42 protein-coding genes, 2 rRNA genes, 2 pseudogenes and 1 riboswitch (2 of these 47 cut by a window edge) are annotated in these 42,626 nt (G+C 35.5%); of the genes and pseudogenes, 20 read left to right on the plus strand and 26 right to left on the minus strand.

Annotated features, from left to right (window positions below; all coding sequences use genetic code 11):
• The 5 genes from M1D60_RS12310 to M1D60_RS12330 all read right to left on the minus strand — a co-directional run.
• On the minus strand, positions 1–699 hold the 5' portion of the coding sequence (locus M1D60_RS12310) for an MFS transporter (RefSeq protein WP_456275177.1). The gene continues 471 nt to the left of window position 1, outside the view; 699 of the gene's 1,170 nt are visible here — the first part of the coding sequence; it begins with the start codon at positions 697–699; its stop codon lies beyond the left edge, outside the window.
• Between the two features lie 264 nt (positions 700–963).
• Positions 964–2,145 carry a sulfite reductase subunit alpha gene (locus M1D60_RS12315; RefSeq protein WP_456275178.1) on the minus strand — a complete coding sequence of 394 codons (1,182 nt, stop codon included), beginning with the start codon at positions 2,143–2,145 and terminating at the stop codon, positions 964–966.
• Positions 2,146–2,596: 451 nt separating this feature from the next.
• Positions 2,597–2,731 carry a hypothetical protein gene (locus M1D60_RS12320; protein WP_456275179.1) on the minus strand — a complete coding sequence of 45 codons (135 nt, stop codon included), beginning with the start codon at positions 2,729–2,731 and terminating at the stop codon, positions 2,597–2,599.
• A 110-nt stretch (positions 2,732–2,841) separates the two neighbouring features.
• A complete protein-coding gene (locus M1D60_RS12325; RefSeq protein WP_456275180.1) occupies positions 2,842–3,558 on the minus strand; it encodes a DUF2161 domain-containing phosphodiesterase in 717 nt (238 codons plus the stop codon).
• Positions 3,559–3,578: 20 nt separating this feature from the next.
• A complete protein-coding gene (locus M1D60_RS12330; RefSeq protein ID WP_456275181.1) occupies positions 3,579–4,790 on the minus strand; it encodes an MFS transporter in 1,212 nt (403 codons plus the stop codon).
• 364 nt (positions 4,791–5,154) lie between these two features.
• Between M1D60_RS12330 and M1D60_RS12335 the strand changes: the two genes are divergently transcribed.
• From M1D60_RS12335 to M1D60_RS12345, 3 genes are read left to right on the plus strand one after another with little or no spacing between them, the layout of a single operon-like run.
• Positions 5,155–5,484: a PadR family transcriptional regulator gene (locus M1D60_RS12335; RefSeq protein WP_456275182.1), complete on the plus strand. Its 330-nt coding sequence runs from the start codon at positions 5,155–5,157 to the stop codon at positions 5,482–5,484.
• Positions 5,471–6,037: an HAAS signaling domain-containing protein gene (locus tag M1D60_RS12340; RefSeq protein WP_456275183.1), complete on the plus strand. Its 567-nt coding sequence runs from the start codon at positions 5,471–5,473 to the stop codon at positions 6,035–6,037. Before M1D60_RS12335 ends, M1D60_RS12340 begins: the two co-directional genes overlap by 14 nt.
• Positions 6,034–6,921: a DUF4097 family beta strand repeat-containing protein gene (locus M1D60_RS12345; protein WP_456275184.1), complete on the plus strand. Its 888-nt coding sequence runs from the start codon at positions 6,034–6,036 to the stop codon at positions 6,919–6,921. The genes M1D60_RS12340 and M1D60_RS12345 overlap by 4 nt, the downstream gene beginning before the upstream one ends.
• 146 nt (positions 6,922–7,067) lie before the next feature.
• On the opposite strand, the gene M1D60_RS12350 is transcribed toward M1D60_RS12345, so the two are convergent.
• A complete protein-coding gene (locus M1D60_RS12350) occupies positions 7,068–7,598 on the minus strand; it encodes a CBO0543 family protein (RefSeq protein WP_456275185.1) in 531 nt (176 codons plus the stop codon).
• 302 nt (positions 7,599–7,900) lie between these two features.
• Between M1D60_RS12350 and M1D60_RS12355 the strand changes: the two genes are divergently transcribed.
• From M1D60_RS12355 to M1D60_RS12365, 3 genes are all read left to right on the plus strand, one after another.
• Positions 7,901–8,818, plus strand: coding sequence for an aldo/keto reductase (locus tag M1D60_RS12355; protein ID WP_456275186.1), 918 nt, complete (start codon positions 7,901–7,903; stop codon positions 8,816–8,818).
• 253 nt (positions 8,819–9,071) lie between these two features.
• A riboswitch (purine riboswitch) is annotated at positions 9,072–9,171 on the plus strand.
• A 56-nt stretch (positions 9,172–9,227) separates the two neighbouring features.
• Positions 9,228–10,517 (plus strand): NCS2 family permease, encoded by a 1,290-nt coding sequence (locus tag M1D60_RS12360; RefSeq protein ID WP_456275187.1) that lies wholly within the window; start codon positions 9,228–9,230, stop codon positions 10,515–10,517.
• 230 nt (positions 10,518–10,747) lie between these two features.
• Entirely contained in the window at positions 10,748–11,206 is a 459-nt protein-coding gene (locus M1D60_RS12365; RefSeq protein ID WP_456275188.1) for a DinB family protein, read from the plus strand.
• Between the two features lie 71 nt (positions 11,207–11,277).
• Here M1D60_RS12365 and M1D60_RS12370 read toward each other — a convergent pair whose 3' ends face one another.
• Positions 11,278–12,702 (minus strand): hypothetical protein, encoded by a 1,425-nt coding sequence (locus tag M1D60_RS12370; protein ID WP_456275189.1) that lies wholly within the window; start codon positions 12,700–12,702, stop codon positions 11,278–11,280.
• 218 nt (positions 12,703–12,920) lie between these two features.
• Here M1D60_RS12370 and istA point away from each other — a divergent pair, with 218 nt between their 5' ends.
• Genes istA through M1D60_RS12385 form a run of 3 tightly spaced genes read left to right on the plus strand, consistent with a single transcriptional unit; the run spans position 12,921 to position 15,614 of the window.
• Positions 12,921–14,510, plus strand: a complete 1,590-nt coding sequence (istA, locus tag M1D60_RS12375; protein WP_456275190.1) for an IS21 family transposase — start codon at positions 12,921–12,923, stop codon at positions 14,508–14,510.
• Positions 14,507–15,280: an IS21-like element helper ATPase IstB gene (gene istB / locus M1D60_RS12380; protein ID WP_456275191.1), complete on the plus strand. Its 774-nt coding sequence runs from the start codon at positions 14,507–14,509 to the stop codon at positions 15,278–15,280. Before istA ends, istB begins: the two co-directional genes overlap by 4 nt.
• A gap of 13 nt (positions 15,281–15,293) precedes the next feature.
• Positions 15,294–15,614 carry a hypothetical protein gene (locus M1D60_RS12385; protein WP_456275192.1) on the plus strand — a complete coding sequence of 107 codons (321 nt, stop codon included), beginning with the start codon at positions 15,294–15,296 and terminating at the stop codon, positions 15,612–15,614.
• 283 nt (positions 15,615–15,897) lie between these two features.
• Here M1D60_RS12385 and M1D60_RS12390 read toward each other — a convergent pair whose 3' ends face one another.
• Positions 15,898–16,314 (minus strand): hypothetical protein, encoded by a 417-nt coding sequence (locus tag M1D60_RS12390; protein ID WP_456275193.1) that lies wholly within the window; start codon positions 16,312–16,314, stop codon positions 15,898–15,900.
• Between the two features lie 557 nt (positions 16,315–16,871).
• Here M1D60_RS12390 and M1D60_RS12395 point away from each other — a divergent pair.
• The 3 genes and pseudogenes from M1D60_RS12395 to M1D60_RS12405 all read left to right on the plus strand — a co-directional run bounded on the left by M1D60_RS12395 (position 16,872) and on the right by M1D60_RS12405 (position 17,723).
• Positions 16,872–17,378 carry an Hsp20/alpha crystallin family protein gene (locus M1D60_RS12395; protein ID WP_456275194.1) on the plus strand — a complete coding sequence of 169 codons (507 nt, stop codon included), beginning with the start codon at positions 16,872–16,874 and terminating at the stop codon, positions 17,376–17,378.
• Positions 17,379–17,465: 87 nt separating this feature from the next.
• Positions 17,466–17,540, plus strand: a pseudogene (locus M1D60_RS12400) (hypothetical protein); the annotation flags it as partial.
• A gap of 15 nt (positions 17,541–17,555) precedes the next feature.
• Positions 17,556–17,723 carry a hypothetical protein gene (locus M1D60_RS12405; protein WP_456275195.1) on the plus strand — a complete coding sequence of 56 codons (168 nt, stop codon included), beginning with the start codon at positions 17,556–17,558 and terminating at the stop codon, positions 17,721–17,723.
• Positions 17,724–17,777: 54 nt separating this feature from the next.
• Here the strand turns inward: M1D60_RS12405 and M1D60_RS12410 are convergent, their stop codons facing one another.
• Together M1D60_RS12410 and M1D60_RS12415 are read right to left on the minus strand one after the other, a co-directional pair.
• Positions 17,778–18,044 carry a spore germination protein gene (locus M1D60_RS12410; RefSeq protein ID WP_456275196.1) on the minus strand — a complete coding sequence of 89 codons (267 nt, stop codon included), beginning with the start codon at positions 18,042–18,044 and terminating at the stop codon, positions 17,778–17,780.
• A gap of 12 nt (positions 18,045–18,056) precedes the next feature.
• The gene (locus tag M1D60_RS12415) at positions 18,057–18,425 is read right to left on the minus strand and encodes an Hsp20/alpha crystallin family protein (RefSeq protein WP_456275197.1); all 369 of its coding nucleotides are present in this window, start codon (positions 18,423–18,425) and stop codon (positions 18,057–18,059) included.
• 84 nt (positions 18,426–18,509) lie between these two features.
• On the opposite strand from M1D60_RS12415, the gene M1D60_RS12420 reads away from it, so the two are divergent.
• Entirely contained in the window at positions 18,510–19,553 is a 1,044-nt protein-coding gene (locus M1D60_RS12420; RefSeq protein WP_456275198.1) for a hypothetical protein, read from the plus strand.
• Positions 19,554–19,569: 16 nt separating this feature from the next.
• Here M1D60_RS12420 and M1D60_RS12425 read toward each other — a convergent pair whose 3' ends face one another.
• The gene (locus tag M1D60_RS12425) at positions 19,570–20,583 is read right to left on the minus strand and encodes a S66 family peptidase (RefSeq protein WP_456279433.1); all 1,014 of its coding nucleotides are present in this window, start codon (positions 20,581–20,583) and stop codon (positions 19,570–19,572) included.
• A 36-nt stretch (positions 20,584–20,619) separates the two neighbouring features.
• Positions 20,620–21,096, minus strand: coding sequence for a GNAT family N-acetyltransferase (locus M1D60_RS12430; protein WP_456275199.1), 477 nt, complete (start codon positions 21,094–21,096; stop codon positions 20,620–20,622).
• A gap of 335 nt (positions 21,097–21,431) precedes the next feature.
• Between M1D60_RS12430 and M1D60_RS12435 the strand changes: the two are divergent.
• Together M1D60_RS12435 and M1D60_RS12440 are read left to right on the plus strand one after the other, a co-directional pair.
• Positions 21,432–21,797: pseudogene (locus M1D60_RS12435) on the plus strand (protoglobin domain-containing protein); the annotation flags it as partial.
• 282 nt (positions 21,798–22,079) lie between these two features.
• On the plus strand, positions 22,080–22,607 hold the full coding sequence (locus M1D60_RS12440; RefSeq protein ID WP_456279434.1) for a methyl-accepting chemotaxis protein: 528 nt from the start codon (positions 22,080–22,082) through the stop codon (positions 22,605–22,607).
• Positions 22,608–22,665: 58 nt separating this feature from the next.
• Here M1D60_RS12440 and M1D60_RS12445 read toward each other — a convergent pair whose 3' ends face one another.
• The 3 genes from M1D60_RS12445 to M1D60_RS12455 form a co-directional block, all read right to left on the minus strand.
• Positions 22,666–23,274 (minus strand): flavin reductase family protein, encoded by a 609-nt coding sequence (locus tag M1D60_RS12445; RefSeq protein WP_456279435.1) that lies wholly within the window; start codon positions 23,272–23,274, stop codon positions 22,666–22,668.
• A 93-nt stretch (positions 23,275–23,367) separates the two neighbouring features.
• A complete protein-coding gene (locus M1D60_RS12450) occupies positions 23,368–24,162 on the minus strand; it encodes a CPBP family intramembrane glutamic endopeptidase (RefSeq protein ID WP_456275200.1) in 795 nt (264 codons plus the stop codon).
• 152 nt (positions 24,163–24,314) lie between these two features.
• Positions 24,315–25,121 (minus strand): polysaccharide deacetylase family protein, encoded by an 807-nt coding sequence (locus M1D60_RS12455; RefSeq protein ID WP_456275201.1) that lies wholly within the window; start codon positions 25,119–25,121, stop codon positions 24,315–24,317.
• Between the two features lie 390 nt (positions 25,122–25,511).
• On the opposite strand from M1D60_RS12455, the gene M1D60_RS12460 reads away from it, so the two are divergent.
• Positions 25,512–25,775: a hypothetical protein gene (locus tag M1D60_RS12460; RefSeq protein ID WP_456279436.1), complete on the plus strand. Its 264-nt coding sequence runs from the start codon at positions 25,512–25,514 to the stop codon at positions 25,773–25,775.
• A gap of 116 nt (positions 25,776–25,891) precedes the next feature.
• Entirely contained in the window at positions 25,892–26,017 is a 126-nt protein-coding gene (locus tag M1D60_RS12465; protein WP_456275202.1) for a hypothetical protein, read from the plus strand.
• An 80-nt stretch (positions 26,018–26,097) separates the two neighbouring features.
• Here M1D60_RS12465 and M1D60_RS12470 read toward each other — a convergent pair whose 3' ends face one another.
• Entirely contained in the window at positions 26,098–27,324 is a 1,227-nt protein-coding gene (locus M1D60_RS12470) for an MFS transporter (protein ID WP_456275203.1), read from the minus strand.
• A 163-nt stretch (positions 27,325–27,487) separates the two neighbouring features.
• Here M1D60_RS12470 and M1D60_RS12475 point away from each other — a divergent pair, with 163 nt between their 5' ends.
• A complete protein-coding gene (locus M1D60_RS12475) occupies positions 27,488–27,934 on the plus strand; it encodes a GNAT family N-acetyltransferase (protein ID WP_456275204.1) in 447 nt (148 codons plus the stop codon).
• A gap of 109 nt (positions 27,935–28,043) precedes the next feature.
• On the opposite strand, the gene M1D60_RS12480 is transcribed toward M1D60_RS12475, so the two are convergent.
• The 5 genes from M1D60_RS12480 to M1D60_RS12500 form a co-directional block, all read right to left on the minus strand.
• Complete coding sequence (locus M1D60_RS12480) at positions 28,044–28,796, minus strand: alpha/beta fold hydrolase (RefSeq protein ID WP_456279437.1); 753 nt, start codon at positions 28,794–28,796, stop codon at positions 28,044–28,046.
• A 258-nt stretch (positions 28,797–29,054) separates the two neighbouring features.
• Entirely contained in the window at positions 29,055–30,329 is a 1,275-nt protein-coding gene (gene odhB, locus M1D60_RS12485) for a 2-oxoglutarate dehydrogenase complex dihydrolipoyllysine-residue succinyltransferase (RefSeq protein ID WP_456275205.1), read from the minus strand.
• Positions 30,316–33,171, minus strand: a complete 2,856-nt coding sequence (locus M1D60_RS12490) for a 2-oxoglutarate dehydrogenase E1 component (RefSeq protein WP_456275206.1) — start codon at positions 33,169–33,171, stop codon at positions 30,316–30,318. Before M1D60_RS12490 ends, odhB begins: the two co-directional genes overlap by 14 nt.
• Positions 33,172–33,607: 436 nt before the next feature.
• Positions 33,608–34,129 carry a type 1 glutamine amidotransferase domain-containing protein gene (locus M1D60_RS12495; protein WP_456275207.1) on the minus strand — a complete coding sequence of 174 codons (522 nt, stop codon included), beginning with the start codon at positions 34,127–34,129 and terminating at the stop codon, positions 33,608–33,610.
• A gap of 73 nt (positions 34,130–34,202) precedes the next feature.
• Positions 34,203–34,643 carry an Lrp/AsnC family transcriptional regulator gene (locus M1D60_RS12500; protein ID WP_456275208.1) on the minus strand — a complete coding sequence of 147 codons (441 nt, stop codon included), beginning with the start codon at positions 34,641–34,643 and terminating at the stop codon, positions 34,203–34,205.
• Between the two features lie 157 nt (positions 34,644–34,800).
• On the opposite strand from M1D60_RS12500, the gene M1D60_RS12505 reads away from it, so the two are divergent.
• Positions 34,801–35,430 carry a YitT family protein gene (locus tag M1D60_RS12505; protein WP_456275209.1) on the plus strand — a complete coding sequence of 210 codons (630 nt, stop codon included), beginning with the start codon at positions 34,801–34,803 and terminating at the stop codon, positions 35,428–35,430.
• A gap of 125 nt (positions 35,431–35,555) precedes the next feature.
• Complete coding sequence (locus M1D60_RS12510) at positions 35,556–35,852, plus strand: hypothetical protein (protein WP_456275210.1); 297 nt, start codon at positions 35,556–35,558, stop codon at positions 35,850–35,852.
• Positions 35,853–35,966: 114 nt separating this feature from the next.
• Here the strand turns inward: M1D60_RS12510 and M1D60_RS12515 are convergent, their stop codons facing one another.
• The 5 genes from M1D60_RS12515 to M1D60_RS12535 form a co-directional block, all read right to left on the minus strand.
• Positions 35,967–37,337, minus strand: coding sequence for a hypothetical protein (locus tag M1D60_RS12515; RefSeq protein WP_456275211.1), 1,371 nt, complete (start codon positions 37,335–37,337; stop codon positions 35,967–35,969).
• 148 nt (positions 37,338–37,485) lie between these two features.
• Positions 37,486–38,559, minus strand: a complete 1,074-nt coding sequence (locus M1D60_RS12520; protein WP_456275212.1) for a Gfo/Idh/MocA family protein — start codon at positions 38,557–38,559, stop codon at positions 37,486–37,488.
• A gap of 257 nt (positions 38,560–38,816) precedes the next feature.
• Positions 38,817–40,082 carry a SpoIID/LytB domain-containing protein gene (locus M1D60_RS12525; protein ID WP_456275213.1) on the minus strand — a complete coding sequence of 422 codons (1,266 nt, stop codon included), beginning with the start codon at positions 40,080–40,082 and terminating at the stop codon, positions 38,817–38,819.
• Positions 40,083–40,593: 511 nt separating this feature from the next.
• Positions 40,594–40,709, minus strand: a 5S ribosomal RNA gene (gene rrf, locus M1D60_RS12530).
• 66 nt (positions 40,710–40,775) lie between these two features.
• Positions 40,776–42,626: ribosomal RNA gene (locus tag M1D60_RS12535) — 23S ribosomal RNA — on the minus strand (it continues 1,075 nt past the right edge of the window).

Raw genomic sequence — 42,626 nt, forward strand, 5'->3', positions numbered from 1 at the left:
TCCACCAAGTTCTTTGATAAAAACACTTAAATAAATATCATTTGCTCTATGCCCTAACGTAATTAACACAACAATTAGGAGAAACAAAATAAATGGTTTATTTTTCATAAGTAGTAATGCATCTTTTACACTTACCCCTGTATCGTCAGAAAGATCTTTTACTTTTACATCCTTTAGGAAGAAACAAATAATTAAAACAATTCCAGTAAAGAACGCAAATGGTACGACAATATTTTCAATTCCAATCCAAGTTAAGAGGTAACCTGTTACGATACTAGCAATACCAAATCCAAGCGAACCCCACATGCGGATACTCCCAAAAGAAACATTTAAATCATTAGCGGTTTTTTGAGATAAACTATCCCCTAATGAACCGGATGGAGCTAAGAAGAAGAATAAACAATAAATGAGTAACGCTGTTGTTGCAAAATGATCCAGTTGAAATAAAATGATTCCAGAAATAAGCATTCCCACGATACTAACAAATAACACTTTTTTGATACTTCTTAGCTTATCACTAAAATACCCACTCATTGGTTCGGAAATAATAGCTGCAAACGGTCCAATTGCAAGTAAGATCCCAACTTGTGAGGGAGTATACCCTTTACTTAATAAATAGAGCGGTAAATAGGATGTACAAATAAAACCAGTGGCTTGGACAAAGAATAAAAATAATTTGAGCGGTGTTGTTGTTTTCATGTAGTGTTTCACATGCCTTTCGTTGCAAGATTGTTTACACATGATGATTTTATTCGGAAACCGGTTTCCGTTTTTGGAATGTAGTTTCATAGCTTTTAACCAATACGTTTTATTATAAAGATATAATGAATTTACTTCAATCTAATTAAATGTAAATTTTTCGATACAAAAATGACTTCATACTATTCGGTATACCGCATAGTATGAAGTCATTATCGTTTCGATTGATAATATGGTCTTCTTTAAAGGGCGATCACGATCTTATTAATAAACATCTCGCTGATAACGCTTTTGCTTTTGCATGTCATTAAGATAGGCTTCTGCATCTTCACGACTCATCCCGCCCTCTTTTTCAATAATGCTAATGAGGGTTTCATGAACATCTTTTGCCATAAATTGTTTATCTCCACACACATAAAAGTATGCTCCATTATCTAACCAATCAAATAACTCTTTACTATTTTCAGCCATCTTATGCTGTACATATACTTTTTGGTCTGAATCACGTGAAAATGCCGTTTCTAGATTAGTTAAAATACCATCTTCCTGGTATTTTTCTAATTCTTCTTGATACAAGAAGTCGGTTGTTGAACGTTGATCCCCAAAGAACAACCAAGATCTACCTTTTCCAGGATTAACTGCACGTTCTTGAATAAATGAACGAAACGGGGCAATACCTGTACCTGGCCCAACCATGATAATATCAATATCTCGAGACTCTGGCAGATAAAAATGTTTATTTTGTTGAACAAAAACAGGAATTGTTTCTCCTACTGGAAGACGTTCTGCGCATTGAACAGAACAGACACCTTCACGCTCACGTCCATGAGCAGTGTACCTAACAGCACCAATTGTTAAATGTACTTCGTCAGGATTAGCAGAAATACTACTTGCAATAGAATATAGTCTAGGAGGCATCTTTCTTAAAAGGGAAGTAATTTCTTGTGCTGACGCATTCCAAGGTCCGAAATCACGAAGCATATCAAGTAAATCACGGCCATCCATATATTCTTTTAATTGGCTTGTGTTTTCAATTTTTACAAGCTCCTTCAAATCACTGTTATCTGTAAATTCAGCAGCCTGTTGAAGTATCTTTTTCGTTAATAATGTAATTTCAAAATACGCTTTTAATGCTTCCTTTAACGGAAGTGTTTCACCCTGCTTATTAATCGTTACTACTTCCTCTGGATTCCAGTTCATTTCTGAAATTAATAGTTCAACAAGTTTTTCGGAGTTTTCTGGGATAATCCCTAGACAGTCACCTGGGTCGTACGATAATCCAGAATCCTTTAAGGAAAGTTCGATATGCCTTGTTTCTTTGCTTGAACCTTCTTTGTTTAAATTTATATTTTCGAGAACCTTGGCTTGAAATGGATTCATTCTTGTATAAGTCACTTTATTACCTTCTTTTGTATCATCATTATTTTTTATTGCAGTGCGTTCCATAAGCTTCACCTCATAAAAATTGTCTAATATAAGAATAGCATGTAATTTAGAATTCTGTCGGGTATTTCTAGACGAATTGCCAAATCATAGATAATATCATCATATTTATAGTATATATAATCCATGATACCGTCAATAAAGTAGATCAGAAAAGTACAAACTATTTATACTTTTTTGAAATAATAAAGCTTAGTAACTTGGAAGCTTAAATAAGACAATTAAATATGCTGTCTAATCTTTACTTTCCCTCAACCTTCATTTTCCTCTTAAAAGAACAAATCAATCCACTAAAACCTTAAATTTAAATTAGCGTTGAGTAAATTCCTAAAAAACAATATAAGGCTTTTTCTCATTATAAAGAAACCAACAAAATGCATATGTTTCTCTATGCATTTTGTTGGTTTTATTTACAGTTTTTAATAACCTAAGTACAGTTTCCTATTCAAAGCAATTATTTAATTTTAACGGGTGTAACAACTGCATATAGATTTTCAGTAGAGTCTGACATATTTATCTGTACAATTTTATAACCAGAATCTGTACAAATCTTACTAGACGAACTACTATTGGTTTGATTACTACTCATAAGGATCATCCTTTCAACATATACTCACACGAAAGTTAATATATGCTGAACATCATAAAAATGTTCTCAATAAATAAAAATCTATATTTTTTTCTTTTGGGACAAATTTTTCAAGTAGTTATCTTGTCTGCATAGTAATTTACTAATTCCGGATATTGCTTGATCTCTTCCTTCCCCTTCTCACTAATCATATATACTCCTCGTTTTATACGTTCAAACCAGCCGTAATAATTCTTAGTTAAAATAGACGAAGTTTTATGACCTGCACCTAATTCAACCAATGACTTTGGAGATAAGGTGCCATAGTGTTCTAGATAACAGGCGATTTGGACACAATTTTCTTTATAGGCTGTCATAATTTTTGTTCGATTGCTTCCACCTATATTATAGTCAGCACTTCTTCCATTGATTTCTTTCAACAAGGTCGTTCTTTTTTGCTTATTACGCCCTTTTGATTTTTCATAGCTGGTCGGATGTAGAACGAATTCTACCTTCTTTCGAGAACCTGAAAAAGAAACAATAATCAGGCCAAGCTCTAACCTCTTCACTAAGTGACAAAGGTCAGTCCATCGCTTTGAGCGGAGTTTATAACTTGGTTTTGGAATGGCAATATACACCAAATCAGAAATGCGCTGCCGTTTAGTCGCTTGTACTAGAAGGTCCACACTTAAATTCAACTTTAATTCGACGATTATAAGTTCCTCTTCCTTTAAGGCAACCATATCACAATCCTTTACTTCACCGTAAACCTCATACCCTTCCCGGACAAAATTTCGTTGGATAGGTTTATATAAATCAATCTCTTGAAGTTTTTTCTTACCTGTCATATGTATTACACCACCATACTCTACGCTGTCTTATGCTCTGACATTTTACGATTCATTTTCGTTTGAATAGGAGTTAACGTTCCTATCAATGCAATTAAACTGCTTGCCAATAAAATCCCTGTTATACCCTTTAATGCAATAACTGATAATAAACCAAAAATAATTAAATCAAATGCTGAATCCAAAACAGAAATTAACGACAAAGTAGTTGCCCGAATTTCTGAAGGAATCAGATCATTTTTTAACTGTGAATAAATCGGCCTTCTAATGGCTTGACCCATTCTTAGTATGAAAAAGGCTCCGATAACAAACCATAATGACTCTCCTAATAAAGCGGATAACAATAAGCCTAAAGCGGCCAAGCTGCCAGTGATATTCATCAACAATTTTCTAGAAAAATGCTTGGTAAACCACCCCACTGATTGTGATGTTATAAAACCTAGAACGGCTGCTAGGGCATACAAAACTCCTATCATTACGACCGGTAAACCTGCCTCCGTAAAGATTGGTTGATTAAATGCTTCATACACAGAATCAGCCGGAATAAATACGAGTGTAAAATTGATAAATAATAATAATAACGTAGGTGCTTTCTTAATTGCCCTCACACCAGAAGCAACTTGTCTGAACGGATTTTCTCGGTACATTCCATAGTTACTAGGGTTTCTAACAAAGAAAATGAGTACAAGTTCAATTAAATGAAACATCACCCCAAAAATAATTAAAAAGACAAACTGGTTATCCTGAAGGTCTTTTGCAAAATATGCTCCAAAGATAACAGCAAGAATCATTGACACAAATCCTGCCGATTGAATTTTCCCCATCGCTCTGTCCATTCTATGGTGATCATTGTCTTCTTTAAGCGATTCATACACAAGAGCTTCATCTGCTCCAGAGAAAAAGGTTACAGAGAATCCATTTATTGCACTAAACAAGAAAAACATCCATGGTTCATAAGCAAAGATTAATAACACTAGACTACCAATTTTTAGAACCACACCTATTAAAAATGAAATCTTGGCACCAAAACGGTCTGCTACAATACCTCCGGGAACCTCTCCAATAAGTACTGCTCCACTCCAAAATATTTGTAATAAAAGAATATGAGAAGCTTCCAAGCCTCTTCCTAAATAAAAAAGAGTTAAAACTGGCGCAATAAAATTAATGGTTCCAAAAAAGCGAATCCAAAACATGATTCTTATATTATGTGTTGAAATGGTTGATAAGTTCATTGAGTACTCCTACAAATTTTCTATTAGTCTCATTTAGTAATGAATATTGTTTTTAATGTAACTGTGTTAATCGCTAGAGTTGATTGTAGCGGAAATCAACTGATCTTGTTAATCTTAGTAATTTATATAAAAAACAACTTTATTTTTTCATCTTTTATATTCTAACAAACAATCTATATCATTTGATGACATATTTTTAGGATAAGGAGAAGGATTTAAAACTACGTCATTTCAGAATTTGTAATTTTTTTCAAAATATATTGTTTAGTACCTTGCATTATTCACTACCTTGTTATATTCTATTAAAGGCAAAGGAATTATTTGGAATAAACAACTTGGATCATGAAATGTAGGTGAATAAGATTTGAATGTTCAATTTAAAAAAGGTGCTCTAGAGCTTTGTGTGTTAGTTCTAATTTCAAATAAAGATCAGTATGGGTACGAACTTGCACAAAATATTTCGAATAAAATCGAGGTTGCTGAAGGAACTCTATACCCTTTATTAAGAAGATTAACAAAGGAAGATTACGTCACCACATATTTGGCAGAATCTTCTGAAGGACCACCTAGAAAATATTACTCGCTTAGTACCAAAGGGCGGGAATATATGAAACTCTTAGTAAAAGAATGGCGTCAATTTTCAAATGCAGTTAATGAATTTATCGTGGAGGGAACCGAAATTGGAGAACAATAAATTTTTAAAAAGACTAAATGAATTGCTAAGTAAAATACCTGAACAGGACCGAAAAGAAATGCTTTATGATTTTGAAGAGCATTTTTCAATTGGGGTTGCAAACGGCAGATCAGAACAAGAAATGATTGATGAATTAGGCGACCCTAACATCATAGCAAGAGATTTATTAGCTGAATATCGGATTACAAGAGCTGAAAGTGACCAGTCCCTCCCTAATATTACAAAGGCAGTCATTGCAACTATAAGCTTGAGTTTTTTCAATCTAGTTTTTATTCTCGGTCCTGTTCTTGGGATATTTGGAGTTTATGTTGGATTATGTGCAACTGCATTCATCTTAACGATTTCCCCTCTTGCGATTATTGGGTCGATTATTTTTAACGGTTTTGAAGACGTAGTATTTCTAACTTTTGCTTCCATGGTTACTTGTAGTTTAGGAATTTTACTAAGCATTGCTATGATTTACGTCGGCAAATTTTTATATCGCACTATTTTAACGTATATCAGATTTAATGTAAGAATTATAAAAGGCGAAAAAGGAGTGGAAGCAGCATGAAAAGGATTGTCGTAACTGCGTTAATTTTATTACTAGTTGGAATTCTTGGAACAGCCGTTACAGCCGGTGTCACTGATACGTTTTCTTTTGACACGGTAGGTCTACATGAAGAATATGAAAGTAAAGAAGATATTAATAAAGTAATGGTAGATGCCTCTTCTCCGGAGATTAATCTGATACCTACAGATCAAGATAAGATAAAAGTAATTCTAGATGGTAAAGTAAGTGAAAAAGTGCTGGACCAATACGAGTTTGAGGTAAAGGAAAGCGGTGATACCTTGACTATTTCGCTTGACCTTGACCTATATTTTAATATTGGGGTGGCAATTGCAGACCTAACTCTTGACGTACATCTTCCTGAAAAAAGCTATCATTCTATTGATGTTAATTCTAGTTCAGGTGACATTACACTTAAAGGTATGAATGCGGATCACCTTGTCTTAGAATCTAGTTCTGGAGATATAAATTTGCAAGATAGTTCCGCAGCTTCATCTATTAGTTTGGAAGCATCTAGCGGCAGTATCGAAGTGATTGATTCTACTTCCCCTCAGTTCGAGGCAAATGCTAGTAGCGGTGATATTTCCTTCAAAGATGTTGAAGGAGATATTATGGTAAATACCTCTTCAGGTGAAATCAACTTAGATAGTCAAGAAATCTCTGGAGACTTTATAGCGGAGGCTTCGAGTGGAGACGTAACGGTAAACTATAAAGAAATTCCGAGCTCTTTAGCTATAGATTTCCGGTCTAGTTCAGGCGAAGGTATTATTAATTTAGAAGGTGTCCTTTACGAGGAAAAAGCTGAAGACTTGATTATTGGAAAAATTGGTAGTGGTGAACACATAGTGAAAATTCGAGTGTCATCAGGTGATTTTCAATTAAATTAAGAGGCTAGAACAAAACTAGTCTGAAAAAAAGTTAAAATGAAGGTTCTGATCATCTATATTGATGTTCAGAACCTTTTTTGGGAACGTTCCTTTGTTAGAACTCGTTACTTAAGGCAGTTAATTTTCTTCAGTTCACTGGTCTTTACTTATCTAAACACCGTATCAGGTACGTTAAAAATATTCCATAGGGTGATGACAACCCCAATAGAATAAACCCATGCTAATAAGGGATTTTTAATATGAACTCTCAGAAGGGTAAAAACAATCACATTAAACAAGCAAGACCACCAAAAATTCCAGTCATTAAAGTATTGTATAACCCCTAAGTGTAAATCAACTAATTCATTTACAGCGTAAATGACTACCCAACCCACTACATATAGAATTTGACTTAGTTTATTTTGATCAGGAAAATTGGACAGATAGATAAGAACAGTCGCAGGGTATTTAATAGCCATTATGGACAAAGAAACATGTGAATTAGTGATTCCCATATCCCTATCAATAGGTGGAGGATTATATCTCCACATTGGATATGCATCAGATAATAAATATAGATAAAGGAAGTCACCAATTATAAAGAAAAGGAAAGTTGGGTAATATACTTTCCAGTTTCTCCAATCTCCCCATTTCCATAATGCGAACAACCATAAAGAAGCATAAATTATATTTAACATTGATTAGATTGAACTCCTAGAGAATTAGTATTTACATTTTATTACAAACGGTCAGTTTTTATCCAATAATTGTAAACCAAATAATGCCAGCTGCTTAATTTACCATTTTTAACAATTAAAACTTCTACTAAAACACAAATTTATTAAAACTTGATACCGATTATACTATTGTGTCAATATTAAGTAGTAAGAAGTAATAGTACATAGAATGTAAACCGGTTTCCTTCATTTATTGAGGATACTTGTGACTTTCTAGCCATGTATTATTCACTTATTTCATTAAACAAAATGGAGGAATATTAATGAGAACCATGCAACTCGGCAAGAGCTCTTTGGAAGTACCGGTTATTTCAGTAGGCTGTATGCGTATAAATTCACTACAAAAAAATGAGGCCGAGCAATTTGTTAAAACGGCACTAGAATTAGGAGCTAACTTTTTCGATCACGCTGATATTTATGGTGGTGGAAGCTGTGAGGAAATATTCGCAGATGCCATACATATGAATAATGATATTCGCGAGAAAATCATCCTTCAGTCTAAATGTGGAATCCGAAATGGAATGTTCGACTTTTCGAAGGAACATATACTAGATTCTGTTGATGGAATCTTAAAACGATTGAAAACCGAATATCTCGATATTCTATTACTACATCGCCCAGATACATTAGTAGAACCAGAAGAAGTTGCAGAGGCATTTGACATTTTAGAAAAATCTGGGAAAGTTCGCCATTTTGGAGTATCTAATCAAAAACCTATGCAAATCGAGTTACTTAAAAAATACGTGAAACAACCACTTGTAGCAAACCAGCTTCAATTAAGTATTACAAATTCCAATATGATTTCGAATGGTTTTAATGTAAATATGGAAAATGAAGCGGCTGTTGACAGAGATGGGAGCATTTTGGATTATTGCAGGCTTCATGATATTACAATTCAGCCATGGTCACCTTTCCAGTATGGTTTCTTTGAGGGAGTATTTTTAGGAAACGAAAAATTCCCTGAATTAAATCAAAGAATAAATGAAGTGGCTGATCAATACGGGGTGAGCAATACAACCATTGCAGTCGCATGGCTATTACGCCATCCTGCTAAAATGCAACCAGTAATTGGAACAATGAACATAGATCGTTTAAAGGATTGCTGTAAAGCAACCGAACTACAGATGACTCGTGAAGAATGGTATAGTATATACCGTGCAGCAGGAAATATTTTACCATAAATGATAACTAGCACTCTCCTTATGGAGGGTGCTAATTTTCATCAATTAGGTACCTCTAAATCTCTAATCGATAAATTGCTTGTTCATCTTTATTAACTCGGTTCTGACTCTGAAAGCCTACTCTTTCATATCTTATATCCTTTAATAGCTTTACGATTCCAAGTAACCTATTCATCTAACCCCTTAAACACGAACAATAACAACTTGACACACCTTTATCGTTTGTATTATCATTCACTAGGTGATGAAAATTATATACTTATTTCCAATTGTTCGTATATCCTCAAAGATATGGTTTGAGGGTTTCTAGAAGGAACCGTAAAGTCCTAACTACGAATGGGTATTTATTCTACCCATTTGTAGTTAGGATTTTTTTGTGCTTGTTAAAGTTTTATAAATGGAGGCTATTATGGAAAAGTTATTTAATCTTAAAGAACGTGGTTCAACTGTTAAAACTGAAATCGTAGCAGGTTTTACTACCTTTTTAACAATGGTTTATATCATTGTTGTAAATCCTGCTATCCTATCTTCTGCTGGAGTACCATTTGATCAAGTATTCATGGCAACCATTATTGCAGCAGTAGTTGGAACACTTTATATGGGTATTTTTGCAAAGTACCCTATTGCTATCGCACCAGGAATGGGTATGAATGCTTATTTTGCAAGTGTGGTTGCAACCCAAGGTGTATCTTATCAGATTGTATTTGGTACTGTCTTTTTAGCTGGGATCTTATTCATCGTCATGACATTTACTTCTTTACGAGAAACCTTAATTCAGGCAATTCCAAATTCCCTTAAATATGGAATCACATCTGGGATAGGTTTATTCATTGCATTTATAGGGTTAAAGATGGCTGGTATCGTTGTCCCTAGTGAATCTACAATGGTAACGTTTGGAGATTTACATCAGCCTGTTACACTACTATCTTTGTTCGGTTTGTTTTTAACACTTATTTTACTAGCTAGAAAAATAAATAGTGCGCTGTTTATAGGAATGCTTGTTACTGCTATCCTTGGGATTTCAACCAACCTTCTTAATTTTGAAGGAGTTGTATCGATTCCACCTTCTCCTGTGTTTCTTGATTTAAACGTAGCTGGTGTCTTTACAGAAGGGTTATACACGGTCGTGTTTGCTTTCCTGTTGGTCACTATTTTTGATACAACAGGAACAATGATTGGAGTTGCTGATCAAGCAGGCTTAACAAAGAATGGAAAGTTTCCAAGAGCAAAATCAGCTTTAATGGCTGATGCTCTAGCAACCACAGTAGGATCTACATTCGGTACAAGTCCATCTAGTGCTTATATTGAATCCTCTTCAGGAGTAGCAGCTGGAGGTAGAACAGGGTTAACATCTATTATTGTTGCCATCCTATTTTTAGTTGCGATGTTTTTTTCACCTGCCATTTCGGCTATATCTGCATTACCTGCAATAACGGCACCTGTTCTGATAATCGTCGGGTGCTTTATGATGGAAGGCCTTTCTAAAATTGATTGGAAAACTTTCGATGAAGCGTTCCCTGCATTTGCAATTATCCTAACAATGCCACTAACTTCTAGTATTGCAACAGGTATTGCCATCGGAATCATTACGTATCCACTCATGAAAGTGGTTAGTGGTAAATGGAAAGAAGTACACCCTATTTTATATGTATTCGGTGTGATTTTCCTAATCCAAATGATTTTCTTTCCTGCTCATTAAGAAAGGCTCTTTTTGTATAGGAACATCTTAATACTAAGGTAAAAATCCGGCTTTTGGGATTTTTACGTAAAGCAACAATCTATACAAAAACAGACTTAAGAAAAAGCTAAGAGGTAAAAATTACTTCTTAGCTTTTTTCTTGATTTTTCTTTCATATTTTCATAACAAAAGCAGGAAATAAATCTTTTATGTTCGAATATTTGTTTATTAAATTTAAGGAGTGGATTTTAATGGAAACCCGTCATGAAATATTATTTAATCAATTAGAAAGCTATCGAACCGATATTTTAGGTGTAGTAGGACAATTAACCGAACAAGAGGCAGAGCTAATTCCAAGTGGCTTTAACAATAATATTCGATGGAATTTAGGTCATATTTATACGGACCAATATTTATGGATACAAGCCGTTACAAAAGAAAAAACTGTTCTACCTGAATCGTTTAATCAGTGGTTTGGTTATGGAACGTCTCCAGCTAACTTTCAACCAGAAACCCCCTCTTTAGAAGAACTAAAGAGCTTACTTGAAAACCAACCCGCTCATATTAGAGAGGTTTATAGTAAGAGGCTTGAAGAGCAATTCCCTCCTACTGAGATGGGAATGAATACGATCGAACAAGTGTTAATTCGGACTATTTTCCATGAGGGTATGCATTTACAGGCTATTCTAGATATTAAAAAGTTTATATAGAATGAAATGAGGACAAAAACTAATATAGTCTTTGTCCTTTTTTTGCAAATAATTTTGGTATCCAGCTTTCATTAGTAAGAACTGGGGACAATCGTCCAGGTGGCTGTTGAATCGTAAACATTTTTGTATTTGAGCACATAGGGTTCATTATCATTCACACTTAAATGAAAGACACCGTAGAACTCTTCACCAATTTTGGGAGACTCTCTAAAATTCTCAATATCATGATAAAAGCCAAGTTCCTCTCCGTCTTTGTCCAATAGAGTAAAATCAACAAAACTTATTGTTCTAGGTCGATCATCCTTATTTCTAATCATAAATTCTACACGAAGTACTTGCTCTGGTACCTCTTCACTATATGGATCACGGTAGTCTGTATAATACGCGTCTAAGACTTGTATCTCTAATCCGTAATCATTCACAACATCACCTATTTCAAAGCTTCCCAATTCTTGTGCTTGTCTTTCCCTCTTCTCAAATGGCAGATCATATTCACCAATGATTTCACTATTTACATTCACAAATCGAAAAGTTGGTTCTTCTCCAGTAAAATACTTTGAATTTTTATAGGCGGGTCTAAGGATTCCATCCAACAGGTCAATCCTAATTAAATTCTCAAAACTATTTCTTCCCTCTATATTATTAATCGTCACCTCAATGGTTTGTTCATTCATCCATTCAATACTTGATACTATATCCTTTGAGTTTGAAATATGAAGTAAGAACTCATCAAACTGCTCCTTCGTCATGTGAATTTCATCCATTACGGCATCTGGGAGTTCACTCCAATTTATATCTTGATTAGTAGTAACCTCTATTTCTGTAGGGATTGCATTTGTAAATTGAATAGGAAAGTTTAAATCTTCCCCTACCTTATCATCTTCAGCGAGTTCTTCTAGTTCAGTTCCTCCTGATACTGGACCATATGGACCATCTATTTGTAAAGTGGCAGTCTTCAACTTATTAACATCTTCTCTAGTAATAGGAAACCATAGATATGTTTGATGAGAAGATTGACTCTCTATCTGAGGTCCCATAAACGATTGAAGACTACTTACGGAAAGGGAAACCTCATTTTGATTGAGCATGAGTTTTGCCTCGTGATTTGGTATGGATCCAAATAGGTCAAATAGGTAATCTTCATTGGTGCTATTTTCCATAGTAATTTCATAGACAACAAAGTAGTTTAAACTGCTATCTTTTTTTGGTTTTGCATATTTTGTTCCTTCAAACAAAACGTAAGCTCCACCAATCGACACTTCTATCGGTCCGGTTGTTTTTGATGTATGTTGATCTTCTATATTAGCTTCTCCCATTACTGTATAAGCGTGAAATGGAGTATCGATTATTTTACCAACATGCCATTTTTCCTCATCTGAGTCAATTTTCTCTTTTATAGATTCCATCTCTTTAACCGTTAAGATTGAATCTATACTAGTGTTACTGCATGATGTAACTAACACTAATAAAGATACAAGTAAAAATACAAATCTCATTACAACAAATACCTCCAAAACATTTAAGCGATTACAACACTTTGAGAGTTAAAACATTTAAATAAGTTAGTATTGTCCCTCATTTCTCAACACTAATTCATTTATTTAGACATCTGTTTATAGTAACCTAAAAATGGACCACAGTAGTCATTGAAAAATCCCCCAGTATATAATAATCCCACAAAGAAAAATATTCATTATGTGGGGAGTCTGGAGAGTTGATTACATTGAAGAAGAAACAAGAGGTCCTACTTATGTATTTAAGGGAGGGCAGATCGCAGAGAGAGATTGCTAGAATGCTTGAAATTGACCGTAAAACAGTTAGTAAATACATAAATGAGTATGAAGACAGGCGGAAAGAAATTGAAGAAAACAAAGATTCTATTCATGTTGGGGAGCTGATACAAGAACTAGTTGAATCTCCAAAATATAAAGTAGAAAATCGTACAAGCCGAGTTATGACAACGGAAATTAAACAACAAATTATGGATCATCTTAGGGAGAATGATGAGAAAAAGCAAAAGGGTTTGAGAAAGCAATTAAAGAAACCTATAGACGTCTATGAGGCTTTGGATGCCGAAGGTATAGAAATTAGCTATAGTACGGTTCTTCGAACCATTCGTAAGATAGAAAAGAAAGTTAAAGAGGCTTTCATCAAAGGCTCCTATTTACCAGGAGATATTTGTGAGTTTGATTGGGGTGAAGTGAAAGTAAACATAAACGGAAAGTGGACAAAGCTTCAAATGGCGGTATTTACATCTGCCTTTGGGAACTTCCGAATGGCCTTCTTATTTACGAAGCAGAAGATGGAATGCTTCCAGGAAGCGCATGTTCTCTTCTTTAAAGAAACTGATGGCGTATATAAAACAATGGTCTATGACAATATGAGGGTGGCTGTTAAACGCTTTGTTGGTACAGAAAAAGAGCCAACAGATGGCCTCTTAAAGCTATCAATCTATTATGGGTTCGATTATCGCTTCTGTAACGTTCGCCGTGGAAATGAAAAAGGGCATGTTGAACGAAGCGTTGAAGTCATCCGAAGAAAAGCATTTGCGTTCCGTGATACCTTTGAAACCCTTGAAGAAGCAAATCAATATCTGTATCAAGTTTGTGAACGGCTTAACCAAAAACCACAGCCATCCAACCAAAATCAGACTGCGAAACAGTCTCTCATACTAGAACAGGAACTTTTCCTCCCTCTTCCCCATCCGTTCGATGCAGCTCGTGTCCAAGACGTGCGCGTGGACAAATATTCAACCGTCGTCATTGATCAAAGCCATTACTCGGTTCCTGATCATTTAGTCGAACAAAAGGTAACAGTGAAAATCTATTCAAATCGAGTTCTCTGTTTCTATGAGGGGAATAAGATAGCTGATCATGTCCGTCTTACTGGGTGTCATGAGTGGAGGCTACAACTTGAACATTATCTAGAAACGATAAAGAAAAAGCCTGGTGCATTAGCTGGTAGCACAGCATTACAACAGGCAGACGAAAAACTAAAAAATATATACAAGACTTATTATATCAGCCGCGAGAGAGAATTTGTAGAGTTAATACAATATTTAAAAGGAGAATCAAGTGTTAGTGAAATTGAACAATGTATTGAAGAGCTTCGCCGAATTAATCCTGTGCATGTAACAACAGACAAGATTAAAGTTTTATGTGCAAAGAATAAAACGAAATTATCCTCCAGTCTGCCTATTTCAAAGGAATCAAAGGAAATAAATGATCAAGCTATTGCTCACCTTAAAAAGTATGATGAGCTATTCCAGATTGAGACACTAGGAAAACAGGAGGCCATTGCATGAACAAATCAAAACAAAGAATCGATGAGATCTGTACTTACACAAGTGAGTTAAAGTTACCTATGATCAAACAGACTTTTCAAGAGGTCATTAAAGACGCGAATCAAAAAGAAACATCATATGAAGAATTTCTAGCTTTACTATTACAAAAGGAATGGGATTTCCGTCAGGAAAATGCACAATATAATCGAATTAGAAGAGCAGAATTTCCTTATAAAAAATATTTAGAGGATCTTTCAGTCGAAGATTTACCTGAAGATGCCCAAAAGAAATATAAACACCTTAAAACGCTAGAATTCATAAAGGAAGGCAGGAACTTAATTTTAGCAGGTAATCCAGGTACTGGTAAGTCGCACATGGCCATAGGCTTAGGGTTAAAAGCTTGCATGGAAGGTTATAAGGTTTGGTTTACTACGGTTCCCTTATTGATTAATCAGATTAAAGAATGTCGATCTGAGAGAACTCTTCGTTCTTTTCAAAACCGATTCGAGAGATTTGACCTCGTGATAGCGGACGAAATGGGCTACATCTCATTTGATAAAGAAGGAGCTGAGTTATTGTTTACTCACCTCTCACTGAGGGCTGGACAGAAATCAACTATCATTACAACAAATCTATCCTTCGAGAGATGGGGAGAGATCTTCCAAGATCCGATTATGACAGCTGCCATGATTGATCGGTTGACCCATCAAAGTTATTTTGTAAATATGAACGGCAACTCTTACCGAATGAAACAAACAAAAGAGTGGCTAGCAAAACAACAATTAGGGTAAGGGAGAATTATTAATGAAAAGATTAGAAGCAGTGGAGACTATGATTTTCTTTCGGTCTTATGGAGTGAAGTGCGAAGAGAATCTAGTCCAGCAGTGGTTGATAGAAAGTCAAACCGAAAGAAAATCTTCTGTAAGTGAAGAAGATTTATATCAGTTTAATGAATGGTGTAGATGGAAAGGTACTCCTTATGAAGAAGGAATTGATGAAAAAACAAAAATCGATAGATTGCTTGAAGAAAATAAAAATCTAAAAAACGAAATTAGAAATCTGCGGAATGAAAAGGCTAGAATAATAGAGCAATTAGAAGTTCACTTAGAGAAACTGCCCTTTTAATAAGTCGTTCCTCTGCCTAACTGGAAAAATTAGGTGGGGGAATTTTAAATGATTATTTGGTGGAATTTTGAGTTGACAATTACAACATCCTTGTAACAAGCAAAAAATATGAAAACTTCAACAAAGATCGGATTTAATCAAACACTCAAAGTTACTTCAATTTTATTCTACTTTAATTTACCTGGAGTCAGTGAAGTCCAATGATATTTACCTAAATCAACATACCCATCTGGTGTCCTAAAATATACATTTCAATTAACAAAACTACACTAGTTACATAATTCTAAGGGCTAAAAAAGTCTCTCTCAAGTTCAAAGACAGAACCATCAAAAGGACTTACTGAATAAAAATACTCTTTTCCATTAACCTCCACTTTATAGTAAAAATAATCGTTGGTTAGTACAATCGATTTATATTTTAGTATTTTAGTAGTAGGAACAATTTTATTTTTTATAGGGATAAATGCATATTCCATCCCCTTTAATTCTTCTTCAATAAGGTCTTTTCCTTTCTCATAGTTGTAAGGTGGCAAAGTTGAAAATAACAAAGTCGGAATGAGGAGTAATAAGATGATGTTTAAAATAATTATTCTTTTTACTCTGTCACTTTTTAAGTTAAATAGAAGAACTACCTGAAATATTATAAGCGTATAATAAGTTGAAGTCTTCAAGATTAGAAATCTAGAATTCATTATAGACACGATGACTAACTCTATTAAGAAACATAAAACCAATAGAGAAGTGATTAATCTTTTTTGGTTAATGGTATTCCCTCCTTTATTAGAGATGAATATCGATTTTCTACATAAATAATTCATCAAATAAGACATAGAACAACCGAAGAATGTGACCAAATTAGTTACTAATGATTACTCTCTAATTTAATTTTAGCATAATATTCCAGATTATTAACCTTAAACTCTAGATCAATAATCCCAACCTGAACATCAACAACAAGTAAAGCTGTATTTGTCACACAGATTCCTCTTTTCCCTTGTATTTTTTACTACCTTTATTATAAAATTACCATTTTATTACCATGTGTCTATAGAAATTTTCTTATATATGTAATTTTCAAAGCTGAGGTATTGTTTGTTGATTATTCTGTCTTGTAACTAAGGCTACTGCCAATATATATGTAAAGGTGTACCACAACCAGTTTTAATAAAAGCCTTTAATAAAAATCATTCTGTCTTGAACCAATAGCTAATTCCCTGAATAGGCTAAATGAGAACAGTTTGGGAGGAAGGCAAACAACATGAATCCAATGGATTTTTTTAAAGGAAAAGACGGATTTCCTTTTAACGCTATACCTGAATCACAGTTTAATCCAGAAGATCTTTATGATTTGAAGAAAATGGTAAAACAATATCACTCCATGTTAAATGAAGATTTTTGGAGCGATATTCATGGCATGAGAGTAAAGAAAAATAAAAGAGAACCCGTTATTCCGATCGAGGTTTGGGAAAATGATAAATTTGTATATTTATCTGTTATTTGTCCGGGATTACCAGATATAAAATACGCAAGAATACAATTTCAGAACGACCAAGATTTAAAACTAATCCTCAAATCACATTCTATAAAACCAGAAGGAGCAACTACACTTCTTTCTAGTGAATTACCCCAAAATAACTTTGAGAGGGAGATTCACCTTAAAAAGTCAGTAGTCACCACTGATTATTCTTCAAGCTTTGAAGATGGTGTGCTCTCCTTTACTTTCATAAAAATAAAAGATGAAATTGAAATCCCATTTGACTTTTAACAAAAGGAGGAGAGGAACATTCCAAAAATAGAAATTAACATAGGTAACTTCAAAGTTCTTAGTTTATCAGGTACCTCTTCTTTAGTTATTGGCAAGGGAAATTACGAGGATCTGTCTAGCCAATCAAAAACTACAAATGGTGTTGGGAGTGCATATGGGGATGGGTCTTATATAAATATGAGTCCTTATCAGTCTCCAGTTAATGATCCAGACATAACTAATAAATATAATCCTTATTACCAGCAATCCTATCATCCTTTGCAGCAGTATCATTATGCCATGTACCCAACACATTATTTCATTCCATATTCTAATCAATATATAAAACCACCTGCTACAAGCTAGTAACAGGTGGTTTTATCATTTTAGTATTTAACACTTCAATTAAGAAATTTTCACTCAATCTTCTAATCCTAAAGAAGATTGGGCTATTGGCATAAATGAATCCATTCCATCGGGGTCATAAACTGGAGAAGCTATAGGATTAAAATTGTTAAAAACAAAGTCACCAAATGTCTGCCCTGCAATAAGATTATTTTTAACCTGACTTTCTAATGATTGATAAAACGATTCTCCCACAGAAAAGGCAGCATTTGTTTCCATTTGGTTTACTTTAATACCCCCGAAAAACACTATACTTACCGGTTCATTATCACCTAATACCATTTTTTCACAACCTTATATTTTTGCCATATAAACTTCTAAAATGCCATTGTCATAATGAAACTTAATACTCTGTTTATCCACGCCCCCCGGGATCTTCACTTTGCGTTGAAAGGGTCCTTGAAAAATTTCCTGTACGATAATGTTTCTAGTAACTTCCGGGAAATGAGTAACAACTTTACCACTAATATCAAGGAAACCTTGTTCATTTAATAATATTTTTAAATTCTCTTTTTTTACCCCTGGTAAACTAAGACGTAAGAAGTATTGTTGATTGGTTTCAAATAAATCAACCTTAGGAGAACGAATTTCATTTTTACGGATCGGCGGTTGTTTATTTTGAGTGTTTGGGGGCATACCATACACATTCTTATTGTTATTCATATCAATACCTCCAAGAGAATAAGTATTATATAGTCTATTCAGATCCCTTAAAGGTGTGATTCATCATGAAAAGGAGATTATTTGATGGAAAATGAAGTGGATTCCTTAAAAAAAATACAACAACAAATCGAACACTTGCATCAATACACACAGCATTTAAATAAATACTTATCAGAGATAAATGTATACGAATATTATATACAAAAAGTTACAGTGGAAAGTGTGAAGGGCACATTACAGATAGGTCATTTAATGGAGGAAGAAATAAAAGAAGAGGACGGTGTCCACCGTTTTTATATAGGCGATTTAAAGATTATTAAAATAGAAGACTCTGGAACTGTTGGGTTGGGTGTGACGGAAAAAGGAACTTCATCAAAAGAAGAGGACGAGATAGTCTCGCCAGAAGATGCTTCTCCTGAAATCAAAAAAATCTATGAAGAAATAAAGATACTCTTAGGTGTTGAAGAAGTTCCAGAATTTTTCCAACAAATAGCTTCAAAAGAAATAGTCCTGAATAAAGTCTGGGATTTTATGACGTATAAATGGAGTGCTAGTTATGGGTTTAACACCTTTTATGAAAGAATTTTAAGTCTACTGAATGAAATAGAACAGTTTGAAGATGATATAACAAATCCTCTTCTTCTAGATGATCAACAACTAATTTTGCTCGCTAATAGTATAGAAGAAAAAGCAAAATCTTTGCTACTAATTACAGACCTTCTTAAAGCGTTACTTCCAAGGTATTTAGATACCTACAATACTGCCCAAAACATGATCCACCCTGAAAATTTACTAATAAAGAAGTACGCCAATAAACAGGTCTCTAGAAAACAAATAAAAACGGCAATAAAAAGCACCTTTAACCTTACAAAGTTTCCTGATTTATATGATGAACTACTAAACGACCCTGATCTTTTAAGTTATGTCTATTACCATCGAATTCAACCAATAGTTCTTTCTGAAGTAGCAATAAGTTATTTTAATAGTATGAATGACCTTTACCCAAACGTACAATCATCACAAATTACTGGATTCAGTCCTGATGAGCAAATCTTACTATTTTCAAGTCTAATAAACTACTTAGCTACTTATCAGAAAGAAATCTTGCTTGAATATATACTCTTATGAAATTGTAAAATGATGATCACTTAAATTGCTGCTTAATTGTACCTTTACCATTTTCAACAATAACTTCTGCAATAGCGCCATTAATTAGTGTGATTTGTGGAGGCATATGCCCACAATCAATGTCATAAATAATAGGGATCTGCAGCTCGTTGTAAAGGTCTAGATACACATCCTCTTCCGTATAGTTATCAACAGGTTTATTTAAAGCACTTCTTCCAAACATAATTCCGGAACAACTTTGGAACCACCCCGCTAGCTTCATTTGTACTAAAGACCTTCTTAAATCTGCAGTATTTAATTCACAGTTTTCTAAATACCAGATAAGGGGTTCTTCTTTCGTAAACTTTTTTCTAAACCCTTGTACATCCCCATATGGAGTTCCGATTAGGTGTCTAATGACGTCAATACATCCACCTAGCAATCTTCCTTTTATTTGAACAGGTTGATTTGAGATAGATTTCCAATAGGTTGGTTCAGTCAAATGGAACACACATGGACTAGGCTCAGCGTGATTCCACTCTTTTTGAAAGTTAGCAGATGATTGCTGAAGAACAGTTTCACCTACATTGGTAGAAAGAACGGATTCCCACATGGCAGTTGTCTCGTCATAGTATTCCCCTCTTAAATCTACAAAGTTAGAACCATGGGCTGTGGCTATACCCGTTCTTAAAGTAACCGCCAAAAGTAATACACTAGTATCAGAATATCCAAGCACCCACTTATTTCTCATGCTATTAAAATCTAGATCTTCCAATATTTCGATTAAGAGTTCTCCACCCCAGTTTGGAATAACTAAATGAATATCTTCGTTTTTCATCATATTATTAAACTCATCAGCCCGCTTGATTGCAGGTGCTGACTTTGCCTTATCTTGAGTCCAGACAGTTTCCCCACAAACGACCTTGAATCCTCTTGATTCCATTCGATCACACGCAGATTTGAACATATCATGCAAAGGCTCTGGTACCCCACTTGATGGTGCAGTTACTCCAATAGTAGCTTCTTTTAAAAGAATCGGATATTTAATCATCATCTATTCTCCTTAACTCTATTTTTTCATTACTTGTTAAAGGATCTTTTGAAGCTCAATTTCGTCCCTAATTGGAATTCCTTCATACCCTATATGTGGGATCGTAGGTTTGTATTTTCTCGCTTTATCAACAGCATTAATATATAGGTTTGATAGGATAAATCCTCGCTTTTGATAGAATTTTAATGCGTTTAAATTATCATTAGTAGTTATAAGTTTTACTAACTTACATTTATCATGTCTTGCTATATTTTCAACTTCCTGTACAAGCAATGTTCCGAACCCCTTGCCTTCCTGAACACTATCTAGTGAAATAATTTCACATTCATCTCCATTAATAGTATAAGTGATGAGACCCATTATAGTGCCTTTGGTGTCTATAACAGAAACGCCGTCTAATAAGTGACAATCATATACTCCACTTGTAATAACCATCTCTGAACTTCCCCAGTAACGCTTAAAGAAATCGTTTATTTTCTCTGCTGGCAAATCTCGTTTTGGTAGAATAAACATTAAAAACCCCCACTTCTTTGTCTAGAATTCTTTTAGAATCTTTATTTAACTAGTAAGAGCTATATCTTCTCTTTGAAACCTTTATTTCCTTCATAATACCAAATTTACCCACAATTTAAATACGTTTATTTCGAAAATAAAACCTATACATATGTTATACATATGTTATACAATATAGTTATCGCAAATTGGAGGGACATGAGAAAATGTTTGGACTAATGAAAAATACTAGAGCTAAAGAAGATTTATTTGAACCAATCATAGAGTTTCCAAAGGATCATCAGATTGCAATTGTAAACGAAAAAAATATTGCAGCAAAATTGAATTATATGGGAATGACACAGGAACACTTAAATTTGTTACAGAATTCACAAGAATTTATATTTGAAATGGTAGACGAAGTTTTACAAAAAGTATTAGATCAGTTATATAAACAACCAATTTTAAAGGGAATTGCTTCAGAACATACGAACAGAGAACGATTGTATCAAGTATTTGTTAGGTATTTTAAGAGTGTGCTTAGTGGTAACCTAGATGAACAATATTTTGAAATGAGAAAAAGAATTGGTGGAACCCACAATGGTGCTAATCTACCTGCTTCATGGTTTATAGCCACCTATTCAGCTTTAAACACTCTACTTATACCTCAAATCATCAGAAAGTTTAAGGGCGACCCTGAAACATTATCAAAAATGATTCTTGCTATTACCCATATAACTAATCTTGACTCACAGCTAGTTGTGGAGAACTATATAGAATCAAGAATAAACGAGCTAAAGGAACTAAATGCAAATAAAGAAATGCTTCAGAAGGAACTAGTCGCCATTAGCCAAGAAGTAGCTGCTTCAGTGGAAGAAACAGAAGCTTCTATTTATGAGACTAGCTCAAAGGCAGACCAGATTCGACAAGAGACAGAGTATACTCAAAAGAGTAGTCAGAACCTATTAAATTTAACAAATGAGAATGAAACTCAAATGAGTTCAATGATCGGAGCGTTTAACGAAGTGATTCAAGAGGTTGATTCCTCCATCCAGGGAATCGTTCATCTGAAAGAGACTTCGGAAAAAATTCTATCAATGACAAAAAATATTGAAGGAATAGCCGATCAAACTAATCTTCTCGCCTTAAATGCTTCAATTGAGGCAGCCAGAGCAGGAGAACAAGGAAAAGGATTTGCAGTTGTTGCGTCAGAGGTACGAAAATTGGCAGAAAACTCTAAATTGCTAAGCAATGAAATTAAAACTTTAGTAGATCAAAATAATCATTCTATCCTACATTTAGTAGAAAATATGAAGTCCATGAATCATTCTACACAAAGCTCTCAAGAGCAGATGCACCAAGTTAAGAACGGACTATCAACAGTTAAAATGGAGATGGAAAACTATATCTCACTGTTTGATCGTAACAAACAGGACCTTGATTCGATCGTTTATTCGATCCGTGAGATTAATCATACAACTAAAAATCTATCAACCCTATCAAACACCTTATTAGATAAGGCTGAAAACTAAAAATAAGGCAAAAGCTCGTTAAGTAGCTTTTGCCTCTTTTTTTTACGGACTTAATTTTTTACTTTGGTCTTTCGATTGTGAAGATGTCTCCAACTTTCGCATAATCATTTCCTGCTAATCTACTAATAGCCCCTAAACCTCTTGGGTCAATTTTACCGTTTTCATAAATGGCTTGATTTATGTGAACCTGAACCACTTTTCCGATAAATAAATCACAACTTGGAGAATCTTTATCACCTAATTGTATAGATTGTTCTAAGATACACTCCATTCGGATTTTAGCCTCTTCCACTCCTGGTACTGTCACCTTTATACTATTTACTGGTGTAAGATTGACATGCTCAATTTCACTTTGGTCTGGTGGTAAACTCGCAGCTGTTTCATTAACTTTATCAACATTTTGCTCATCTACAATATGAACGACAAACTCCTTACTTTCAAGAATGTTCTTCGCTGTGTCCTTTAGCCTGCCTGCCGAACGCTGGACAGACAACGAAATCATCGGAGGATTAGATGATACTATATTAAAGTAACTAAAAGGAGCACCATTTAAAACTCCTTCCTTGGAGAGCGTCGTAACAAATGCGATTGGCCTCGGCACAATACTTCCTATTAATAACTTATAGCTTTCTCTTTCCGAAATACTACTAGGGTTTATAGATATCATCATATTTTCATCATCCCTTTCATTTTTTTGTACTGTGAGGATAAAAGAAATAGCTTCCTCCCTAGATTTTGTTGAAATAAGAAAGCTTAACAACTACTTTTGAATCTGGATTTGTACAGTATCAGTTAAAATCTTCTTTCTTCTGAAGTAAAATAGTACACAGTAAAAAATTCCAGCCGCAACGAATATTGATAACCAGTCAGTCCAATTAGGAGTGTTAGTACCTTCACTCACTACAAATACACCATCACCCGCTACCCCTGTTATTCCAAAAAACAGACCGTAAACAAGGTTTAAACCGAAGTGAATTCCAGTAGTTGCCCATATTGAATTTGTCTTATAGAATACATAAGTTAAACTGAGTCCGAGCGAAACCGAGAAGAGTGTATTTTGAAGACTAAAACCTGCATACCAGCCATCATCAAACGTATAGATAGAGATACTAATAACAAACAATAACACGGGGGAAATTCTATTTTTCAAATGATAGAACACCAAGCCCCTAGTAATCATGTCGTTTATTAGTGAACCTGTCCCAAAACCAAACAATATAATTAGAAATGTGGGTAGACTGTAACTAAATTCCTTTATTCCTTGGAACTGGAGCTTTCCAAAATATAAATAAAATGCAAATAACACCCACCAAGCAAAGGAACCTAGTAGTAGACCATATAATAACCGCTTGATCCATGCAGAATGAAAAGTTATTCCATAGCTTTTCATTCCTTCAGAACCGTCCAGTTTTGAAACTAGAAAAGCAAGTGGAAAAAACAGCACAATATGTATAAACCTCATTACATCGCTCATTTGAAACATAAATGGCAAAAGGCTAAAGTATATACTTAATATTAATAATTTAATGATTAACATTCCAACAGTTTTTTTCATTTATTTACTCCTTACCAAAAGCTTATATCCCCCTCTCTTTAATCTATCAGATTACCTAAAATATTCCTATAAATAAAAGTTCTTACCAAATATTTTATGAAATTCGGTAAATGAATACAAAATAAATAAATCGACAGCTGTCGATTTATTTTTCACTTTCGGTATGGGATATTAAGTAAGTTTGGTACAGTTTCAAAATCAAGGCCTTGCTTCTTTAATGCTGGAATGATTTGACGAAGAGATTTAATTGTATTAGTACGATCACCGTCCCATTCCGCTCCATCATGCATGAGTATAATAGCACCTGGATGTACATTACTGATTACATTATAGGAAATTTGTTCAGGAGGAGCTTCTTGCCAATCTAATGAATCTACAGACCAACCTACAACTGTATAGTTTAATTGCTTAAGTTCTTCGACTAATTCATTGTATAAAAAACCGTATGGTGCTCTGAATAATTTAGTTCGGTAGCCAATTTGTTCAGCTAAGGCATCCTCTGTTTGGGAAACCTCTCTTTCTAAAGTGGCTATCTCCCCTTCTTTAACCAGATTCGGATGCCAATAAGTATGGTTTCCGATAATATGTCCTTCATCAATAATTCTCTGAACTAGCTCAGGATAGGCTTTAGCACGTGATCCCATTAAGAAAAAGGTTGCCTTGACATTGTACTCCTTCAAAACTTCTAATACCTCAGGGGTGAACCTAGGGTCAGGACCATCATCAAAGGTAAGAGCAACCTTATTTACATTTTGCGGACCTCTTAACACAATCGTTTCAGGATACCTCTGCTGTAACACAATATTAGAAACTGGATTACGGACACGTTCAGTTTCAGCCCCACCTTTTAAAGGCGGTAAATTATTATTTGGTTGAGCTGCAACTTGTCCAACACTTTGCGAAACAAATATGAATATTAATGAAAACAAAAATAACGACATTTTATATCTACTTTTCATTGATCCATCTCCTTTTTATTATTACATTGTTATTTTTAATTAAATTGCCTTCTTTATTCCTTGATTGGCTTAGCTAGAGAAAAATACTTTTCATCTAATTCTTCTCATGAAGGCTCTTTTTATAAAACTTTGTCGCTATCGTGTTCATTTAGTAGGTGTACTATCAGTTTTATAAGAAAATTGAGTATGGATGTAGAAAAGAGCAACTCTCTAAATGTATTGCAAGATCTTGATACTAAGGTGAAAATCCTTCTATAGGCATTTTTACGCAAACCAATAATTGAACGAAAACAGCCTTCATTAAATAAACAATGATACTAAAAAATATTAAATGGAAATTTATAGAATTGGATAAACTATACCTGAATCTATCTAATTGAGGTGATTTTTATTCATATCGAAGGTAATATTATTTCGGGAGAATTTGATGCAGGCACCAATGAATTTTATATACAGCAGGTTAAAGGCTTTGAAACAGGTTCAGTCCTTAACAAGAATCAGTTCACTAAATTATATCACTACCTAAGGCAGCATGAAGACCAACACGACGGTCAAATTATTACTCTATATGATCAAATGCCGGTAATTCTTACACAGTTGCAAATAAAACAACTAGTAGTGGATTTAGAAAACCTCCAAGCAATGTATAAATAGGTTTATTGTCACAAATTTGTAAAAATAATCCTCATCCAATTGTGAGAAACCTCACAGGAAGATTAATAAAGAACTTTTACAATAAAGCTATAAACTAAATACAGGAGTGATGTTAGATGTTTATGGCTTATTTTATTGTAGTCAGCATATTTTTAATTGGGATTGTCATGGCCAAGACGATTATGGATGGAGTTGTTGAAGCAGACCGTAGGTATTTGGATGATTTTGAAGAGAAAATGTAATCAATAAGTATATTTCTAATTTACAAAAGGCAACTAGTTCTATGAGATCCTAGTTGCCTTTATCTATATTTTGCATAAGTTTATACTACTTGATCCTCAGCATTCTCTAGCACAATCTCTTTCCTTACTTTTCTGATCGGGAGTAGTGTTCCAATCAACACAATCACTGCTGAAGCAACCAGTACATTTGTGTATCCAGTCAGAGCCACAGTGGATAGTGTTGCAAACAAGACTAAGTCCAACATGGAGTCCACGATTGATAATAATGAAATAGTGGTGGCTCGAACATTAGACGGAATTAAATCATTACTTAATTGAGAATAAATTGGATAACGAACGGCTTGAATAAACCTAAGGACTAAGAAGGCTCCTAATATAACAAACAGAGAATGAGAGATGAATGCTGACATAAGTAATCCTAGTACTGCGAATACCCCTGTAATATTCATAAGAAAAACTCTTGAAAACTTCTTTGTCATCCATCCTATCGAATTAGAAGCAATATAGCCAATTAATGAAGCAACCGCGTACATAACACCAATTAGATATACTGGTAAACCCGACTCTAACATTAATGGCTGATCAAAATAGCTATAGACCACACCTGCAGGAATAAATACTAACGTTACATTTAAAAACATCACAAGTAACTGTGGTGCTTCTCTAATTACTTTAAGTCCACTTTTCACTTGTGTGAACGGATTTTCCCGATAAGGCGTTTCTTGTTGTGGCTGCTTCACTCGAAGTACAAGGATTAATTCCACAAGGTAAAAAAGTAAACCTAGTCCAATCAATAAGATAAACTGCTCATTTTGTAGATCCTTTGCTAAATAAGCACCAAACAATACAGCAAATACCATTGAAATAAAACCTGCTGCTTGAATATGACCCATAGCCTGATCCATCTGGTTCTCATGACCACTCTCTTTTAAAGAATCATAGATTAGTGCTTCATCTGCTCCAGAAAAAAATGTCACTGAAAATCCATTAATAAAGCTATATAAGAAAAACATCCACGGTTCATATGCAAACAACAATAATACTAAACTTAGGATTTTTAATAGAGTACCTGTTAAAAATGAAATCTTAGCTCCAAATCGATCTGCAAAAACTCCAGTTGGCACTTCCCCTATTAAAACAGCACCACTCCAAAACATTAATACAATTAAAATCTGAGATGCAGATAAGCCTCTTTCTGTATAAAATAACGTTAAAACTGGAGCTAAGAAACTAATCGCCCCAAAAAAATGAACCCAGTACATAACTCGAATGTTATGTCCCGCCAATGTACCTTTTAAATGCTTCATCCAAATAATCCCCTAAGCTTTGTTTTATTTTGAAAATATTTATATCATAATAACCCTTACATATTGTAAAATATTAGTAAGATTTTGGAAAGATAAATTTTAAAGATAAATCTTATATGAAATCAATTAGAATAATAGTTTACATGTAAAAGGAGATCTAAAAATGAAACTACATACAGAAAGATTAATCATCGTACCTTGTACAAACGAATTAATAATAGAAATCTCGGAAGAATATAAAATTGGCCCTCATATTCTGGATTACTTAAAAAAACTATCAGAAGACTCGTCACTTTTAGGCTGGGGTGCTTGGTTAGTTATACAGAAAGAAAACAACAAAATTATTGGGGATATAGGTTTTAAAGGAAAGCCTGACTTAGAGAGTTCAGTTGAGGTAGGTTATGGGATGGTTCCAGAAGTTCACGGGAATGGTTACGCAACCGAAGCTGTCAATAAGCTGATTGAATGGGCGCTCTCTTTTGAACACGTAAATAAAGTAAAAGCAGAGTGTTTAACTTCAAACACTCCATCAATTAGAGTACTCGAAAAAGTAGGAATGGAGAAGACTAGGCAAGAGAATGATATGTTTTATTGGGAAGTAACTAAATAATGTGATATTTTTTTAAAAAAATCGACTTAACTACCAAACGCTCAGAGTTTTGAACTGAGCGTTATTTTTTAGATGTTTCCACTTGATCGTAGTTAGTTTTAACACCTACCTAGTCACTCTTCGCCTCATTTGTCCTTATCAGCCAATCCTTTATCAAGATTTCCACGACTTCCCGTTTATCGATATAAAGCATATGACCTGCTTGATTTAATACAGTTAAGGTTCCATTAGGAAATTTATCAAGGAGAAAATAATGATCCTTATATCCACAAATCGAATCTTGTTTTCCCAATATGATTAGGGCTGGCTGAGAGAATTCTACCGCTTTTTTAAAGAGTTCAAACTTGAAAAAATATCCTTCATCTCTCCAATTTGACATCAGGAACTCTCGATTGGCTAACAATCGTCCTGGCTGAATTTCATTTAAGAAAATGGTAAGGTTCTCCCTAGTTTGATTAATCATTAATGTTTCGAATGCCGTTCTAATTCCAGGTGAAAGCTCATTTACTATTTCCTCATCTTTAGCAAGGATAACTTTTTCAGGTATATTTCTCTTTCTTAAGTGAAGAGCAGGAGCCAACAAACAAATACTCTTTACTTTTTCACTCCTATGATGCAATATACCTTGTGCTAAATAGCCGCCATATGACGACCCAATTAGGGAGAATAGTTGATTGGGAATAACTTGATCAATAAATTCTAATATGTTTGTTAGAATATCATCAGATGTCCGTAAATCATCACTTATTATACTTTTACCGTGAGCAGGTAAATCAATATAGATTCTCATAAAACCACGAACCGTTTTAAATATTGACTCTATCCATTTCATTGAGCGATGATCAGTACCCATAGCATGCATGATCACAATCGGAAAACCACTACCTACTATCTCATAATGAATATAACCTTTGGAAACCTTAGATGTTTTCAATTTCCGCTCTCCTCTTCATTACATTATATGGGAATTATCTCATTCTACATTGTATTGTACAATAAGAAAAATTCCTTCATATGAATTAGAAAAACCCCAAGAACCATTCTTAATCTACTCACCCACTTTCAATTAAATTTAAAAAAAATGTAGAGAAACCAAATTTGGCTTCTCTACATTTTGAGTTTAACCTTCTAATAATAAATCTTCAGGGTCTTCCAATAACTGCTTAACACGAACTAAGAATTGAACAGCTTCTTTTCCATCAATAATACGATGATCATAAGAAAGGGCTAGATGCATCATCGGTCTTACTTCAACGGTATCGTTCTTTTCATCAACAACAACTGGACGTTTTTGGATTTTATGCATCCCTAAAATTCCAACCTGAGGTGTGTTCAAGATAGGAGTAGAATTTAACGAACCAAAAATCCCTCCATTTGTAATGGTAAACGTACCACCGGTTAAATCATCTAGTCCTAATGAGTTATTTCTAGCCTTTTCAGATAACCTGCCTATTTCACGTTCAATTCCAGCAAAGCTTAGTCCATCCGCATTCCTAACAACAGGTACGACTAAACCATCATCTGTCGATACGGCAATCCCAATATCATAAAACTTTTTAAGTAGTATTTCATTACCTTGGATTTCTGCATTTACTAATGGGAATTCCTTTAACGCACCGATTACAGCTTTTGTGAAAAATGACATGAAGCCAAGCTTAACATCATTTTTCTTTAAAAATGCATCCTTACGGCGATTTCTCAGGTCAAGAATAGCTGTCATATCCACTTCATTAAAAGTAGTAAGCATCGCTGCAGTTTGCTGAGCTTCAACAAGACGTTTTGCAATGGTTTGACGTCTTCTTGACATTTTAATTCGCTCTACTCGATGATCCTCTTGCTTTGTAGCCTTCGTTTGAGGTGCTGTATTCGTTTCTTCTTTTTTCGAAGAGGATTGTTTTTTGTAAGCTTCTACATCCTCTTGACGAATTCGACCTAATGGATCCTGGTAAGGGATTTCATTTAGATCAATTCCTAGTTCACGGGCCCGCTTTCTTGCAGCAGGGGATGCAATTGGCTTTCTATCCTTACCTTTTTCTGGATTTGACTCTGATTGTTGCGAACTCTCTTTTGGTGTTTCATCTTTTGTTACAGTTTTTGGTTCATCTTTTTCTTCAGTAGCTTCTTCTGTTTTGGTGGATTCATTTGTTGTTGATGCTGTTCCTTTTTCATCCAGCCTTGCAATGACTTGCCCGACTTCTACCGTATCACCAGGCTGAAAGAGGAACTCAGCAATCACGCCACTATCTTCACTATTTATTTCAACATTTACTTTATCTGTTTCAAGCTCAGCGATCGCTTCACCTTTTTCTATAAAATCCCCTTCTTTTTTAAGCCATTCGGCAATCGTACCTTCTGTTAGGGACTCAGCTAGCTCTGGCACTTTAATTTCCTTCATTCCTTGCTCCCCCTTTACTCACATTTAACGCATCCTCAACAATTCTTGCTTGTTCATGCTTATGAATATGTGGCTCACCTGTAGATGGGCTAGACCGTTTATGACGACCAATATATTCAACGTTAACATTGTCCGGAACAAGCTCTCTAATATAATCTTGTATAACTGTCCAAGCACCCATATTCTTTGGCTCCTCTTGAACCCAACATACTTCATCAAGATTAGAGAAACGACCAAGCAGTTCTTTTACTTCCTTTTTAGGAAACGGATACAGTTGTTCGACTCTAGCTATGTGTAGAAGACTTTTATCCTTATTCTCCATTTTATCAAGTTCCGTTGCGAGATCTATTGCCACTTTTCCACTGCATAAAATGAGGCGTTTCACTTTGTCAGGTTGTTCGCCTGTTCCTTTTTGCTCTAAAAGTAACTTGAATTCCCCGTCACTTAGGTCTGTACCAGGTGATCCTGTCAAGGAATGGCGCAATAAACTTTTTGGTGTCATGATAATTAATGGTCGAGCTTCTTCTCGATCAGTTATAATGGCCTGCCTTCTCAATATATGAAAATATTGTGCTGCACTTGTTAAATTAGCTACAGTCCAGTTATTTTCGGCAGCTGATTGGAGAAATCTTTCCATCCGACCGCTTGAATGTTCAGGGCCTTGACCCTCATAACCATGAGGAAGGAGCATAACTAGACTTGATTTTTGTCCCCACTTCGCACGACCCGCAGCGATAAATTGGTCAATAATCGGTTGAGCAACATTCACGAAATCTCCAAATTGAGCTTCCCACAATACCAAGGCTTCCTGTGCTTGAACACTATATCCGTATTCGAATCCTAAAACAGCAGACTCTGACAATGGGCTGTTAAAAAGAGAAAACGAGGCTTTGGCATCAGGTAAATGGTGCAATGGTAAATACCTATTGTTATTTTTATAGTCATGCAAGACTAAGTGTCGATGAGCAAACGTTCCTCTTTCACTATCTTGCCCAGTTAAACGGACTGGTTTACCATCATTTAAAATCGAAGCAAATGCCAATGTTTCTGCTAGGGCCCAATCAACATGATTCCCATCTTCTAGTGCTTTTTCTCTACGCTTTAGAATCTTTTCAAGCTTAGGATAAACATTAAAATCTTTTGGCCATTCCAATAAATTTTGGTTTATTGTTTTGAGGACATCCAAAGGAACGGTTGTATCCACAACTGGAATACCTTCTGAAACTGGTTTAGGAATAGGCTTTTTCTCATCACTAGCTTTCTTTTCAATTAATTCATCAAAGATAGACTGAAGCTTTTCCATAAATACACTTTCTTTTTCGCTTCCTTCTTCTTCTGTTATTATTTGCTTTGAAACTAAAACATTCATATATTTCTTAGCCACGGTAGGGTGGTTTTTAATTTTTTCATATCTTAACGGTTGAGTTGCTGATGGATCATCCATTTCATTATGACCAAAACGTCGATAGCCAACTAAGTCTATTAAGACATCCTTTTGGAACTTTTTACGATATTCGTATGCAAAAACCATCACTGCTAGACAACTTTCAGGATCATCAGCATTAACATGAAGGATTGGGATTTCAAAGCCTTTTGCTAAGTCACTTGCATACGTAGTGGAACGAGAGTCCTCATAATCTGTAGTAAATCCAAGCTGATTATTAGCAATAATGTGTATGGTGCCACCTGTTTCATAACCTTTTAAACGGCTTAAATTAAGCGTTTCTGCCACAACTCCCTCTCCTGGAAAAGCCGCATCTCCATGAACAAGTACGCTAAATGCTTTTTGCTTATCAGGATTTGGAAAGCCCTTCTGATGACGTTCTTGTTGGGAAGCCCTTGTCATTCCTTGAACAACAGGATTAACAAACTCAAGGTGACTAGGATTATTTGCAAGATTGATTCGAATAGTCCGCTCTTCACCTTGAACCTCACGATTAGCCCCAAGATGATATTTAACATCACCAGACCAACCATAATTGATTCCACGAGAACCTTCTGATGGAACTAGCTCCTTGTTAGGAGCATGGTGAAACTCAGAAAAAATAAGCTCATACGGTTTACCAAGAACGTGAGCCAGTACATTTAATCGTCCACGATGGGCCATTCCGATAAATATATTCTCAGTATGATCCTCACAGCCTTCTTCAATAAGCTTATCAAGCATTGGTACAAGCATATCTAAACCTTCAATAGAAAAACGCTTCTGGCCAACAAACGCCTGCTGTAGAAACTTTTCAAATCCTTCTACCTGGAGAAGTCTTTCAAGGAGTTTCATTCGTTCTTCATCAGGAAGAGCTATATTAATCTTTTCCTGTTCAACGTATTGATCTAACCATTGTCTTTCAACTTCATCATGAATATGCTCAAACTCATATGCAATACTTTGAGAATACACATTGGACAAATGCTCATATGCCTCTAAGCCATTTTTAATAAAGTGTGGAGCATCTTCCCAAAGCAATTCTACTGGAATTTGCTCGAGTTGAGCTCTTGTGAGGTTATATGAATCCAGTTCTTTAAATCTTGATACTTTTGAATACTTGTCTTCAAGTGGATTGATCGTTGCAGCTAAGTGTCCAAATCGACGAAGATTTCTTAACAGTTTCATGGCAGAAACTGTAGCTTTAAGGTCTTGGTTTTGGACAGGCTGCACTGTTGGTTCAGCTAAATGAGCAGATTCATCCTCTATAGGAGGTGGACCAATTTGTTCGAATAAAGCTTTTAATGTTTCATCAACGGAAAGTGGGTCTTTCTGGTATTTTTCATACGCCTCATAAATATAGCCCATATTTGGACCATAAAATGATTCCCATATTCTTTTTGATTCACTATTGTTCATAATAAATGCCCCCATTCTCTCTTAGGGATCAAGTCCTTGATCAGTTGGATTTGTTGTTTATTACATACTTATCAAATTAATTGAACATTATGTAAGGTATTTAAAGCTTACCATACTATACCCAAATCTATCTAATTTTCTAACATAATTCAATGAAGAAACTGATTTATTTTAAAATATAACAGTGTCTATCTTAAAATTATCACCTTGCTAGCACTTAGCTATCAATTTCACCCTCCTACTATACTCAGTTATTACCTATGTTTTTTTGGATAAAAGGCTTAGATCTACTACTAGTTTCCCTATTATCTTTACTTTCTTTTTCTTTACTTATCCAGTAAAGCGTACAATTAGTTTAAAGTTCTTTATGGCCTTAACAAGAGTAGATAAAAGAATCCATAAAAATAGCTTGAGGATAATATCCTCAAGCTATTCATTATTTTGACAGAATAGAAATAAATTCCTTCATATAATCAGGTAAATCCGGTGGACGTCGACTAGACACAATATGTCCATCTACTACCACTGGTTCATCTACCCACGTAGCCCCAGCATTCTCCATATCATCTTTGATACCGGGTGTACTAGTTACTTTTCTGCCTGATAAAATTCTAGCTGAAATTAGAACCCAGCCAGCATGACAAATCTGCCCAATAGGTTTCTTTTGTTTATCCATCGCTTTTACCATATTTAATACTTCATCATATCTTCTTAATAAGTCAGGTGACCATCCACCTGGTACTAAAATGGCGTCATATTCATCAGGGTTTACATCTTTAAAGGAAAGATCCGATGTAATCGGAACCCCATACTTCCCTACATATTTTTCATCTGCCTTTTCTCCAACAATAACTACTTTTGCTCCTTCTTCTCGCAACCTCAAAACGGGATACCATAATTCAAGGTCTTCAAAATCAGGGCTTACTAACTGGATTATTTTTTTTGACTTAAGTTTCATTAACTTACCTCCATCTTTTGGTTATGTGGTTATGTAGATTGTCTACCCTTTTTTCAAGCATAATAACCAATCTTTAGTCTTCTATTGGTAAAATATAGCGATAAGGAACTGGAGAAGCTAAAACAGTTGATGTATTAATTTGTCCATAAGGAATTAGTCGGTCAATCAATAATCTCATATTATTCATGTTTGATACAGCAGCCTTTATTACATAACTTACTTCCCCAGTCACACGATGGCACTCGATAATTTCCTCTGTGTCAATCGCCATTTGTTCAAACTCTGAAATGGAGACTTTTAAGCTCCCCACTAAGATAATAAGCATAATCTCTCTACCCACCCCTGGTAATGAGACCCTTGTTGTAAATTCTTCAATCACTTTATTTTCCTGCAACCGGTGGAGTCTTTCTGTAATACTTGGTCTGCTTAAAGCTAATTCAGTTGATAAGTCACTAATTGTCATCCGAGCATTTTTTTGTAAAAGTTCTAGTAGTTTGAGATCTATCTTGTCCACTGAAAACGCCTTCTTTCAAAATGAATACGAATATTCATTAATTAATTCAATTTGTTTATGATTTTAACATAATACCTTCATTATTGCATGTGAATTACTCCGTTTATCTTTTATATTTATTATAAGGATATTTATACAAGAAACGGGGTGAATATATATGAAAAAAATATTATTAATATTATTAGGCTGTTTTGTTGTTACTTGTGGTGTCATTCTTTTAAGACACTCTAATATCGTTACTGGTGGTACTGCGGGCCTTGCATTAAGTGTTACCTATCTTACAAACCTCCCCTTTGCGATCATCTTCTTTATTATTAATCTCCCTTTCTATATTTTCTCTGTGCTTCAAATGGGCTGGAGATTTACATTAACGACTGCAGGTGCTGTTTCTGTTCTGTCCCTTATGACAGCTGTTGATCAGTTTCTGCCTAGCTTCACGATTCCTATGCTAGTGGGATCTATTTTAGGTGGGTTATTAATTGGATTAGGTTTAACTGTCATTTTTATGAATGGAGCCTCTCTCGGTGGAGCTAATATTCTAGCACTCTTCTTGCAAAAACGGTTTAACTTTAATCCCGGTACCGTAAATTTTATATTTGATTTGCTTGTTGTTTTATCAAGTTTCTTCTTACTAGGCTGGATAAAAGGGTTGTGCTCAATTCTCTCCATCTTCGTAATCTCAAAAGTTATCAGTTATTTCAAGGAAGACATCAAGAGAAAAACAACTGCACCAGTTAAAAAAGATCAATATTCAAGAAGAAAAGTACATGTTCCTCTTGCAGACTAATAAAAGGACACTGTTCATTGGACAGTGTCTTTTATATTCATTATAGTTTCAGATATCAACCTATGCTTGGGCCGAAACTTCTGATAGAATTTCTTAATACTATGTTATTAAAAGGAGCACCTCTCATGAACAAAAAAGAACTTGAACAAAGCATTATCCATAATTACCAACAAGACGAAAAAATGATGATTCTTGTGTTTGCTCAGTGGTGTGTAAACCATGACCTTAATCCTGAGGCACTATATGTAAAAGCTTATCCAGACCAAGGTTCTAATCCCCATTTACGAGAAGCAATGGAGTTAACTGTCGATAAACATGAGGCCGGAGAAATATCCGATCACACATTATTAGGTGTTCTGTCTCTATTTGGCAATGAGGAGCTTGCCTTTATTGTCACTGAAGAAATAAAAAAAAGAATCTAAATTGCAACCAAAAGTAGTTATAAATTTTTATTAAAACCAATATTACAAACAACCTGCTTTTGTCAGTACAGATTATATTTATGACTATTTGATTAATATGGCCTTATCGCTTAATCATAATAATAAAAAAGCCAGTAACGTGCCTAATGTCCCATAAAAAAGTGAAAACGGCATGTTTCTTATCATGATGCGATATGGATTCTGTTTGGTGTTCATTGAGGTTAACGTTACAGTCACCCCATAGGCTCCCACTGTTGCAGTAGTCAATGCACCCACAATGAGTACTATTCCGATGCTTAAAGGATTAACAAATGAAAATAATGGCTGAATCACCTCTGCTAGAATTCCAATCGTTGCTACCGGATGAACCCCAATTAGTGTCATCCCCAGGTAAGTAAATTGTATGAGCAATAAGATAAGTAAAGGTGAACCTTCTGCTGCTATAAATGGTTGCTGAATAAGTTGTAGGAAGGGAGTTTCATTTAAGGTACTCGTAAAAAAAGACAATGATAAAAAAAGGACGACAAAGTTTTGAATATTATTAGAACGAATCTTCCAAGATTTCCACCCAATATGAATAAAACTTCGTGTTCTTTTCATGAGTATCGCCCAACCAAATGAAAAGGGTAGTATGACTAATGTAACTGACAAAATAAAATTTAAATGAAATACATTCCCGGCCGTTACGACAAGAGTTAAAAATACGATAAGAGCGCTTATAAGCTTGATGATATATATTGTAACCTTTTGCGGATCTAGTTTTCTTATCCTCCTAGTTTCAGCTGGTTCATAGGGGAAATCTTTAAATCTTCTTCTACCGTTCCACCAATCTATTAATAAAACAAAAACAGATATCAGGACTAACCATGGTAAATATTTTAAATAACTCACACCTGTAGCTTCTATCGTCATAGCGACCATGATTTCCATCGGACTCCACGCAAGGGCTAAAGCAAATGCACGTAGTGTAATTCTACTTATAAAGGAATCTCTGAGCTTCTTTTTAGCTTTCGAAAGATTATTCATCAATATTTCTTGAGTTAATGATAATGCCGATATATTAATAAATGTGCATAAAATATAAGTCGTAAAAGAACTTCTTACATAAAGCTTTCCTAAGTTTGAGACGTTGTCCTCCATCATTTCCTTCAGGCGTCTGTCATACCGTCCAGCTCTAACTATACTGTTCATCCAAGGAAGAACAAGTAAAAATGCCAATAACGGCATATTTACAGTCATAAATTCAGGAATACTCCCAACTGATAAATTAGAGGTTATAAAAAGAATCACACCAACACTAATAAATAAACTCCCAAGAATTCTAAATAATTTACTAGCACCAAAAAATGATAGCATCAACATAGGTATCGCTAGAATTCCTACAAGTAAGTCTATAAGACTATTTCCCCAAAATATATTAACTGTATACACTACCAAAATAAAAGTATATATGATATACATATTTTTCAAAATGGTTCGCTTCATAGGTTTTACCCCTTTGCTCTAGATGATCATAATTAAAAAAAGGATGTTTTTATATAGATTGTTGCTTTAGGTAAGCCAACAAAGTTTTAGAAAAGAGCTTAATAAAAAGACGGCATCTGGATATCAGAATACCGACTCTTCTTTATGTTTAAGGCTTAATTTTTCTACCTTCTTTAGCGGACAAACGGATTGCATCTAGAATAAGTTGGACACGATGGCCATTTTCAAAGGTTGGTAATGCTTCAGTAAGATGACTATTACTAACAGATGAATGTAGATGATCTAACATAGGATAGAACGCTTGATAATAAGAGAGGGCTCTAGCCGATAAATCACTTGGTTCTTCAATCCTCCTTGTTAGCTCTACAGCTGATAATTCATCATTTCCTATAGCCACTTCGACTATTTGATCATCTGTCAAAATAAGAGAACCATTTTTACCGAAGATTTCTAATTTCCACTGGTCAGAACGATGCCTCGTAGCTGATAATAGTTCGACTGAAAAGCTAGTTCCCTTTTTCAATGTTCCAAATGCTTGGAAGGAATCCTCTGCTGTACGCTCCTCCGTTTCACCATCATGTGTTACTTTTTGAACATGGATTGGTAATTGACCACTTACTTCATTTACATCGTCCTCTAACCACCATGTTAATGAATCAAACATATGTGACCCAATCGCACCAAGCATTCCTCCACCATACTGTTCTTGTCCGAGCCATCCACGATGATTCTTTAATAAACCTTGATAAGAGGAAAAGTTCGCTTTATATGAAACATGAGTAATCTCACCTAAACTCCCACTTGATAAGATTTCCTTAACCTTCATTCTAGCTGGCAGAAATCTAAATTCAAAATTAATGAAACCAAATTTTCCAGCTTGATCTCTAGCCGTAATCATTTGCTTCGATTCATTTGCATCAAATGCCATTGGCTTTTCACATAGGATATGTAAATTCTTTTTAAAACCCTCTAATACCATGTCATGATGTAAGTAAGGAGCGGATGCTATAGAAAGTAAGTCAAGTTCTTGCTCTTGCAACATTTTCTTCCAATCATCGTAAATATTTTCAACTCCGGTTTCCTGTTTAACAGAATCAAGATTTCCCCGATATACACTTGAAATCGCAACAACTTCAAAACCTGGATGAGATTGCATAATTGGAGCATGTACCTTTGCACCGAAGCCTGTTCCGATAATTCCAACTCTAATTTTCTTTTCCAACCCAAACACCTCTCAACTTGTAATATTTATATATTTGTAATTTTAGCCATTTTCCTATTTTTATTATTACATAAGGAAAGACAAAAAAAAGAAATGAATAAACAAACACCAACTTAAAGTTGATGAAGAAGATCATCAACAAATCGGTGATGGGGACCTGTTCCATTAAATAAAGAAAAAGGCCCATAGAACGTCCCACCCCGTTCAATTGAATCAATAAAGAGCCCCACTTTAGAATGGCCGGCTCTTTATTAAAATCACTCACTAATATTCGTAATTTCAGTTCCTGGAAAATAGAACTGCAGAATTTCCTTATAAGACTTCCCTTCTTTTCCCATGACATGGGCACCCCATTGACTCATGCCTACACCATGACCATAGCCTCTTCCTTTCATCGTATATTCACCATTCTGGTCTTTTAGGGAGTCTATTAAATAGCTCTTAAAAAGAACTCCACCGATCATCGGCCTTATTTTATTTATGTTAACATCCTCTAGTTTTATCTCGTTATAAAGTACTGTTCCATCAATTATTCGTTGGAGGAATTGAATGGATATAGAGCCCTTTAGTGAACGGCCAGAATCAAGACGTTGACTTGATAGTTCAAATCTAGGAATTGAGAGAATTTTAATCTCCCCTAGGTATCCCTGCCTTTCTAACCACTTTTTCATAGTAGTGGTAACTCCCTCATCCTTTTCAACAAGATTTTCCCATGATTCAGATTGATCCCAGTTTATATCTTCCAATTCAATTTGAGTGTGCTTTAACTTGTATTCCCAAGGGTTAACTGGATCATAAGGATCTGGTTTAATTGGATAGTAGGAAATAGACTTTCCTCCCCAAACATTTTCATTACTTTCAGTCACTCCACCATTACTTGCAGAGTAAAAGGCATCAATTAATTTATTTTGAAAAGTTATTACTTCACCTTTTGTTTCCTCTACTGCCCTTGTTGTTGAAGGTCTCCAATCATACCCTGCATAAACTTGATATTGAATCGTATCATTCATGTCTGCGTTAAGATGTGAGACTGCATAGGTTCTTGCTGCAAGCGCCTGAGCTTTTAATGTCTCAATGCCCCATGAAGGGAAAACCTCAAATGGAACTACTCCCTTTAAATAATCCTCAAGTGGTAATTGATTAACTGGTCTAATATATTTGTTTTTTTCAATTTGAAATTCAAAGGCACCTAAATAAGAGCGATCATTAATTGTTATTACATGATTTTCATCATACGCTCTTGGTACAAGTGCAAAAGTACCATTTAATTTTTGTTCTACACCTCCACCAATTATATAAAGCTGTCCTTTTTTCACTACAAGGTAATATGTAGTCCCCTCCAATAAAGTTAATGTAGGATCTAATGACATGTAATCTCCCTTTAATTGAAGTGCTACCTTAGAAGTTTCTCCAATATAATTAACAAGTTTAACCTTTACAATCTTTTCATCTGCTTCTACCATGCTTGTAAATGACAATATAACTAAACTAATTAGGCAACCAAGTAAATATCTCATGACCATAGATTCCCATCCTTAGCCATTAATTATTCTCATGACAGTTATTTATATAATAATTCTGTTGGGATTTCGAAATGACAATTTTATTGCTTAAATTTAAGTTTTTTGCATTATAAGATCACAGTAGATTATGTAATGTTACTAGAACCAGCTGATACAAAGGCTAATCCATGACGAATATGCATCTAATTCTGTAGTTTTAAGATAATTCCACGAAAAATACATCTAATTCCGTAGTTTTTAAGTTAATTCCATGAAAAAGTAAATTAATTCCACGATTTTCTCATTTATTTCACGATTTCTTATAATAATTCCGCAGAAACCAATTGGACCTACATAATCTAACTTTCCAAAAGTATCAACCAAACTATATAGCTTATCAACGATTATTATGTTTTATATAGTAAATGGCAGACTTAAAAACGACATTTCCATATTATTACATATTTGAAGTCTTTTATTTTAAAATTGGCAACAAAAAAGCGTAACTACAATAGCTACGCTCTTTCTCTTTGCTTGGCAACGTCCTACTCTCACAGGGGCAATGCCCCAACTACCATCGGCGCTGAAGAGCTTAACTTCCGTGTTCGGAATGGGAACGGGTGTGACCTCTTCGCCATCATCACCAAACTATTTGATTGAAGGATTGCTCCCTCAAAACTAGATAATGTTCGTATGCAAGATTGTCGTTTAAATATGGTTAAGTCCTCGACCTATTAGTATCTGTCAGCTCCACGTGTCACCACGCTTCCACCTCAGACCTATCAACCTGATCGTCTTTCAGGGGTCTTACTTCTAAAGAATGGGAAATCTCATCTTGAGGGGGGCTTCATGCTTAGATGCTTTCAGCACTTATCCCGTCCACACATAGCTACCCAGCGATGCCCTTGGCAGAACAACTGGTACACCAGCGGTGTGTCCATCCCGGTCCTCTCGTACTAAGGACAGCTCCTCTCAAATTTCCTACGCCCACGACGGATAGGGACCGAACTGTCTCACGACGTTCTGAACCCAGCTCGCGTACCGCTTTAATGGGCGAACAGCCCAACCCTTGGGACCGACTACAGCCCCAGGATGCGATGAGCCGACATCGAGGTGCCAAACCTCCCCGTCGATGTGGACTCTTGGGGGAGATAAGCCTGTTATCCCCGGGGTAGCTTTTATCCGTTGAGCGATGGCCCTTCCATGCGGAACCACCGGATCACTAAGCCCGACTTTCGTCCCTGCTCGACTTGTAGGTCTCGCAGTCAAGCTCCCTTGTGCCTTTACACTCTACGAATGATTTCCAACCATTCTGAGGGAACCTTTGGGCGCCTCCGTTACATTTTAGGAGGCGACCGCCCCAGTCAAACTGCCCACCTGACACTGTCTCCCAGCCGGGTTACGGCTGTGGGTTAGAATTTCAATACAGCCAGGGTAGTATCCCACCGACGCCTCCACCGAAGCTGGCGCTCCGGCTTCTCAGGCTCCTACCTATCCTGTACAAGCTGTACCAAAATTCAATATCAGGCTACAGTAAAGCTCCACGGGGTCTTTCCGTCCTGTCGCGGGTAACCTGCATCTTCACAGGTACTATAATTTCACCGAGTCTCTCGTTGAGACAGTGCCCAAATCGTTACACCTTTCGTGCGGGTCAGAACTTACCTGACAAGGAATTTCGCTACCTTAGGACCGTTATAGTTACGGCCGCCGTTTACTGGGGCTTCAATTCAAAGCTTCGCTTACGCTAACCTCTCCTCTTAACCTTCCAGCACCGGGCAGGTGTCAGCCCCTATACTTCGCCTTGCGGCTTCGCAGAGACCTGTGTTTTTGCTAAACAGTCGCTTGGGCCTTTTCACTGCGGCTCTCTCGGGCTTTCACCCTACCAGAGCACCCCTTCTCCCGAAGTTACGGGGTCATTTTGCCGAGTTCCTTAACGAGAGTTCTCTCGATCACCTTAGGATTCTCTCCTCGCCTACCTGTGTCGGTTTGCGGTACAGGCACCTCTCACCTCGCTAGAGGCTTTTCTTGGCAGTGTGGAATCAAGAACTTCGGTACTATATTTCCCTCGCCATCACAGCTCAGCCTTTATGGTAAGCGGATTTGCCTACTTACCAGCCTAACTGCTTGGACGCGCACTTCCAATCGCGCGATTCTCTATCCTCCTGCGTCCCCCCATTGCTCAAACGGTGAGGAGGTGGTACAGGAATATCAACCTGTTGTCCATCGCCTACGCCTTTCGGCCTCGGCTTAGGTCCTGACTAACCCTGAGCGGACGAGCCTTCCTCAGGAAACCTTAGGCATTCGGTGGACAAGATTCTCACTTGTCTTTCGCTACTCATACCGGCATTCTCACTTCTAAGCGCTCCACCAGTCCTTACGGTCTAGCTTCAACGCCCTTAGAACGCTCTCCTACCAATGTCGTTAGACATTCCACAGCTTCGGTGATACGTTTAGCCCCGGTACATTTTCGGCGCAGAGTCACTCGACCAGTGAGCTATTACGCACTCTTTAAATGGTGGCTGCTTCTAAGCCAACATCCTGGTTGTCTGGGCAACTCCACATCCT

It is taken from the genome of Bacillus sp. AK128, from assembly GCF_053903075.1.

Bases quoted from the DNA above. Each gene is read 5' to 3' on its own strand.
- M1D60_RS12315 (WP_456275178.1), bottom strand. From the start codon at position 2,145: ATGGAACGCACTGCAATAAAAAATAATGATGATACAAAAGAAGGTAAT.
- M1D60_RS12320 (WP_456275179.1), bottom strand. From the start codon at position 2,731: ATGAGTAGTAATCAAACCAATAGTAGTTCGTCTAGTAAGATTTGTACA.
- M1D60_RS12325 (WP_456275180.1), bottom strand. From the start codon at position 3,558: ATGACAGGTAAGAAAAAACTTCAAGAGATTGATTTATATAAACCTATC.
- M1D60_RS12330 (WP_456275181.1), bottom strand. From the start codon at position 4,790: ATGAACTTATCAACCATTTCAACACATAATATAAGAATCATGTTTTGG.
- M1D60_RS12345 (WP_456275184.1), top strand. From the start codon at position 6,034: ATGAAAAGGATTGTCGTAACTGCGTTAATTTTATTACTAGTTGGAATT.
- M1D60_RS12350 (WP_456275185.1), bottom strand. From the start codon at position 7,598: ATGTTAAATATAATTTATGCTTCTTTATGGTTGTTCGCATTATGGAAA.
- M1D60_RS12355 (WP_456275186.1), top strand. From the start codon at position 7,901: ATGAGAACCATGCAACTCGGCAAGAGCTCTTTGGAAGTACCGGTTATT.
- M1D60_RS12360 (WP_456275187.1), top strand. From the start codon at position 9,228: ATGGAAAAGTTATTTAATCTTAAAGAACGTGGTTCAACTGTTAAAACT.
- M1D60_RS12365 (WP_456275188.1), top strand. From the start codon at position 10,748: ATGGAAACCCGTCATGAAATATTATTTAATCAATTAGAAAGCTATCGA.
- M1D60_RS12370 (WP_456275189.1), bottom strand. From the start codon at position 12,702: ATGAGATTTGTATTTTTACTTGTATCTTTATTAGTGTTAGTTACATCA.
- istB (WP_456275191.1), top strand. From the start codon at position 14,507: ATGAACAAATCAAAACAAAGAATCGATGAGATCTGTACTTACACAAGT.
- M1D60_RS12385 (WP_456275192.1), top strand. From the start codon at position 15,294: ATGAAAAGATTAGAAGCAGTGGAGACTATGATTTTCTTTCGGTCTTAT.
- M1D60_RS12395 (WP_456275194.1), top strand. From the start codon at position 16,872: ATGAATCCAATGGATTTTTTTAAAGGAAAAGACGGATTTCCTTTTAAC.
- M1D60_RS12405 (WP_456275195.1), top strand. From the start codon at position 17,556: ATGAGTCCTTATCAGTCTCCAGTTAATGATCCAGACATAACTAATAAA.
- M1D60_RS12410 (WP_456275196.1), bottom strand. From the start codon at position 18,044: ATGGTATTAGGTGATAATGAACCGGTAAGTATAGTGTTTTTCGGGGGT.
- M1D60_RS12415 (WP_456275197.1), bottom strand. From the start codon at position 18,425: ATGAATAACAATAAGAATGTGTATGGTATGCCCCCAAACACTCAAAAT.
- M1D60_RS12420 (WP_456275198.1), top strand. From the start codon at position 18,510: ATGGAAAATGAAGTGGATTCCTTAAAAAAAATACAACAACAAATCGAA.
- M1D60_RS12425 (WP_456279433.1), bottom strand. From the start codon at position 20,583: ATGATTAAATATCCGATTCTTTTAAAAGAAGCTACTATTGGAGTAACT.
- M1D60_RS12430 (WP_456275199.1), bottom strand. From the start codon at position 21,096: ATGTTTATTCTACCAAAACGAGATTTGCCAGCAGAGAAAATAAACGAT.
- M1D60_RS12440 (WP_456279434.1), top strand. From the start codon at position 22,080: ATGATCGGAGCGTTTAACGAAGTGATTCAAGAGGTTGATTCCTCCATC.
- M1D60_RS12445 (WP_456279435.1), bottom strand. From the start codon at position 23,274: ATGATATCTATAAACCCTAGTAGTATTTCGGAAAGAGAAAGCTATAAG.
- M1D60_RS12450 (WP_456275200.1), bottom strand. From the start codon at position 24,162: ATGAAAAAAACTGTTGGAATGTTAATCATTAAATTATTAATATTAAGT.
- M1D60_RS12455 (WP_456275201.1), bottom strand. From the start codon at position 25,121: ATGAAAAGTAGATATAAAATGTCGTTATTTTTGTTTTCATTAATATTC.
- M1D60_RS12465 (WP_456275202.1), top strand. From the start codon at position 25,892: ATGTTTATGGCTTATTTTATTGTAGTCAGCATATTTTTAATTGGGATT.
- M1D60_RS12470 (WP_456275203.1), bottom strand. From the start codon at position 27,324: ATGAAGCATTTAAAAGGTACATTGGCGGGACATAACATTCGAGTTATG.
- M1D60_RS12475 (WP_456275204.1), top strand. From the start codon at position 27,488: ATGAAACTACATACAGAAAGATTAATCATCGTACCTTGTACAAACGAA.
- M1D60_RS12480 (WP_456279437.1), bottom strand. From the start codon at position 28,796: ATGCATGCTATGGGTACTGATCATCGCTCAATGAAATGGATAGAGTCA.
- odhB (WP_456275205.1), bottom strand. From the start codon at position 30,329: ATGAAGGAAATTAAAGTGCCAGAGCTAGCTGAGTCCCTAACAGAAGGT.
- M1D60_RS12490 (WP_456275206.1), bottom strand. From the start codon at position 33,171: ATGAACAATAGTGAATCAAAAAGAATATGGGAATCATTTTATGGTCCA.
- M1D60_RS12495 (WP_456275207.1), bottom strand. From the start codon at position 34,129: ATGAAACTTAAGTCAAAAAAAATAATCCAGTTAGTAAGCCCTGATTTT.
- M1D60_RS12505 (WP_456275209.1), top strand. From the start codon at position 34,801: ATGAAAAAAATATTATTAATATTATTAGGCTGTTTTGTTGTTACTTGT.
- M1D60_RS12510 (WP_456275210.1), top strand. From the start codon at position 35,556: ATGAACAAAAAAGAACTTGAACAAAGCATTATCCATAATTACCAACAA.
- M1D60_RS12515 (WP_456275211.1), bottom strand. From the start codon at position 37,337: ATGAAGCGAACCATTTTGAAAAATATGTATATCATATATACTTTTATT.
- M1D60_RS12525 (WP_456275213.1), bottom strand. From the start codon at position 40,082: ATGGTCATGAGATATTTACTTGGTTGCCTAATTAGTTTAGTTATATTG.